At 72.8% G+C, this 57226-nt stretch carries 48 protein-coding genes and 1 riboswitch (1 of these 49 cut by a window edge); of the genes, 22 read left to right on the top strand and 26 right to left on the bottom strand.

The features are described 5' to 3' along the window. A protein-coding gene (locus D0D15_RS02885) for a class I SAM-dependent methyltransferase (protein WP_094006188.1) crosses the window boundary here: on the top strand, positions 1–683 show its 3' portion. 463 nt of this gene lie to the left of the window's left edge; the window shows 683 of its 1146 coding nt (coding positions 464–1146); the start codon falls outside the window, past its left edge; it ends in the stop codon at positions 681–683. Between the two features lie 50 nt (positions 684–733). Then, positions 734–1474 (top strand): HAD family acid phosphatase, encoded by a 741-nt coding sequence (locus tag D0D15_RS02880; protein ID WP_094006189.1) that lies wholly within the window; start codon positions 734–736, stop codon positions 1472–1474. Positions 1475–1520: 46 nt separating this feature from the next. Here the strand turns inward: D0D15_RS02880 and D0D15_RS02875 are convergent, their stop codons facing one another. Beyond that, positions 1521–2912, bottom strand: a complete 1392-nt coding sequence (locus tag D0D15_RS02875) for a serine/threonine-protein kinase (RefSeq protein ID WP_115944219.1) — start codon at positions 2910–2912, stop codon at positions 1521–1523. Between the two features lie 2032 nt (positions 2913–4944). Here D0D15_RS02875 and D0D15_RS02870 point away from each other — a divergent pair. Next, positions 4945–7329 (top strand): DivIVA domain-containing protein, encoded by a 2385-nt coding sequence (locus D0D15_RS02870; RefSeq protein WP_094006201.1) that lies wholly within the window; start codon positions 4945–4947, stop codon positions 7327–7329. Positions 7330–7618: 289 nt separating this feature from the next. On the opposite strand, the gene D0D15_RS02865 is transcribed toward D0D15_RS02870, so the two are convergent. Continuing rightward, positions 7619–8227: a hypothetical protein gene (locus D0D15_RS02865; protein WP_094006202.1), complete on the bottom strand. Its 609-nt coding sequence runs from the start codon at positions 8225–8227 to the stop codon at positions 7619–7621. A gap of 112 nt (positions 8228–8339) precedes the next feature. Between D0D15_RS02865 and D0D15_RS02860 the strand changes: the two genes are divergently transcribed. The 3 genes from D0D15_RS02860 (at position 8340) to D0D15_RS02850 (ending at position 11502) form a co-directional block, all read left to right on the top strand. Then, positions 8340–8777 carry an Hsp20/alpha crystallin family protein gene (locus D0D15_RS02860; RefSeq protein ID WP_094006203.1) on the top strand — a complete coding sequence of 146 codons (438 nt, stop codon included), beginning with the start codon at positions 8340–8342 and terminating at the stop codon, positions 8775–8777. 95 nt (positions 8778–8872) lie between these two features. Further along, positions 8873–10237 carry an FAD-binding oxidoreductase gene (locus D0D15_RS02855; protein ID WP_094006204.1) on the top strand — a complete coding sequence of 455 codons (1365 nt, stop codon included), beginning with the start codon at positions 8873–8875 and terminating at the stop codon, positions 10235–10237. Positions 10238–10242: 5 nt separating this feature from the next. Next, positions 10243–11502: an aminotransferase family protein gene (locus D0D15_RS02850; protein ID WP_115944218.1), complete on the top strand. Its 1260-nt coding sequence runs from the start codon at positions 10243–10245 to the stop codon at positions 11500–11502. Between the two features lie 540 nt (positions 11503–12042). Here D0D15_RS02850 and D0D15_RS02845 read toward each other — a convergent pair. Beyond that, positions 12043–12609, bottom strand: a complete 567-nt coding sequence (locus tag D0D15_RS02845; RefSeq protein WP_094006206.1) for an NADPH-dependent FMN reductase — start codon at positions 12607–12609, stop codon at positions 12043–12045. Positions 12610–13458: 849 nt separating this feature from the next. Continuing rightward, a complete protein-coding gene (locus D0D15_RS02840; protein ID WP_094006207.1) occupies positions 13459–14079 on the bottom strand; it encodes an NAD(P)-dependent oxidoreductase in 621 nt (206 codons plus the stop codon). 56 nt (positions 14080–14135) lie between these two features. On the opposite strand from D0D15_RS02840, the gene D0D15_RS02835 reads away from it, so the two are divergent. Further along, positions 14136–14507: a winged helix-turn-helix transcriptional regulator gene (locus D0D15_RS02835; protein WP_094006208.1), complete on the top strand. Its 372-nt coding sequence runs from the start codon at positions 14136–14138 to the stop codon at positions 14505–14507. 54 nt (positions 14508–14561) lie between these two features. Here the strand turns inward: D0D15_RS02835 and D0D15_RS36830 are convergent, their stop codons facing one another. Together D0D15_RS36830 and D0D15_RS36825 are read right to left on the bottom strand one after the other, a co-directional pair. Beyond that, positions 14562–15098, bottom strand: coding sequence for an NAD(P)-dependent oxidoreductase (locus D0D15_RS36830; protein ID WP_244214930.1), 537 nt, complete (start codon positions 15096–15098; stop codon positions 14562–14564). Then, a complete protein-coding gene (locus D0D15_RS36825) occupies positions 15077–15574 on the bottom strand; it encodes a Glu/Leu/Phe/Val dehydrogenase dimerization domain-containing protein (RefSeq protein WP_240325168.1) in 498 nt (165 codons plus the stop codon). Before D0D15_RS36825 ends, D0D15_RS36830 begins: the two co-directional genes overlap by 22 nt. 79 nt (positions 15575–15653) lie before the next feature. Here D0D15_RS36825 and D0D15_RS02825 point away from each other — a divergent pair, with 79 nt between their 5' ends. Further along, the gene (locus tag D0D15_RS02825) at positions 15654–16121 is read left to right on the top strand and encodes an Lrp/AsnC family transcriptional regulator (protein WP_094006209.1); all 468 of its coding nucleotides are present in this window, start codon (positions 15654–15656) and stop codon (positions 16119–16121) included. On the opposite strand, the gene D0D15_RS02820 is transcribed toward D0D15_RS02825, so the two are convergent. The 4 genes from D0D15_RS02820 to D0D15_RS02805 form a co-directional block, all read right to left on the bottom strand. Further along, positions 16115–16729 carry an SDR family oxidoreductase gene (locus D0D15_RS02820; RefSeq protein ID WP_094006210.1) on the bottom strand — a complete coding sequence of 205 codons (615 nt, stop codon included), beginning with the start codon at positions 16727–16729 and terminating at the stop codon, positions 16115–16117. The two genes, D0D15_RS02825 and D0D15_RS02820, sit on opposite strands and share 7 nt — an antisense overlap. Then, entirely contained in the window at positions 16726–19554 is a 2829-nt protein-coding gene (locus tag D0D15_RS02815) for an AfsR/SARP family transcriptional regulator (RefSeq protein WP_115944217.1), read from the bottom strand. The genes D0D15_RS02820 and D0D15_RS02815 overlap by 4 nt, the downstream gene beginning before the upstream one ends. A gap of 86 nt (positions 19555–19640) precedes the next feature. Next, positions 19641–20084 carry a DUF6401 family natural product biosynthesis protein gene (locus D0D15_RS02810; protein ID WP_094006212.1) on the bottom strand — a complete coding sequence of 148 codons (444 nt, stop codon included), beginning with the start codon at positions 20082–20084 and terminating at the stop codon, positions 19641–19643. Positions 20085–20112: 28 nt separating this feature from the next. After that, positions 20113–22464 (bottom strand): Tex family protein, encoded by a 2352-nt coding sequence (locus tag D0D15_RS02805; protein WP_094006213.1) that lies wholly within the window; start codon positions 22462–22464, stop codon positions 20113–20115. Positions 22465–22621: 157 nt separating this feature from the next. Between D0D15_RS02805 and D0D15_RS02800 the strand changes: the two genes are divergently transcribed. Both D0D15_RS02800 and D0D15_RS02795 read left to right on the top strand, forming a co-directional pair. Beyond that, positions 22622–22867: a hypothetical protein gene (locus D0D15_RS02800; protein ID WP_094006214.1), complete on the top strand. Its 246-nt coding sequence runs from the start codon at positions 22622–22624 to the stop codon at positions 22865–22867. A gap of 56 nt (positions 22868–22923) precedes the next feature. Then, positions 22924–23922, top strand: a complete 999-nt coding sequence (locus tag D0D15_RS02795) for a hypothetical protein (RefSeq protein WP_143266204.1) — start codon at positions 22924–22926, stop codon at positions 23920–23922. Here D0D15_RS02795 and D0D15_RS02790 read toward each other — a convergent pair. Next, positions 23900–24307 (bottom strand): NlpC/P60 family protein, encoded by a 408-nt coding sequence (locus tag D0D15_RS02790; protein ID WP_094006216.1) that lies wholly within the window; start codon positions 24305–24307, stop codon positions 23900–23902. The genes D0D15_RS02795 and D0D15_RS02790 overlap by 23 nt on opposite strands. 85 nt (positions 24308–24392) lie before the next feature. On the opposite strand from D0D15_RS02790, the gene D0D15_RS02785 reads away from it, so the two are divergent. Both D0D15_RS02785 and D0D15_RS02780 read left to right on the top strand, forming a co-directional pair. Then, on the top strand, positions 24393–25139 hold the full coding sequence (locus tag D0D15_RS02785) for an alpha/beta fold hydrolase (RefSeq protein WP_094006217.1): 747 nt from the start codon (positions 24393–24395) through the stop codon (positions 25137–25139). Next, positions 25139–26374, top strand: coding sequence for a cytochrome P450 (locus tag D0D15_RS02780; RefSeq protein ID WP_094006218.1), 1236 nt, complete (start codon positions 25139–25141; stop codon positions 26372–26374). The genes D0D15_RS02785 and D0D15_RS02780 overlap by 1 nt, the downstream gene beginning before the upstream one ends. Positions 26375–26550: 176 nt before the next feature. On the opposite strand, the gene D0D15_RS02775 is transcribed toward D0D15_RS02780, so the two are convergent. From D0D15_RS02775 to D0D15_RS02755, 5 genes are read right to left on the bottom strand one after another with little or no spacing between them, the layout of a single operon-like run. Next, positions 26551–27309, bottom strand: a complete 759-nt coding sequence (locus tag D0D15_RS02775; RefSeq protein WP_094006219.1) for a LamB/YcsF family protein — start codon at positions 27307–27309, stop codon at positions 26551–26553. Further along, a complete protein-coding gene (locus tag D0D15_RS02770; protein WP_115944215.1) occupies positions 27306–30887 on the bottom strand; it encodes a cobaltochelatase subunit CobN in 3582 nt (1193 codons plus the stop codon). The genes D0D15_RS02775 and D0D15_RS02770 overlap by 4 nt, the downstream gene beginning before the upstream one ends. A 51-nt stretch (positions 30888–30938) precedes the next feature. Then, the gene (locus D0D15_RS02765) at positions 30939–31172 is read right to left on the bottom strand and encodes a helix-turn-helix transcriptional regulator (RefSeq protein WP_094006221.1); all 234 of its coding nucleotides are present in this window, start codon (positions 31170–31172) and stop codon (positions 30939–30941) included. Next, positions 31169–32014: an ABC transporter permease gene (locus D0D15_RS02760; RefSeq protein ID WP_094006287.1), complete on the bottom strand. Its 846-nt coding sequence runs from the start codon at positions 32012–32014 to the stop codon at positions 31169–31171. The genes D0D15_RS02765 and D0D15_RS02760 overlap by 4 nt, the downstream gene beginning before the upstream one ends. A 5-nt stretch (positions 32015–32019) precedes the next feature. Continuing rightward, positions 32020–32925 carry an ABC transporter ATP-binding protein gene (locus tag D0D15_RS02755; RefSeq protein ID WP_094006222.1) on the bottom strand — a complete coding sequence of 302 codons (906 nt, stop codon included), beginning with the start codon at positions 32923–32925 and terminating at the stop codon, positions 32020–32022. Between the two features lie 112 nt (positions 32926–33037). Here D0D15_RS02755 and D0D15_RS02750 point away from each other — a divergent pair, with 112 nt between their 5' ends. The 3 genes from D0D15_RS02750 to D0D15_RS02740 are packed head-to-tail and all read left to right on the top strand — an operon-like array spanning position 33038 to position 36191. After that, positions 33038–34084: a nitrite/sulfite reductase gene (locus D0D15_RS02750; protein ID WP_094006223.1), complete on the top strand. Its 1047-nt coding sequence runs from the start codon at positions 33038–33040 to the stop codon at positions 34082–34084. Further along, positions 34081–34704 carry a precorrin-8X methylmutase gene (locus D0D15_RS02745; protein ID WP_094006224.1) on the top strand — a complete coding sequence of 208 codons (624 nt, stop codon included), beginning with the start codon at positions 34081–34083 and terminating at the stop codon, positions 34702–34704. Before D0D15_RS02750 ends, D0D15_RS02745 begins: the two co-directional genes overlap by 4 nt. Beyond that, positions 34701–36191 carry a precorrin-2 C(20)-methyltransferase gene (locus D0D15_RS02740; protein WP_094006225.1) on the top strand — a complete coding sequence of 497 codons (1491 nt, stop codon included), beginning with the start codon at positions 34701–34703 and terminating at the stop codon, positions 36189–36191. Before D0D15_RS02745 ends, D0D15_RS02740 begins: the two co-directional genes overlap by 4 nt. A 37-nt stretch (positions 36192–36228) precedes the next feature. Here the strand turns inward: D0D15_RS02740 and D0D15_RS02735 are convergent, their stop codons facing one another. Genes D0D15_RS02735 through D0D15_RS02725 form a run of 3 tightly spaced genes read right to left on the bottom strand, consistent with a single transcriptional unit; the run spans position 36229 to position 40863 of the window. Further along, on the bottom strand, positions 36229–39438 hold the full coding sequence (locus D0D15_RS02735) for an arabinosyltransferase domain-containing protein (protein WP_094006288.1): 3210 nt from the start codon (positions 39436–39438) through the stop codon (positions 36229–36231). A gap of 16 nt (positions 39439–39454) precedes the next feature. Further along, positions 39455–40117, bottom strand: a complete 663-nt coding sequence (gene bluB, locus D0D15_RS02730) for a 5,6-dimethylbenzimidazole synthase (protein ID WP_094006226.1) — start codon at positions 40115–40117, stop codon at positions 39455–39457. Beyond that, on the bottom strand, positions 40114–40863 hold the full coding sequence (locus D0D15_RS02725) for a cobalt-precorrin-6A reductase (RefSeq protein ID WP_233157323.1): 750 nt from the start codon (positions 40861–40863) through the stop codon (positions 40114–40116). The genes bluB and D0D15_RS02725 overlap by 4 nt, the downstream gene beginning before the upstream one ends. 11 nt (positions 40864–40874) lie before the next feature. On the opposite strand from D0D15_RS02725, the gene D0D15_RS02720 reads away from it, so the two are divergent. Further along, positions 40875–41942, top strand: coding sequence for a cobalt-precorrin-5B (C(1))-methyltransferase (locus D0D15_RS02720; RefSeq protein ID WP_094006228.1), 1068 nt, complete (start codon positions 40875–40877; stop codon positions 41940–41942). 195 nt (positions 41943–42137) lie between these two features. Here D0D15_RS02720 and cobM read toward each other — a convergent pair whose 3' ends face one another. Next, a complete protein-coding gene (cobM, locus tag D0D15_RS02715; RefSeq protein ID WP_094006229.1) occupies positions 42138–42917 on the bottom strand; it encodes a precorrin-4 C(11)-methyltransferase in 780 nt (259 codons plus the stop codon). Next, positions 42914–44074, bottom strand: coding sequence for a precorrin-6y C5,15-methyltransferase (decarboxylating) subunit CbiE (gene cbiE / locus D0D15_RS02710; RefSeq protein WP_115944214.1), 1161 nt, complete (start codon positions 44072–44074; stop codon positions 42914–42916). Before cbiE ends, cobM begins: the two co-directional genes overlap by 4 nt. A 57-nt stretch (positions 44075–44131) precedes the next feature. After that, positions 44132–44191: riboswitch (cobalamin riboswitch) on the top strand. An 81-nt stretch (positions 44192–44272) separates the two neighbouring features. Here cbiE and D0D15_RS02705 point away from each other — a divergent pair. Genes D0D15_RS02705 through cobC form a run of 4 tightly spaced genes read left to right on the top strand, consistent with a single transcriptional unit; the run spans position 44273 to position 49164 of the window. Further along, the gene (locus D0D15_RS02705) at positions 44273–46216 is read left to right on the top strand and encodes a putative cobaltochelatase (RefSeq protein ID WP_115944213.1); all 1944 of its coding nucleotides are present in this window, start codon (positions 44273–44275) and stop codon (positions 46214–46216) included. Continuing rightward, complete coding sequence (cobO, locus tag D0D15_RS02700; protein ID WP_094006232.1) at positions 46216–46830, top strand: cob(I)yrinic acid a,c-diamide adenosyltransferase; 615 nt, start codon at positions 46216–46218, stop codon at positions 46828–46830. Before D0D15_RS02705 ends, cobO begins: the two co-directional genes overlap by 1 nt. Beyond that, positions 46824–48158, top strand: a complete 1335-nt coding sequence (locus D0D15_RS02695) for a cobyrinic acid a,c-diamide synthase CobB (RefSeq protein WP_115944212.1) — start codon at positions 46824–46826, stop codon at positions 48156–48158. The genes cobO and D0D15_RS02695 overlap by 7 nt, the downstream gene beginning before the upstream one ends. Further along, the gene (gene cobC, locus D0D15_RS02690; RefSeq protein ID WP_094006234.1) at positions 48151–49164 is read left to right on the top strand and encodes an Rv2231c family histidinol phosphate aminotransferase CobC; all 1014 of its coding nucleotides are present in this window, start codon (positions 48151–48153) and stop codon (positions 49162–49164) included. Before D0D15_RS02695 ends, cobC begins: the two co-directional genes overlap by 8 nt. A 386-nt stretch (positions 49165–49550) precedes the next feature. Here the strand turns inward: cobC and D0D15_RS02680 are convergent, their stop codons facing one another. The 3 genes from D0D15_RS02680 to cobU are packed head-to-tail and all read right to left on the bottom strand — an operon-like array spanning position 49551 to position 51947. Further along, positions 49551–50282 carry an adenosylcobinamide-GDP ribazoletransferase gene (locus tag D0D15_RS02680; protein ID WP_115944211.1) on the bottom strand — a complete coding sequence of 244 codons (732 nt, stop codon included), beginning with the start codon at positions 50280–50282 and terminating at the stop codon, positions 49551–49553. A 22-nt stretch (positions 50283–50304) separates the two neighbouring features. Next, entirely contained in the window at positions 50305–51330 is a 1026-nt protein-coding gene (cobT, locus tag D0D15_RS02675; protein ID WP_115944210.1) for a nicotinate-nucleotide--dimethylbenzimidazole phosphoribosyltransferase, read from the bottom strand. Next, the gene (gene cobU, locus D0D15_RS02670; protein ID WP_094006237.1) at positions 51327–51947 is read right to left on the bottom strand and encodes a bifunctional adenosylcobinamide kinase/adenosylcobinamide-phosphate guanylyltransferase; all 621 of its coding nucleotides are present in this window, start codon (positions 51945–51947) and stop codon (positions 51327–51329) included. The genes cobT and cobU overlap by 4 nt, the downstream gene beginning before the upstream one ends. Before the next feature lie 36 nt (positions 51948–51983). On the opposite strand from cobU, the gene D0D15_RS02665 reads away from it, so the two are divergent. Next, positions 51984–52916 carry a cobalamin biosynthesis protein gene (locus D0D15_RS02665; protein ID WP_162830492.1) on the top strand — a complete coding sequence of 311 codons (933 nt, stop codon included), beginning with the start codon at positions 51984–51986 and terminating at the stop codon, positions 52914–52916. Beyond that, complete coding sequence (locus tag D0D15_RS02660; protein WP_094006239.1) at positions 52913–54388, top strand: cobyric acid synthase; 1476 nt, start codon at positions 52913–52915, stop codon at positions 54386–54388. Before D0D15_RS02665 ends, D0D15_RS02660 begins: the two co-directional genes overlap by 4 nt. A 188-nt stretch (positions 54389–54576) precedes the next feature. Here the strand turns inward: D0D15_RS02660 and D0D15_RS02655 are convergent, their stop codons facing one another. Next, positions 54577–55362, bottom strand: a complete 786-nt coding sequence (locus D0D15_RS02655) for a DeoR/GlpR family DNA-binding transcription regulator (protein WP_094006240.1) — start codon at positions 55360–55362, stop codon at positions 54577–54579. A gap of 93 nt (positions 55363–55455) precedes the next feature. After that, complete coding sequence (locus D0D15_RS02650) at positions 55456–56850, bottom strand: Dyp-type peroxidase (RefSeq protein WP_094006241.1); 1395 nt, start codon at positions 56848–56850, stop codon at positions 55456–55458. Positions 56851–57226: the final 376 nt, after the last annotated feature.

Raw genomic sequence — 57226 nt, 5'->3', positions numbered from 1 at the left:
CCGATCCGGCCCGCCGCGATTCGTCCGGGCGCCGGACCTGGCGGCCTGCCGACTTCGCGCCGCCGCTGGACGAGCTGGCGGCGGTCTACGCGGGCCGGGACCTGGCCGTGAAGTGCGCGCCCGGCCTGGATCCGGCGGCGGTGCCCTGGGCGGCGGAGATCGAGCTGGTGTCGCTCGACGGCCAGGTGCGGGAGGCGTGCGTGTGGAGCGCGGGCCTGGCCACCGCCTCGCGGCGAGCGACCGTGCTGCGCTCGGACGGTACACAATGGACGATCACCGACCGGGACCCGTCGGACGCCGGGGCCGCCGCGCCCGGCGAGTGGATCATCGACCCGGACGGCGCGGTCGTGCGGGCCGGGCTGGTGAAGCACTACGCGGCCCGGCACGGGTTGTGGCAGCTCGACGAGCGCATCGCTTACCTGACCGGCGACGTGCCGCCGCCGGGCGTGCGGGCGTTCCGCGTCCGCGAACACGGTCCCTACCAGGAGAAATCCCTGCGCACGCTGCTGCGTGCCCGCGCGGTCGGACGGTTGGAGATCCTGGTCCGCGGACTGGACGTCGACCCGGACGCGCTACGCAAGCGGCTCAAACTCGCGGGCGACCAGGAGGCCACGGTGGTGCTCACGCGCATCGGCCGCACCCCTCACTTCTTCCTCTGTCGCGCGGAGCGCATCCCCGGGTAGGTTCCCGTCTCGTGCAACGTTCACGAGGAGGATTCATGCTGCGTGAAAAAATGTCCGGTTTGGTCAAGTTGGCTGCCGCGGCCGCGATCGGCGCGACCGTCGCCGGGGGCACCACCGCGCTCGCGACCTCGGGTGGCAGCCAGGAACCGGACAACCTCGGCCAGGTCAAGCTGGACGTGCAGGAGTACTACGGCAACTGGGTCGACGCCGCCGGCAAGCACCACGAGTCCGGTGACAGCCGGTGGGCCGCCGACGTCCGCCGCCAGGTCGACCAGGCCCAGCGCTACCTCGCGATCCGCCTGCAGCAGGGCGTGCGCAACCCGGCGATCGTGCTCGACATCGACGACACCTCCGAGGTCACCTACGGCTGGGAGGCCGACAACGACATCGGCTTCGACCCGGTCGAGCAGGAGAAGGCGATCGACGACGGCGCGTTCGCGGCGATCCGGCCGACGCTGGAGCTGGCGAACTGGGCCGCGCAGCACGGCGTGCGGGTCTACTTCCTGACCGGGCGCAAGGAGCACCAGGGCCCGGCGTCGCTGAAGAACCTCGCCAACGAGGGCTACCCGGCCCCGGCTGCGGCGTTCTTCAAGCCGGAGACCAGCGCGCCGGACTACCTGCCGTGCGGGCTGACCTGCACCACCGTGCAGTACAAGTCCGGCACGCGGGCGCACATCGAGTCGACCGGGGCGACGATCGTGCTCAACCTCGGCGACCAGTACAGCGACCTCGACGGCGGCCACGCCGAGCGCGCGGTGAAGCTGCCGAACCCGATGTACTACCTGCCCTGAGGCGGGATCGCGACGCCCTCGCCCGGTTCGCGCACCGCGATGCGTCCTATCGGACGAGGGTGTCGGTGTTGATCAGCCAGGTGCCGTCGCGCTGGATCATGCCCAGGTGGTGCCGCTCGCGGGAGTGCGAGCCGCCCTTGACGAAGTCGACCGTGACCTCGACGGTGTCGGCGTCGACCTGGCGTGGTCCGCCGACGATGCTCACCGAGGTGATGGTGGACCAGAACCTGACGTAGCTCGCCTTGCCCTGGGCCTGCAGCGCGGGGCCCAGGCGGGTCCAGCCGGCGTCGGTGTTGCCCGGCATCATCGCGTAGTAGTCGCTGACCGCCTGCACCGGCGAGCCGGTGGCCGGGGCGGGGTTGCTGGTCGCCGTCTTGGTCACGGTGGTGACGCTGGTCGACGGCGGCGCCGCGCTGCTGGACTCGGGGGCGGGCGCGGCCGAGGACGTGTCGGCGGGCGCGGCGGTGTCCCCGGTCGAGGAGGGCAGCAGGACGACGAGCGCCACGACCACGGCGGCGACGACGGCCAGCGCGGCGCCGGCGTAGGCGAGTCTTCGCCGGGATGGCTGGGGCGGCGGCACCGGGTCGACCTTCGTGGTGGCCGTCATCATGGCGAGTTTGCCCAGTTCGGCGGCCAGTTCGGCCATCGTCGGGCGGGCCTTGGGGTCGACCTGGAGCATGCGGGTGAGCACGCCGGTGAGCGGCCCGGCCTGCTCCGGCGGGGCGATCCGGCCGGCGGCGGCCGCGTAGAGCAGCGCCATCTGGTTCTCGGTGTCGCCGTAGGGCATGCGGCCCTCGACCGCGGTGTAGAGCGTCGCGCCGAGGGAGTAGACGTCGGACTCCGGGCCGGGCTGCTCGCCGCGGGCGGCCTCGGGGGAGAGGAAGGCGGGTGTGCCGGCGAAGTGGCCGCTGCCGGTGAGGGTGCCGTCGTCGGCGGCCTTGGAGATGCCGAAATCGGTGATCTTCGCGGTGCCGTCCTCGCCGAGCAGGATGTTGCCCGGTTTGACGTCGCGGTGCACGATGCCGACGGCGTGGGCGGCGGCCAGCGCGGAGGCCGCGTGCGCGCCGATGCGGGCGACCTCGCCCGGCGGGAGGCTGCCCCGCTCGGCGAGGACCTCGGCCAGGCTGTGCGAGGGGAGGTATTCCATCACCAGGACGGGTTTGCCGTCGTCGTCGGCCACGTCGAACACGGTGATGGCGTGCGGGTGCTGCAGGCGGGCGGCCAGGCGGGCCTCGCGGAACGAGCGTTTGCGGGCCTGCTCGGCCTCTTCCGGGGTGAGCCGCGGCGGTAGCAGAAGTTGTTTCACCGCAACGGTTCGGTCGAGTAGTTGATCGGTCGCCTCCCAGACGACGCCCATCGCGCCCCCGCCGATGTGACGCTGCAGCCGGTAACGGCCGGCGATCGTGCGCGCGTTGTCCTGCCCCTCGGTCTCCGTCACCCGGCAAGGCTACGGTGTCGGCTCCTGGCGCCGCGCGGCAAACACCTCGAAACCGGCGCAGTCCGAAGTCGAGCCGGCCCTCGGCGTCCGGGCGGCCCGTGAACTTGCCCGAAAGAGTCAAGTGGGTGTTGAGGCATCCGGCGAGTGAAGCCCACCGCGGCTCGCGACCAGACACGACACGCAGTGACGGCATGACGCCGTGCAGGCCGCCATCGCGCGGCGGCGCCGGACCGGCCAGAGATGCCGCCGGCAGGCGCGCCACGGCAACGCGAGTAGACGCGTCACCCGGCGGCTGCCCGGGACGGCGCCGCCATGAGCGTGCCCCCGGCCACCAGCAGCCGCTCCTTGCCGCGAACGTGCCGGTGGCCGTGACACCGAGCCCGTCGCGTGGGCGAGGAACCGAGCCGCGCACCCGATCCCGAGCCCCCCGACTCCTCCGCGGCCCGAGATCGATACCCGCGGCGCCCGTGACCTGGGAAGAGTCGCCCGCACCTCGGGTTGCGTTCAGACAGCGCCCACGAAACCCCAGCTCGGCGCGCGCCACCCGCGCTGCCCCCTTCGCGGGACGCCGACTTCACGCAGTGCCCGTCCTCCCGCCCGGGGATGCCGCGCTGCACCCGCCAGGGTCTTTCGGACTGGCGGGGAGTGAACGCCTGCCCCCGCCTCGACTGCGGGCTCCGCAGCCGCACCCAACCTTGCCTCGATCGAAGTGAACCCCTTGCCCGCGTCCGCGAGCTCCGCGGCTGCGCGCGGTTTTCCGTCGCTCGGGGCGAGGGCCTGCCCCTCGATCTCGCCTGCGAGCTCCGAGGCCCTGCCCGATTTTGCCTCGATCGGAGCGAACGCCTGACCCGCAATCTCGCCCGCGGGTGTTCCGCGGTCGCGTCCGACTTTGCGTCGGTCGGGGTGGGCGCTTGACCTTCGGCTTTGGCTGCAGGGGCTTCGCGGCGCCGCCCGATGTTGCCTCAACCGGCGTGAGCCCCATCCTCGGCTGCGTGCTCCGTGGTCGTGCCCGGTTTTGCGCCGGTTGGGGTGGGTGCTGACCTTCGGCTTTGGCTGCGGACGCTCCGCTGCCGCGCCCGACCTTGCCTCGACCGGAGTGAGCCCCACCCCCGGCTGCGAGCTTCGTGGTCGTGCCGATTTTGCCTCGATCGGCGTGAGCGCCTGCCCCTCGATCCGGGCTGCGGGTGCTCCGCGGTTGAATCCGACTTTGCGTCGATCGGGATGAGCGCTTGACCTTCGGCTTTGGCTGCGGGGCTCCGCAGCCGCGCCCAACCCTTGCCTCGACCGGAGTGAGCCCACCCCCGGCTGCGTGCTCCGTGGTCGTGCCCGATTTTGCCTCGATCGGCGCGAGCGCCTGCCCCTCGATCTCACCTGCGGGTGCTCCGCGGTTGAATCCGACTTTGCGTCGATCGGGATGAGCGCTTGACCTTCGGCTTTGGCTGCGGGGCTCCGCAGCCGCGCCCAACCCTTGCCTCGACCGGAGTGAGCCCACCCCCGGCTGCGTGCTCCGTGGTCGTGCCCGATTTTGCCTCGATCGGCGCGAGCGCCTGCCCCTCGATCTCACCTGCGGGTGCTCCGCGGTTGCGTCCGACTCGGCGTCGGCCGGGATGAGCGCCTGCCCCTCGGCCTCGGTCGCGCGGGCTCCGCAGCCGCGCCAGACTTTGCCTCGACCGGGAGTTGAAGGTTCATCGCCGGCACCGCCGTTGCCGAGCTCCGCGGGATGGGCACCCGCGAACGCCCGGTTGCACAGGGTGATCACCGGCTCGAACGCGAGGCATCCGAACGTCGGCCTCGGCAATACGCGCAGGTGAACCGGAAACGGATGCTCGTTGCCGTGCATGAGTTCCGCCCACGGCGGGTGCCGCCATCCGGTTGGAACACCGGCTCCCGGGAAGCAATCCGGAGACGTCACAGGAGAAATTCGATTCGCCGGGCCCCGCGGGTGGACGGCGGGCGCGGATGAGAGGATGCTGGGCAGTGGCAGGCTTTCACCAGTTTTGTCCACTCAGGACAGTCTCTTCGGGAGGTGCGGATGACGGCCGTGGACGCTCGCGAGGATCTGGTGCCACTGCGGACGGATTTCGACCGCTCGTGGCGTGGTTACGATGCTCGCCAGGTGCAGGCGTACGTCCGCGCCGTCGAGGCTGACCTGCGGATGGTGATCGCCGATCGGGACGCGGCCGCGGCCGCTGTCGAGCGTCTCGCCGCGCAGATGGAGGAACTGCGCTCGGAGAACGACGCCCTGCGCGCGAAGATCGACCGGATCAGCCGGACGCCGATCGAGGCGGAGGGGCTGACCGAGCGGTTGCTGCGGATGGTGGAGCTGGCCGAGGACGAAGCCGCGGAGGTCACCGAACGGGCCCGGCTGGCGGCCGAGCGGAGCTGGGCCGCGGCCGAGCAGGCGGCCGGTCGCCTGCGGGAACGGCACGAGCGCCTGGTCACCGAGCTGGACGCCCGGCGTCGGCAGATGGCCGAGGAGCAGGCCGAACTGATGCGCCGCACCCAGGCCGAGGTGGACCTGATGACGCGTCAGGCCACGCAGAGCAGGCACAAGCTGGACGAGCAGGCCGCCCGCCGCCGCGCCGAGATCGAGAGGGACTTCGAAGAGGCGATGGCCGTCCGCCGCGCCACGTCGCTGCGGGTGATCGCCGAACGTGAAGCCGAGGCCCGCGCCAAAGCGGACGAACTGGTCTCAACCGCCCAGGCCAAGGCCAATGACCTGCTGAGTTCCGCCCGCAGCGAAGCGGAGGAGACGCTGACCTCGGCCCGCGCCGAGGCTGATCGCCTGCTGACCTCGGCCCGCGCTGAATCGGACGAAACGCTGACGTCAGCCCGCACCGAGGCGGAGGAGACGCTGTCCTCGGCCCGCGCGGAGGCTGATCGCTTGTTGTCGTCGGCCCGCGCTGAATCGGAAGAGACGCTGACGTCAGCGCGCGCCGAAGCGGACGAAACGCTGACATCGGCTCGTGCGGAGGCCGAGGAAACGTTGACCACCGCCCGCGCCCAGACCGAGGAGACGCTGTCCTCGGCCCGCGCGGAGGCCGATCGCCTGCTGACCTCTGCCCGCACTCGCGCCGACGACCTGCTGCGTTCTGCCCGAGCCGAAGCCGAGGCCGCCACGATTTCAGCTCGCACCCGCGCCGATGACCTGTTGACCTCCGCGCGCAGCGAGGCGGAGACCACGGTGACGTCGGCCCGCACGCGCGCGGACGACCTGCTGGCCTCCGCCCGCGCCGAGGCGGAGACCACGGTGGCCTCGGCCCGCACGCGCGCCGAGGAGCTGCTGGCCTCCGCCCGCGCCGAAGCCGAGGAGACGTCCACCTCGGCCCGAGCCGAGGCCGAACAGACGCTGTCCTCGGCTCGGGCGGAAGCCGAAGCCCTGCAGGCCAAGGCCGCCGAGCGGGAGGCCGACGCCCGCGCGAAGGCCGATGAGCTGGTCGCCCAGGCGGAGAAGCTCAGCGCCGACGCCCAGTCCCGGGCCGAGTCGCTGGTCGCCGAGGCCACCGCTCGAGCCGACGCGAAGCTCACCGACGCGACCACCCGCGCCGACTCCCTCCTGGCCGACGCAACGAGGCGCGCGGACACCATGGTCGCGGAGGCCACCGACCGGGCGAGCGCCCTGGTCGCAGCGGCGACCGCCCGCGCTGAGGACAAGGTCACCCGCGCCAGCGCCCAAGCCGAAAAACTGCTGGCCGAAGCAACCGCCGAAGCGCGCCGACGCACCGACGAGGCCACCGCGAAGGTCACCGAACTGAGCAAGATCCGGGAGGACACGGCCGAGCGCCTCCGCGCGGTCAACACCCTCCTGACCGAGGCAACCCCACTCCTGACCGAGACGAAACGCCCGGCAGAGACGACGCGCCTGGGCAAGGCAACCCCACACCTGCCGGACACAGCCCGACGCCCAGTGGAGGCGGCGCACGTGGGTGAGGCGGCTCCAGGCCTACCGGAGACAGCTCGTCGCCCGGTAGAGGCGGCGCACGCGGGCGAGGCGGCCCCACGGCTACCCGAAACAGCCCGTCGCCGTACGGAAGCGGCGCACGGGGACGGGGCAACCCCAGACCTGCCCGAGACAGCCCGTCGCCCGGCGGAGGCGGCGCGCGTGGGCGAGGCGGCCCCACGGCTGCCCGAGACAGCCCGACGCCCAGTGGAGGCCGCGCGCGTGGACGAGGCGACCCCCCACCTGCCGGAGACCTCACCCCTGAGCGAAACCGCCACAACAACGGCCCAGCCGCAAGCCTCGGCCGACCCGGCTCCCGCCTCAGCCAGCACGGCTCCCGCTACCGAGGGACATGCCGGCCAGCCCGAAGAGGCCGCCGCCTCGGCAGGCAAGGCTCCGTCGGTCCCGCGCGTCGAGATCGCGGTCCCGGAACAAGCCTCCGCCCCCGAGAAGTCCCCAGCGGAAGTCGTGCCCTGAGACGCCTTTGCTGAGGGCTGCTCTCTGACGTGGGGTTACGCGTACCCGTCAGACGTATAGCCTGCTGGTCCCGTGCGCCCCGAAATGGGTTGCAGACTGAGCCCTGGATGACGATTGGTGGAAGCCACGCCCGCTTCACCCAATGCGACACCTCGCTCCTGCTCGGGTCACGCAAGGTCAGCGGTGAAGCGCTCCGGCCCACCTCCCCGGCCAGCCAGGCTTCCCGGGTTCCACGGCCGACCCCACCTTGCCGAGCTGAGTCCGTTCTATCCCACTCCCTCGCCGTCGGTCAGGAACTGCTGCCCGCCCGGGACGATTGCCTCCTCTCCTGGGTCTCCCGACGAACCCGGTCCATGTGCTCCCTGACAGCCGAAATCTCGACCGCCAGTTGGGGGTATGCGTGGTCGAGGTACTGGCTCACCCCCGTCAGCGGCGTCAGCAGGGCCGCAGCGTCGTCCTCGGCCAGTGCCCGCCGGACCTTGCCGACTCCCGGCACTCCTTTCAGCGCGCTGATCTGCCCGGCCAGCCGGCGCAGCGATGCCGAGTTCTCGCGCGCCCACTGGGTGACCGCCTTCTCTTCCGCGCGGCGGTCCCGGGTCTCCTGTACCCGCTCGTCGGCCGTGTTGGCGCTGCCCGCGGCATCCCGGAGCCGCAGGTAGCGACGCTCGGCCGCCTGCCTGCTCGCCACACCGAGCGCCGGCGCCAGCTCCGCCCAGCTGGCCCCCGCCTCGCGTGCGGCCTCGATGAGCTGCGGTTCCCAGGCCGTCAGCTCGTCCCGCAGAGCTCGCAGCACCTCGAGTGCGGCGAGCACCTTCCTCGGGTCGTCCCCGGCGGTGGCTTCGCCGAGGACACCCTCCACCAGTTCCAGCGCGTGATGCATGTTCTCGTAGGGCGGCACAATGTCATCATGCCGATGACATTCGGACTTGTCAACGGATCGACGACGCGCTATAACTGTGGTGTGCGACGTCAACGTCCAAGGTGAACGAGACCAGAGGAGGTGTGGCCAGATGTTGATGCGCACCGATCCCTTCCGTGAACTGGACCGCCTGACCCAGCAGGTGTTCGGCCAGGGGCCCGGAACGTGGTCGCGCCCCGCGGTGATGCCGATGGACGCCTATCGCGCGGGTGACGAGTTCGTGGTCGTGTTCGACCTGCCCGGCGTGGACCCGGACGCGATCGAGCTGGACATCGAACGCAACGTACTGACCGTCAAGGCGGAGCGGCGCCCCTCCGCCACTGGTGACAACGTCGAGATGCAGGTGGCCGAGCGGCCGCTCGGGGTGTTCTCCCGGCAGCTCTTCCTGGGCGACACGCTCGACACCGACAACATCAAGGCGGGCTACGAGGCCGGGGTGCTGACGCTGAGGATCCCGGTCGCCGAGGCCGCCAAACCGCGCAAGATCGCTATCGAGAGTGGTGAGAACCGCAAGGAGATCACCGCCTGAGACCACTCCAGAGGGGGTGATGCCCGGATGCACGCGGGCGAGCGCCCGGGCATCACCCGGTTCTCTCGCCGACCTTCGCCCGATACGGTGAGTTCGTGGGACTCATCGCCGAGCTCGAGGCTGATTTCGTCACGACCGACCCGGACGTGCTGGCCGGTTACCGATTCGACCAAGCCGGTTTCGGCACCGCCGGCGTGCCGGTGGCGCTGGCACGGCCGACCGACACCGAAGAAGTAGCAAGAATTCTGCGTGTCGCTTCCCGGCACCGGATCCCTGTCGTCCCACAGGGTGCCCGGACGGGACTGTCAGGCGGAGCGAACGCGGTCGACGGGGCGATCCTGCTCTCGCTGGAGCGGATGACCCGCATCCTGGACATCGACGAGATCAACCACACGGCAACTGTGCAGCCGGGGGTCGTGAACGCGGTCCTGTCCCACGCGGTCGAGGACAAGGGCCTGTTCTACCCGCCCGACCCCGGCTCATGGGAGTCGTCGACGATCGGTGGCAACGTCGCCACCAACGCCGGTGGGCTGTGCTGCGTGAAGTACGGCGTCACCAGCGACTTCGTCCGTGAACTGGAAGTGGTGCTCGCCGACGGGCGAGTACTGCGGACGGGCCGCCGCACCGCCAAGGGTGTAGCCGGGTACGACCTGGTGCGGCTGTTCACCGGCTCGGAGGGCACGCTCGGGGTGATCACCGAGGTGACCGTGGCGCTGAGGCCGGTGGCGGAGGCGCCGTTGACGGCGGTCGCGTTCTTCGCGGCGCCGCCGGCGGCGTGCCGGGCGGTAACGGAATACCTGAGCAGCGGGCAGCGTCCGTCGGTGCTCGAGTTGATGGACAAGCCCACGATCGACGCGGTCGCGGCGTACCGCGACCTGGGGTTTCCGGACGATGTCGAGGCCGTGTTGATCGCCCAGTCCGATCGGGGCCCCGCGGCACCGCACGACCTCGAGGCGTTCGCGAAGGTCGCGCGGTCCTGCGGGGCGACCGAAGTGCTCGTGGCGAGCGACCGCACCGAGGCGGACCTGCTCATCGCGGCGCGACGGTTGGCTGGGGTCGCGATGGAACAGCTCGGTGACCGGCTCGTCGACGACGTGTGCGTGCCTCGTTCCCGGCTGGCGGAGTTCTTCGAAGGAGTCACCGCCATCTCCCGTGAGCACGACGTGCTGATCCCGACGTGCGGGCACGCGGGGGATGGCAACATGCACCCGAACGTGGTCTTCGACGCCGCGGACCCGGACTCGGTGCGACGTGGGCAGGCCGCGTTCGACGCGATCATGGCGCTCGGTCTCCGGCTGGGCGGCACGATCACGGGCGAGCACGGCGTGGGCATGCTGAAACGAGACTGGCTGGAAAGGGAGCTGGGCGAGGTGGGCGTGTCCGTTCACCAAGCGGTCAAGCAGGCGTTCGACCCGCTGGGAATTCTCAACCCCGGCAAGGTCGTCCGCCCGCTACCGTGAGGGGCATGGACACAGCACTGTGGCATCCGTTCTCGGACATGGCGGTCGTCCAGGACGACGAGTTCGTCCTCGAGCGCGGCGAGGACGTGTGGGTCTACGACACGACCGGCAACCGCTACCTGGATGCCACGGCGAGCCTCTGGTACGCCAACGTGGGGCACGGCCGGGCGGAGATCGCCGAGGCGGCCGCCGAGCAGATGCGCAAGCTCGCCGGCTACTCGATCTTCGGTGACTTCGCCAACGAACCGGCGCGCGCCCTCGCGGGGCGGCTGGCCGGGCGCGCGCCGATGCCGGACGCCAAGGTCTTCCTCACCACCGGCGGTGGCGAGGCGATCGACAGCGCCGTCAAGATCGCGCGCCGCTACCACGTGGTGCAGGGGCAGCCCGAGCGGGTGCACGTCATCAGCCGGACGAACTCCTACCACGGCACCAACGGCATCGGCACCGGTGTCGCCGGGATCGAAGCGAACCGAACCGGCTTCGGCGAAATCCTGCCGTCCTCGTCGCGCGTCGCTTACGACTCGGTGGACGCGTTGCGCGATGAGATCCGGCGAATCGGCCCGGAGCGGGTCGCGGCGTTCCTGTTCGAGCCCGTCATCGGCGCGGGTGGCGTCCTCGCGCCGCCGGAGGGCTACGTGCAGGGCGTGGTGGACGTGTGCCGGGAGTACGGGGTGCTGGTCATCGCGGACGCGGTGATCTGCGGGTTCGGCCGGCTCGGCACGTGGTTCGGGGTCGAACGGTGGGGTGTGGAGCCGGACCTGATCACCTTCGCCAAGGGGGTGACCAGCGGATATCTGCCGCTGGGCGGTGTCGTCGTGCATGGCCGGGTCGCCGAACCGTTCTGGGGCCGGTCCGGCACGACCTTGCGGCACGGTGCCACGTACTCCGGGCACCCGGCGTGCTGTGCCGCGGCGCTGGCGAACATCGACATCCTCGAGCGTGGCAACCTGGTCCAGCGCGGGCGGCTACTTGAGGGTGAACTGGCCGCCGCGCTGCAGCCGCTGGCCGCGCACCCTCTCGTCCGCGAGGTCAGGGCGGGTGTGGGGCTGCTTGCCGCCGTCGAGCTGCAGCCGGATCTGTTCGAGCGCTTGCCGTCAGCCGTGGCCGATCTCAGTCTGCTCATCCGCCAGCGCGGGGTGCTGACCCGGACCTTGGCCAAGGCCCTGGCCGTCTCGCCGCCGCTGACCATCCAGCGCCCGGAGATCGACGAGATCGCCGGGGCGTTCGCCGCCGGACTCGATGAGCTGGCGCTGAAGGCCGGGTGATCCGGGTCGGGGCCGATGCCGGGGACGCGGCTGGCGCTGACAGCGGGAGCATGGCCCCGGCTGGGCTGTGGCGGGTTGATCGGTGGGGGCGCCGGTACCGGGCTGGTGATCGCGAGTGCGCTGGTGGGGATGGCCCGGATTGGGCTGAGGCGGGTTGATCGGTGTTGGCGTCGGGCTGGTGGTCCTGGGTGTGGCCGGGGGGCATGGCCGGGATTGGGCTGAGGCGGGGTGATCGGTGTTGGCGTCGGGCTGGTGGTCCTGGGTGTGGCCGGGGGCATGGCCGGGACTGGGCTGAGGCGGGTTGATCCGAGTGGGCGCTGGTGTCGGGCTCGTGGTGATGGCGCCTGGGTGATTCGGGCTGGCGTTGATCGTGGGTGGTTCCGGCTGGGCTGACGGTGGGCCGATCTGGGGCGGTGCTTGAACCGAACCCTTCAGGTGGGTGTGTGAAACCGGGGCGTGGCGGCGGTCCACTTGCGACGGTTCGCGCGAGCGTCGACGGGGACGACCCCCAGTCGTCCCCGTCGACGGCTTCGCTGGGGCTCAGCTCGCGTAGGGGCGTGTGCGTCGGGCGTCTCGGAGAGTGTGGGACCACCATGCCAGCTGGTCGAGCAGCGCCTTGGCCGCTGCCGTCGGGCCTTCGGGGTTCACCAGCTCACCCCGGTCGTCGAACTGGCTCCAGGCGCCGTGGAAGCTCACGGTCTCCCGGATGGTCACCGCGTGCAGTTCGGCGAAGACCGGGCGCAGGTGCTCCACCGCGCGCAAGCCGCCGGACAACCCGCCGTACGACACGAACGCCACCGGCTTCGCCTGCCACTGCGTGCCGTGCCAATCCAGCATCGTCTTCAACGATGCCGGGTAGCTGTGGTTGTACTCCGGAGTCACCACGACGAACGCATCCGCCTTCTCCAGGCGCTCGCTCACCGCCGCCACCTCGGGGGTCGGCCGGCCGGACAGAGCGGCCGGGAGGTTGGCGTCGGCCAGGTCGATCACGTCGACCCGGAACTCGCCATGGGCGGCCGCCTGCTCGGCGAACCACTTCGCCACCACCGGGCCGAACCGGCCGTCCCGGGTGCTTCCGATGATCACCGCAACATCAAGAGGTTCCATGCGCCCTAGGATGAAACCTCTACATTACTTGAGGTCAAGAGGCGATGAGCAGCAAACACATCGATCGGTAGATGTGCCGTGGTCTGGGCGATCAAGCGCGGCTGACCGGCAGATGTCTCCGTTGGTGCCGCGCGGGGAGGTGTCGGCGGCCGGGAGATGCTGGCCGGCGGGTGGTGCCGCGCGGGGTTTCGCTGGGACGAGTTGTGGAGGGCCGCGAGGGTGGCGCCGCGCGGGGTTTCGCTGGGACGAGTTGTGGAGGGCCGCGAGGGTGGTGCCGGGCGGGGTATCGCTGGCGGTGGGTGCTGCCGGTTTGGCGCGCCGGTCGAGTGGGGGTGACGGGGCGGGTGTCGTGGGCGAGTAACCCAGTCGATCCGGTGGTGCTGGCCGCAGGTCGCGTGGGTGGGGATCTCGTCGATCTGGTGGTGGCCGGGCCGGTGGTGGAGGTGACTTCGCCCTCCGGTGGTGCTGGCCGGTGGTGGGAGTGACTTCGCCCTCCGGTGGTGCTGGCCGGTGGTGGGAGTGACTTCGCCCTCCGGTGGTGCTGGCCGGTGGTGGGAGTGACTTCGCCCTCCGGTGGTGCTGGCCGGTGGTGGGAGTGACTTCGCCCTCCGGTGGTGCTGGCCGGTGGTGGGAGTGAGAACGTCGATCCGGTGGTGCTGGCCGGACGCGGCGTGGGCGGGAGTGACCTCGCCGTCGGCCGGTGGTGGTGCGGGTGACCTCGCCCTCGGGTGGTCGTGGCCCGGCCGATGGCCGGAGAGAGACCGCGCCGCCGGGTGTGCCTGGCCCGGTGATCCGGTCAGGGACACCCGACGACGATCCGGGTCAGCGCCACCCGGCGGACGGGTTCGGTCAGCTGGTGGTCACCAGCAGGTGTTGCCGTCGGTGCGCCGGCTTCGTTGCCTCGTCGGTCAGGGCTATGGCGAAGTCCGCATACGAGACACGGTCGGCGAGGTCGGCGGCCGCTGCCACCCGGTAGCCGCCCGTGCGGGGGCCCTCGTGATCGAAATCGCCCGCCGGGCTCACGTACAGCCAGTCCACGGGGCTTTCGCGCAGTACCTCCAGCCCCGCCGCGTGTGCTTCGCAGAACGGGCGGAACTCGGGTGGGGAACCGGGGGCGTCCACCGGCCGCTGGCCCGTCGCATCGGGCGCCAGGACGGACAGGCCGACGACGATCAGGCGCGCCGGCCCCGACTCGACCAGCGCGCGGGCCGAGGACGTGAAGAAACCGTGCGGATCGGTGCCCTCCCCGTACACCGCGGCCGTCGAGATCACCGCGTCCTGGTCCTTCACCAGCGCCGCCACCGAGGACACATCGGTCACGTCACCAGCCACCAGGTCGACTCCCTCCGGCGCCTGGTGCTTCCCGGGGTCACGGACCACCGCCGTCACCTCGTGACCGCGCCGCGCGGCCTCCGCGACCACCTGCCGTCCCGCGCGCCCGCCGGCGCCGAAAACCACGATTCTGCTCATACCGCGACCGTAGCCAGCACCCCGGTTTCCACCCGGATACCGGCTACCGTGGCAGCATGCGCGAACCCCTGCCGCCGGACATGTTCGACGAACTCTGCCCCTCGGACCTGGCGCCGATCCGCTTCGGCGACAAGTGGGTGCCACTGGTGATCGCCTGCCTCGAGGACGGCCCCCGGCGCTTCTCGGAACTCCGCGTGCCGCTGCGCCGCGTCACGCCCAAGGCCCTCACCAAGTCGCTGCGCGGGCTCGAACGCCACGGCCTCGTCCGCCGCACCAGCCAGCCCGGCACGCCACCCCGCGTCGAGTACGAGCTCACGCCACTGGGGCGCAGCATGCTGGAACCGATGAAGGTGGTGTGTGCCTGGGCGGGTGAGCACTGGGAGGAAATGCTGGACGCCCGTGAGGCTTACGACCAGAAGTTGCGCTGACCGTTGAAGGTGACGTTGGGCGGGTGGGCACTGGGAAGCTGCGCCAGCCACCCCTCATCGCCCCGTCAACCGGGTCTCGACCCGTTGGCGGGCTTCCCGCAATGGTGTCGTTCTCTTGTCCCGCGCGGTGTCCAGCACCGCGGACACCGTCGCGCCGATCGACTCCACTCGGGCGTTCGCCGCCGCCTCGTCCAGTCCTTCCACCTCGCGCAGCAGCGTGTAGACCGCGCCGCCCGCGCTGGCGATGAAGTCCGGCACCCACACGATCCCCCGCGCGGCCAGCTCGTCCGCCACCGGATCCGCCGTGAGCTGGTTGTTCGCCGGCCCGACGATCAGCGGCGCCGCCAGCTCGGGCACCAGCTCCGGCGACAGCACACCACCCACCGCGGCCGGCACCAGGATGTCCGCCGGCGTCCGCAGCGCCTTCTCCGGATCCACCCACTCGTACGCCGAATCGCGCTTCGCGGGGTCCACATCGGACACCACCACGCGCGCCCCCGCCGCTGCCACGTGCCGCGCCACCAGCTCCCCCACCGAGCCCAGCCCGCTGATCACCACCGTGCGACCGCTCAGCTCCGGACTCCCGAACACGTGCCGCGCCCCCGCCCGCACCGCGGCGAACACCCCCAGCGCCGTCGGGATGCTCGACGAGCCGTCCCACCGTGCTCCACGGGCAGGCAGAACACCCGCGACGTCGAGCGCCGCACCACCACCATGTCGTCCGGCCCCGTCCCGACGTCCGGACCACCGAAGTACGTTCCCCCGAACGACTCGATCAGCTCGCCCACGTCGAGCAGCGCCGCCTCCCGCAGCGACGGCGTCAGCTCCACACCGGGCCCCAGCGTGATCACGCTCTTCCCACCGCCGAAGTCCAGCCCGGCGGCCGCGTTCTTGGCGGTCATCGCCTCGGACAGGCGCAGCGCGTCGGCCAGGCCGTCCCGCCAGTCCGGGTAGCGGCGCAGCCGGATGCCGCCGGCCGCGGGGCCGAGGGCGCGGGAGTGGATCGCGACGACGATCGGCAGCCGCGAGCGGGGACCGCGGCGGACCTTCACCTCTTCATGCTCCATGCCGGGAAAGCTAGGCTGATGCACAACGACGAAGCGTCGCCGCCGAACGATATTCGGCACGAACATCGGAGCTGCGAACATGGACGAACTTGATTCGGCGATCGTGCGGCTTCTGCAGGAGGATGCGCGGCAGTCGAACCGGGACATCGCCCGCAAGGTCGGCATCGCACCGTCGACCTGCCTGGAACGGATCCGCCTGCTGCGCAAGCGCGGCGTGATCCGCGGCTACCACGCCGACATCGACTACAACGCCCTCAACCGCGGCGTGCAGGCGATCGTCGCGGCGCAGATCCGGCCGCTGACGCGTGACGTGGTGGACGCGTTCGAACGCTCGCTGGCGCAGCTGCCCGAGGTCATCTCGGTCTTCACGATCGCGGGCAGCGACGACTTCCTCGTGCACGTCACCGCGCAGGACATCGACCACCTGCACGCGTTCCTGCTCGAACGGTTCACCAGCCGCCGGGAGATGGTCACCTTCCGGACGTCGATCATCTACCAGCACCACAGCAAGCAGGTGCTGGACCCGCTACCGGAGGCGCGTCACTGATCGGGGTGCAGCGCGGCGAACACCGACGGCCAGTCCGGACGGGGCGAGTCCTCGTCGTCGTGCAGCTCGAACGTCTTGCCCGACGCCGCCGGGTCGAACAGCGCCGCGACCACGGCGTCGGCCACCGCCTCCCGGCTGACCCGGCCCTCGCCGGTGTCGCCCTGCTCGATGCGCACCCCGCCGGCCGGCAGGTCGTGCAGCCAGCTCGGCCGGATGATCGTGTACTGCGCGCCGCTCTCGCGCAGCGCCTGCTCGCCCCGCGCGCGGGCTTCGATGCGGGCGCTCATCTCCGGGTGCTCGGCCGGCCGCGTGAGGTAGATCTGGGACACCAGCACCACCGGGATGTCCTCGCGCGCCGCGATCTCCGCGATCGCCGCGACACCCCCGTGCATCGCCGCCTCCGCCGCGTCCGGCTCCTTCGGCGGTTCCGCCACGATGACGACCCCCTCGGAGCCGGCGAAGATCGCCGGATCGGGTTTCGTCGTCAGGTCCAGCGGCGGCTCCGAACTCCGGCTCGCCACCACCACCCGGTGACCGCCACCGGCGAGCCGTTCCCCGACCCGGCGTCCGGTCCGTCCGTTGCCGCCGACCACGACGAAGGTGCTCATGGCTCCCTCCCGGCTCTCTCGGAGGGCACCAGGATGGACCCGACGGCGATCATGGTCAATGGGTGGTGACTCAACCGTTCCCGCAGCGCGGCCGCCGCTTCTTCGGCGCCCAGCTCCGACCAGATCTCCAGTGATCGCCGGAACAGGCCGCGGGCCTCGCGGACCTGCCCGAGCCGTTCGTGCACCTCGCCCAGCAGCTGCCCGGCTTCGGCCTCCGACCGCCGGTCGCCGTCGCGCCGGTGCACCGACAGCGAGTTCACCAGCAGGAGCTTCGCGTGCGCGAGGTCGCCGCTGCGCAGGCACAGCTCGCCGAGGCTCTGGTGCGCGTAGCCGACGCAGTGGTCGTCGCCCAGCTCGCCGAAGATCGCGATGGCCCGGTCCAGTTCCTCGCGGGCCCGCCCGAGGTTGCCGCGCTGCTGGTGCAGCAACGCCATCCGGTGCCGCGCGTGCGCCTCGCGGTGCCGGTCGCCGATCTCGACGCACGCCTCACGCGCGTCGGTGAACCAGCGCTCGGCGGTCGCGTGACAGCCGCGCGCCAGCCACACGGACCCGATCGCGATCCGCACCACGGCCTCGCCGTGCCGGTCGCCGCTGCGGGTGAACAACTCCAGCGCGTCGTGGCAGTGCCGCAGCGCCATCTCGTGCTTGCCCGAGACGCGCCGGATCGTGCTCAGCCCGGCCAGCGCGACCGCCGCGCCCTGGTCGTCGCCGATGCCCCGGAACAACGCCAGCGACCGCTCGAACGCCGCACGCGCGGCGGTGTAGTCGTCCTGGTAGACCTCCAGCTGCCCGAGGTTGCGCAGCACCACCGCCCGCCCACGTGGATCGCCCGCGCGCTCGGCCGCGCCCAGCGCCAGCTCGTGCGTGCGGCGCCAGTCCTCGTGGTGCCCGCGCAGGTCGAAGTACGGGGTGAACGCCGTGGCCAGCCGCCACGCCAGCGCGTCGAAGCCGTGGTCCACCGCCAGCTCGACGAGGGGGACCGGTCGCTCGCCCGCGAACCACGCCACCGGATCCTCGACCCGGCCCGGACACCACAGGTCCGCCGGCCTCGGCTCCGGTGCGGCGCCGAAGAAGCGCACCGGCATCCGTTCCGCCGCCTCGGTGGCGAGCGAGAGGTACCCCTCGACGACGCGGCGGACGGCATCGGAGTCCGGCTCACCGAGTTCCCGCGCGTAGCAGCGCACCAGGTCGTGCAGCCGGTACCGGGGCGGCTCGCCCACCAGGTCCACCAGGTGCGCGTCGACCAACACCTCCAGCACGTCGTCCGCGTGCTCCCGGCCGAGCAGCGCCCCGACCACCCAGCCGGGGAACGGCCCGAACGCGCCGAGCGCCCGGAACGCCCGCGCGCAGCTGCCCGGCAGCTGGTCGTAGCTCAACGCGAGGCTCGCCCGCACCGCGAGATCGCCGACGCGCAGCTCGTCCAGGCGCCGCCGCTCGTCGGCCAACCGGACGGCGAGCGTGCGAAGTGTCCACTCGCGCCGGTGCGAAAGCCGTGCCCCGGCAATGCGAATCGCCAGCGGCAGCCGTCCGCACGCCTCGACGATCGCGGCCGCCGCCTCGGGTTCGGCCGCCACCCGGCCGGCCCCGGCGATCCGGGCCAGCAGCTCCGTGGCCTCCGCGCCGGTCAGCACCCCGACGTCGACGTGCCGCGCGACGGTCAGATCGGGCAGCCGCCCCCGGCTGGTCACCAGCACCGCGCACGCACCCGCGCCGGGCAGCAGCGGCCGCACCTGCCCGGCGCTGCCCGCGTCGTCGAGCACCACGCACACCCGACGCCCGGCCAGCCGCGACCGCAGCAGCGCCGACCGTTCGCCGAGCCCGCGCGGAATTCCGGTGTCGGGCACGCCGAGCGCGTGCAGCAGCTCGGCCAGCACGTCCAGCGGCCGCCGCGGCGACTCGGACGTGCCACGCAGGTCCACGTACAGCTGGCCGTCCGGGTAACGGCCGCGCGCGGCGTGGGCGGCGTGCACGGCCAGCGCCGACTTCCCCGCGCCGGGCGGGCCGGACAACACCACGACCGCCGGACGCTCGCCGTCGAGCAGGCCGGTCAGTTCCGCGAGCCGGCTCTCCCGGCCGGTGAAGTCGGGCAGGTCCAGCGGCAGCTGGCACACCGGCACCGGAGCGTCCAAGCCGGCCACCGCCTGCCGCAACCCCAGACCCGGCTCGGTGGCCAGCACCGCCCGCAGCACGCGCTCGGCCTCGGCGTAGGCGGCCAGCGCCTCGCCCTGCCGCCCGCTCGCACCGAGCGCGACGACGAGCAGCCGCCACAGCTCCTCGCGCAGCGGCTGCTCGGCCAGCAGGCCACGCAGCTCGACGATGGCGTCCGCGTGCCGCCCGGCCGCCACGTGGAACCGCAGACGTTCCTCCTGCACCGACAACCGCAGCTCGCTCAGCCGCGCGACGGCCGACGACCACGTGTGGTGGTGCGGCAGGTCCTCCAGCACCGCACCGCGCCACAGCGCCGCGGCCCGGTCGAGCAGCGCGGGCGCCCGCTCGGCGTGCGCCCGCGCCACGAGCCGCTCGGCCACCGTCGCGTCCAGCTCGTCCGGCCCGGCGTGCAGCAGGTAACCGCCCGCGCGGCCCTCGATCCGGTCGCCCAGCACCCGCCGCAGGCCGTGCACGTAGGTGCGCAGGTTCGCGGCCGCCGACCGCGGCGCGCGCCCCGGCCACAGCACGTCGGTCAGCGCGTCGGCGGACACCACGACGCCGGGCTGGAGCAGGAGCGCGGCCAGCAGCAGGCGCGGTTTCGGACCGCCGAGCGGCGCGGGACGAGCCCCCACCGCCACTTCGAGCGGCCCCAGGATGCGGAAGAACACCAACGGCATCGCCCCCGACCGGAAAAAAGGAAATCCGATCGTAGGCAAACCCGTCAACGATTCACCAGTACCGTTCGGCGGCTTTCGCCCGAAATTCAGCGAAAGTATTCGCGCCGATTGTTCACTTGTTCACCGGTTTCGACCGGCCGGGTGCGGGCGAACTCCGCGTCGGCGGGCAGCTTCGGGCCGCGTGGCTCGTCGGCCGCCAGGCGGAGACAGGCGAGCAGGCGCAACCCCGTCCACTCCCGCTCGGTCCAGCCGCCGGGGGCCGCCGGTGGGCGCCAGTCCAGCTCCTCGGCCTCGGTCCACACGTCGTGGGCGTGACCGGCCAGCAGGACGAGCCGCGACACCGGCTCCTGGCGGGAGACCATGTCCGCCTCGCAGCGCACCGCGTCGTCGACCGCGGCCAGGTGGCGGTCGAACGTCCGCCACAACGAAGGGTCTCCGGCCAGCGCCCGCCAGCCGGAGTCGAGCCGCCCGGCGATTCCGCGCAGCCACCGCCGCGCGGATCGATCTGCCAGGGAATCGGCCCACCGCACCCTTCGATGATGGACCCCGAACGGCGGTTTAGCGACCGTAGCCAGCCTTTCGGAGGGCATCGGCCAGCGCGCCACCACCGCCGGACGGCTCGCGGCGCTTGGGCTGACCGCCCTTGCGCGGCTGCCCGCCGCGGCGCTCGCCACCGCCGCCACCAGCGGGTTTGGCGCGGCCGCCGCCGACCTCGTCGTCCAGGCGCAGGGTCAGCGAAATCCGCTTGCGGGCGATGTCCACCTCAAGCACCTTCACCTTGACGATGTCGCCCGGCTTGACCACCTCACGCGGGTCCTTGACGAAGTTCTTCGACATCGCCGACACGTGGACCAGGCCGTCCTGGTGCACGCCGATGTCGACGAACGCGCCGAACGCGGCCACGTTGGTGACCACGCCCTCCAGCCGCATGCCCGGCTTGAGGTCACCGATCTTCTCCACGCCCTCGGCGAAGGTCGCGGTCTTGAACGCCGGGCGCGGGTCGCGGCCGGGTTTCTCCAGCTCGGCGAGGATGTCGGTGACCGTCGGCAGGCCGAAGGTCTCGTCGACGAAGTCCTCCGGGCGCAGCTTGCGCAGCACCCGCTCGTTGCCGATCAGCTCCCGCAGCTCGGTGCCGGTCTTGGACAGGATCCGCCGCACCACCGGGTAGGCCTCGGGGTGCACGCTGGAGGAGTCCAGCGGGTCGTCGCCGCCGCGGATCCGCAGGAAGCCGGCGCACTGCTCGAACGCCTTCGGGCCCAGCCGCGGGACCTCCTTCAGCGCCGAGCGCGACCGGAACGGGCCGTGCGTGTCGCGGTGGTTGACGATGTTCTCGGCCAGGCCGGCGGTGATGCCGGAGACCCTGGTCAGCAGCGGGGTGGAGGCGGTGTTGACGTCCACGCCGACCGCGTTCACGCAGTCCTCGACCACCGCGTCCAGCGACCGGGACAGCGCCACCTCGGACACGTCGTGCTGGTACTGCCCGACCCCGATGGACTTGGGGTCGATCTTCACCAGCTCGGCCAGCGGGTCCTGCAGGCGCCGCGCGATCGACACCGCGCCACGCAGCGAGACGTCCAGGTCCGGCAGCTCCTGCGAGGCGAACGCCGACGCCGAGTACACCGACGCGCCCGCCTCGGACACGACGGCCTTGGTCAGCTTCAGCTCGGGGTGCCGCTTGATCAGCTCGATCGCCAGCCGGTCGGTCTCCCGGGACGCGGTGCCGTTGCCGATCGCGATCAGGTCCACCGAGTGGGCGGCGCACAGCTTCGCCAGCTCGTCGATGGAGGAGTCCCAGCGGTTCTGCGGCTGGTGCGGGTAGATCGTGTGGGTGTTGACGACCTTGCCGGTGGCGTCCACGACGGCGACCTTCACCCCGGTGCGGAAGCCCGGGTCCAGTCCCATCGTGGCGCGGGTGCCGGCGGGCGCGGCCAGCAGCAGGTCACGCAGGTTCGCGGCGAACACGTTCACCGCGTCCTCCTCGGCCTTCTGCCGCAACCGCATCCGCAGGTCGATGCCCAGGTGCAGGAGGATCTTCGTGCGCCAGGCCCAGCGCACCGTGTCCTGCAGCCACTTGTCGGCCGGGCGGCCCTCGTTCGTGATGCCGAACCGCTGCGCGATGCGGCGCTCGTAGTCCGAGGGACCGACCTTCGGCTCATCGGAAGGCTCTTCGGGCTCGACGGTGAGGTCGAGGACGTCTTCCTTCTCGCCGCGCAGCATCGCCAGCACGCGGTGCGAGGGCATCTTGGTGAACGGCTCGGCGAAGTCGAAGTAGTCGGCGAACTTCGCGCCCTCGGTTTCCTTGCCCTGGCGGACCTTCGAGGAGAAGTAGCCTTGCGTCCACATCTTCTCCCGCAGCTCGCCGATCAGGTCGGCGTCCTCACCGAAGCGCTCGACCAGGATCGCGCGGGCACCGTCGAGGGCGGCCTGGGCGTCCGCCACGCCCTTCTCGGGATCGACGAACACGGCCGCGGCGGCTTGCGGGTCGGTGTTCGGGTCGTTCAGCAGGCCGTCGGCCAGCGGTTCCAGGCCGGCCTCGCGGGCGATCTGGGCCTTGGTGCGGCGCTTGGGCTTGTAGGGGAGGTAGATGTCCTCCAGCCGGGCCTTGGTGTCCGCGGCGCGGATCGCCTCGGCCAGCTCCTCGGTGAGCTTGCCCTGGCTGCCGATCGATTCGAGGATCGCGGTCCGGCGCTCGTCGAGCTCCCGCAGGTAACGCAGCCGGTCTTCGAGCGTGCGCAGCTGGGCGTCGTCGAGGGCGCCGGTCACCTCCTTGCGGTACCGCGCGATGAACGGCACGGTCGCCCCGCCGTCGAGCAGGTCCACGGCGGCCTTGACCTGCCCTTCGCGGACGCCGAGCTCCTCGGCGATCTTCTGCTCGATCGACTGCACGGCCACTGTCACGATGCTGATCACTCCCTGCTCGCGGTTGCGGGGGCCAATTCTGCCTGCGCCGTCCCCGGCGGGACACGCAAGGGGGGCCCGCCGTTGCCGAATCGGGAGGATCGGCGCGGTAACCAACGCGAGCCCGGCCGCGACCTCGGGGTACCGGGGTCGAGTCGGGCAGGTGCGGATGGGCGGGAAGCGGCAGGTGCGGGTGGCGATGCACCTCCGGCGGGTCGACGTGGACGGGCCGGACGGCGAGCCGGTGACGTTGTCGTACCCGGGGATGCTGCTGACCGGGTACGAGGACGATCGCAAGGTGTGCGAGCGCTGGATCCCGCTGGGCGGCGAGCCGAGCGTGCCCGACGACGAGCGGCTGATCGAGGCCCTGCACGCGGCGATGCGGTGGCAGAACCACGCGGAAGAGTGCTCCTGAGCGCGTTCCGGGCCCGGCTCAGCGCGATCTCAGGTTCGCCCGGTTACGTTCCGGTCATGGTATCGATGGGAGCCGCCGATGTGCGGCGGAGCGGGCCGGGACCGGTCCGGCTGGGGATCTGCTACGCGACGATCGCGGCCTGCGTGCCGTACCTCGCGCTGAAGGTGATGTGGCTGTCCGGGAGCAGCGCCGGTGCCGCCACCGCCGCCGGCGCCGCGGAACTGCTGGACACGCGGCACCTGGTGGGTGACGTGATCACCGGGCTCATGGAGCTGGCGGCCATCGCGCTCGTGCTCGCGCTGACCTACCGGTGGGGGCGCGGGTTGCCGCGGGTGGTGGTGCTGGGGCCGATCTGGGCGGCGACGGGGCTGCTGGCGCCGATCGCGCTCGGCCTTCCGGTCGGGCTGGTGGTGCAGGCGGTCCTGGGCGGTTCCCCGTCGCCGGCGGACAACGGTCTGCAGGGCTGGGTGTACGCCGTGGTGTACGGCGGGTTCGTCGCGCAGGCCGCCGGGCTGCTGGCCGCCTTCGCCGGCTACGCGCGGGACCGGTGGCCGGCGGTGTTCCGGGCCCGGGCGGTGCGGTTGCGGGATGTCGCCGGCCGGGCCGGTGCGCTGGCGACGCCGGCCGCGGTGGTCGTCCTCGGGTACGCGGTGATGCTGATCGTGTGGTCGGTGTCCGGGGGGCGCTGGGGCGGGCCGGCCGGTTTCGACACCGCGGGGCAGCGGTCCTTCCTGTTCGCGGAAGGGCTGCTGGTCGCCGCGGGCGCCGTCGCGGTGCTGAGCCTGGTGCGGCGCTGGGGCGCGGGACGCGTGCTGCCGCGGGCCGCGGTGGCCTGGGCCGGCACCGGCGTCGTGGTCACCTCCGGGCCCACGCACATCGCGCTCAGCAACAACGCTGAGGTGAGCGCGCTGTTCGCTTCGGTGTCACTGGCCGGTGCCCTGTGCGGCGTGGTCCTCGTCGTGGCGGGTGCCTCGGCGCTGCCCGCGGCCGGCCAATCGCGTACTGCGGCTTCGCCGGCGACGGAAACCAAGGTCACGCTCGGTGGCAGCGTTTGAAGCCGATCAGCGTGCGGTAGTGCTCGCGTGTCGCGAACTGTGCCGGCGTCCACACCGCGGGGCTGCCGATCTCCGCGCACAGGTGCAGCACCCGGTCGTCGTCCGTCCAGATGCCCACGTGCGCGCCGAACGGGTCGGCGGTGCGGTTGAACAACGCCAGGTCCAGCGGCTCCGGCTCGCTCACCCGTGACGTCCAGGCCGTGTCGTGCCACAGCTCGCGGGAGCGCAGGTCCGGCGCCGCCCGGCCGAAGTGCCGGAGCACTGCGTAGGCGTAGACCTGGCAGTTCGCGCCCGAGGCCGGGTCACCGGCGGAACCGGGGATGCGGGAGCCGTCGTAGGGCACCGTCGTCAGCCACGCGGGCAGCCGGGTGAGCAGGGAGTCCACAAGATCATTCTGCGCGTCGTGCCAACGCGCCGCGAGTGTGCCAAGCTCGCCACTGCAACGGGTCAGCGAGGACTGGGAGGCGCACATGGAGCGGGTCGGCACCGGTGAGCACGTCGTGTTCGTGCTGCACGGCTGGTTCGGGTCGTCGAAGGCGTGGCAGGAACTCACCCCGCACCTCGACGCCGAGCGGTTCACCTACCTCTTCCCCGACTACCGCGGCTACGGCACGCGCAAGGACGAGGCGGGCGCGCACACCGTCGCCGAGGCGGCCGGTGACGTGCTGCTGCTCGCCGACGAACTCGGCCACGACCGGTTCTCCCTCGTCGGCCACTCGATGGGCGGCAGCGTCATGCAGTACGTCCTCGCCGAGGCACCCGGCCGCGTCCGGTCGCTGTTCGGGATCTCCCCGGTCCCGGCCAGCGGCGTGCCGATGGACGAGGACACCTGGCGCCTGTTCAGCAGCGCCGCCGACGATCCGGCCAGCCGCCGCGCGATCATCGACTTCACCACCGGCGGCCGCCATCCCGGCTCGTGGCTCGACGGCATGGTCCGGCATTCGCTGGAGAACTCCGACCGGACCGCGTTCGCCGAGTACCTGGAGGCGTGGGCGAAGACCGATTTCTCGGACCGGATCGCGGGCAACGAGGTGCCGATCAAGGTCGTCGTCGGCGAGCACGATCCCGCGCTCAGCGAGGACGTCATGCTCGCGACCTTCGGGCAGTGGTACCCGAAGCTCGAGCTGGAGGTCCTGCCGGACGCCGGGCACTACGCGGCCGACGAGGTGCCGGTGACCGTGGCCAACATGATCGAAGTGTTCCTGGACGAGCACTGATGTCCGATGTGGACGTCTTCGACCCGAGGGTGTTCGCCCGCGGCGTGCCGCACGACGACCTGCGCCGCCTGCGCGACACCGAACCGGTCGCGTGGCAGGACGAACACGAGGTGCTCGGCTGGCCGTCCGGACCCGGCTACTGGGCGGTGACCCGGTACGCCGACGTGAAGCACGTGCTGCGCACGCCGGAGGTGTTCTCGTCGTGGCTCGGCGCGACGCAGATCCGCGACCCCGAGCCCGACGACCTCACCTTCATCCGGCGCATGATCCTGAACATGGACCCGCCGGAGCACAACCGGTTGCGCCGCATCGTGTCCGCGGTGTTCACCCGGCGGCGGCTGGAACGCTCGGCCGACCAGATCGCCGAGCGGGCGCGGGCGCTGATCGGGGCGGTGGTGCCGCGCGGCCGGTGCGATCTGCCGGTCGAGGTCACCGACGATTTCCCGCTGCTCAACCTCGCCGATCTGATCGGGGTGCCACCGCAGGACCGCGGCCTGCTGCTGAAGTGGACCAACCGCGTCATCGGCTACCAGGACCCGGAGCACGCCGAGATCGTGCGGGGCCCCGACGGGAAACCGATCAATCCGCGGTCACCGGCGATGCTCGCCGACATGTTCGGCTACGCGCAGGAGCTGGCGGAGGCCAAGCGGCGCGACCCGGCCGACGACCTGATGACCGCGCTCGTCCAGGCCACTGTGGACGGACGCTCGCTGGACGACGCCGAGCTGCGGATGTTCTTCTTCCTCATGGTGATCGCCGGGAACGACACCGTGCGCAGCGCGTTGCCGGGCGGGGTGCTGGCGTTGGTGCAGCACCCGGGCGAGTACCGGCGGCTGCGGGCGGATCCGTCGCTGGTGCCCTCAGCGGTGGAGGAGATGCTGCGGTGGCACCCGCCGGTGCTGACCTTCCGCCGGACGGCTGCGGTGGATACCGAGCTGGGTGGGCAGCGGATCGCTGCGGGGGACAAGGTTGTGGTGTACTTCGCTTCGGCCCATTTCGACGAGCGGCAGTTTCCGGATCCGTATCGGTTCGATGTCGCGCGGACGCCCAATGATCATCTGGCGTTCGGGCAGGGGCCGCATTTGTGCCTGGGGGCGCATTTCGGGCGGTTGCAGATGCGGGTGTTCTTCCGGGAGTTCGTGAGGATGCTGCCCGAGGTGCGAGTGGAGGGTGAGGTGCGGCGGTTGACGTCGAACTTCATCAACGGGGTGACGCACTTGCCTTTGGCTTGGTGAAGTGGGGTTTCCGTAGCCGCTACGCGGGTATCCACTGCGCCGGCTTCGCTTCGCTACGCCCGGATCTGCCCCTCCCGGACCCGATCTTTCATTGATTTGGGCTGGGGATCGGGTGCGGGAGGGGAGTGGTTCGGGGGTTGTTGCTTTGCGTTACCGGGTGGCGGTGTGTGGTCGTGTTATGCGAACGGCCGAACTTCGGCGCCGCTCTCCACCAGTGCTGCTCGTACCTGGCGGCCGATCTCCACGGCGCCTGGGGTGTCTCCGTGCAGGCAGATCGACTCTGGCTGCACCTTCACCTCGCTGCCGTCCACCGCGATGATCACGCCCTCCGTTGCCATGCGGACGCATCGCCGGACCACCTCGTCGGGGTCGTGGATCACCGCGCCCGGCTCTCGCCGCGAGACCAGCGTTCCGGCCGGCGTGTAGGCCCGGTCGGCGAACGCCTCACGCACCGGGCGCAACCCGGCCGCCTCCGCCTGGCGCAGGAACTCCGAACCCGGCAACCCCAGCACCGGCAACGACGGGTCGAACAACCGCACCGCCTCCACCACCGCCGCGGCCTGCTCCGCGTGGTGCACGATCGCGTTGTACAGCGCGCCGTGCGGCTTCACGTACGCCACCCGCGTCCCCGCCACCCGGGCGAACGCGTCCAGCGCGCCGATCTGGTACAGCACGTCGTCGGTCAGCTCGGCCGGCGTCACGTCCAGGAACCGCCGCCCGAAGCCGGCCAGGTCCCGGTACGCCACCTGCGCACCGACCGCGACACCCCGCTCCGCGGCCGCCGCCGTCACGCGCCGCAGCACGCTCGGGTCACCCGCGTGGAAACCGCACGCCACGTTGGCGCTGGAGACGATCTCCAGCAGCGCGTCGTCCTCCGTGAGGCGCCAGACCCCGAATCCCTCGCCGAGATCCGCGTTCAGGTCCACCCCGGTCACTCGTCCTCCAGCTCACCCTCGGTCCGCAGGTACACCTCGCGCAACTGCCCCAGCAGCTCCGGATCCGGCTCCGCCCACAGGCCGCGGTCGGCGGCCTCGGTCAGCCGCTCGATGATGCCGCGCAACGCCCACGGGTTGGCCTTCGCGAGGAACTCCTGGTTCTGCCGGTCGAGGACGTACGACTGGGACAGCTTCTCGTACATCCAGTCCTGCACGACCCCGGCGGTGGCGTCGAAGCCGAACAGGTAGTCCACAGTGGCCGCCAGCTCGAAGGCGCCCTTGTAGCCGTGCTTGCGCATCGCCGCGATCCAGCGCGGGTTGACCACCCTGGCGCGGAACACGCGGGCCGTCTCCTCCGACAGCGACCGCGTCCGCACCGCGTCCGGGCTCGTCGAATCGCCCACGTAGGACGCCGGCGCCTGGCCGGTCAACGCCCGGGTGAACGCGATCATCCCGCCGTGGTACTGGAAGTAGTCGTCCGAGTCGGCGATGTCGTGCTCACGCGTGTCGGTGTTCTTCGCCGCGACCTCGATGCGCCGGTACGCGCTCTCCATCGCCGGCCGGGCCTCGACGCCGTCCAGGTCCCGCCCGTAGGCGTACCCGCCCCACGTCGCGTAGACCTCGGCCAGGTCGGCGTCGTCGCGCCAGTTGCCCGAATCGAGCAGCGGCAGGATCCCCGCCCCGTACGCGCCGGGCTTCGAGCCGAAGATCCGCGTCGTCGCCCGCCGCTCGTCGCCGTGCGCCTCCAGATCGGCCTGCACGTGCGCGCGCACGAAGTTGTCCGACGCGGGCTCGTCCAGCGACGCCGCCAGCCGCACCGCGTCGTCGAGCAAGTCCACCACGTGCGGGAACGCGTCCCGGAAGAACCCGCTGATCCGCACGGTCACGTCGATGCGCGGACGGCCCAGCTCGGCGAGCGGGATCGGCTCCAGCCCGGTCACCCGGCGCGACGCGTCGTCCCACACCGGCTGCACACCCAGCAGCGCCAGCACCTCCGCCGCGTCGTCACCGGAGGTCCGCATCGCGGAGGTGCCCCACACCGACAGGCCGACCGACTTCGGCCACTCACCGGTGTCCTCGCGGTACCGCCGCAGCAGCGACTCCGCCAGCGCCTGCCCGGTCTCCCACGCCAGCCGGCTCGGGATCGCCTTCGGGTCCACGGTGTAGAAGTTGCGGCCGGTCGGCAGCACGTTGACCAGCCCGCGCAGCGGCGACCCGCTCGGTCCGGCCGCGATGTACCCGCCGTCCAGCGCGTGCAGCACCGCGTCGATCTCGCCGGACGTGCCGGCCAGCCGGGGCACGATCTCGGTGGCCGCGAACGTCAGCACCCGCGCGACCTCCGGATCGGAAGCCACCTCCGCGACCGCGTCCGGCGACCAGTCCCGCTTCTCCATCGCCTCGACCAGGGCCCGGGCCGACGCCTCGATGGCGTCCACTTCGGACGTCGGCGCGCCTTCCCGCAGACCGAGCACCGACCGCAGGCCCGGCACCGCACCGGCCTTGCCGCCCCACATCTGCTGCGCCCGCAGCATCGCCAGCACCAGGTTGACCCGTGCCTCACCGGCCGGCGCGGCGCCGAGGACGTGCAGGCCGTCGCGGATCTGCGCGTCCTTCACCTCGCACAGCCAGCCGTCGATGTGCAGCAGGAAGTCGTCGAACTCGGCGTCGTGCGGGCGCTCCGAAATGCCCAGGTCGTGGTCGAGCTTGGCGGCCTGGATCAGCGTCCAGATCTGCTGCCGGATCGCGGGCAGCTTCGCCGGGTCCATCGCCGCGATGTTCGCGTGCTCGTCGAGCAGCTGCTCCAGCCGGGCCAGGTCGCCGTAGCTCTCCGCGCGCGCCATCGGCGGGATCAGGTGGTCCACGATCGTCGCGTGCGCGCGCCGCTTCGCCTGCGCGCCCTCGCCCGGGTCGTTGATCAGGAACGGGTAGATCAGCGGCAGGTTGCCCAGCACCGCGTCCGGGCCGCAGGACGGCGACAGCCCGGCGTTCTTGCCCGGCAGCCACTCCAGCGACCCGTGCTTGCCCAGGTGGACCACCGCGTGCGCGCCGAACTCCTCCTCGATCCAGCGGTAGCAGGCGAGGTAGTGGTGGCTCGGCGGCAGGTCCGGGTTGTGGTAGATTGCCACCGGGTTCTCGCCGAACCCGCGCGGCGGCTGGATCATCAGCACCACGTTGCCTGCCCGCAGCGAGGCCAGCACGATGTCACCGTCCGGATTGGACGACCGGTCGACGTAGAGGTCGCCCGGCGGCGGGCCCCAGTGCTCCTCGATGTCCGCACGCAGGTCCGAGGGCAGCGCGGCGAACCACTCGCGGTAGCGCGCGGCGGGGACGCGGATCGGGTTGCCGGACAGCTGCTCCTCGGTCAGCCACTCCGGGTCCTGGCCGCCCGCGGCGATCAGCGCGTGGATGAGCGCGTCGCCGTCCGGCTGGTCGGTGCCGGTCGGCTCCACACCGGGGAACGGCTCGTCGCCCAGGTCGTAGCCCTGCGCGCGCATGCGGCGCAGCAGCTCGATCGCCGAGGCGGGGGTGTCCAGGCCGACCGCGTTGCCGACGCGGGAGTGCTTCGTCGGGTACGCCGACAGCATCAGCACGATCTTGCGCTGCTCCGGCGGGGTGTGCCGCAGGCGGGCGTGCGCGAGCGCGATGCCCGCGACCCGCGCGGCGCGCTCCGGGTCCGGCACGTAGTGCGGCAGGCCGTCGTCGTCGATCTCCTTGAACGAGAACGGCACGGTGATCAGGCGGCCGTCGAACTCCGGCACCGCCATCTGGTTGCCGGCGTCCAGCGGGGACAGGCCGTCGTCGTTGTCCGCCCAGGTCGCGCGGTCGCTGGTCAGGCACAGGGCCTGCAACGTCGGCACGTCCAGCGCGGCCAGGTCGGCGACGTCCCACGCCTCGTCGTCACCCCCGGCGCCGGCCTCCGAGGGCCGCGTGCCGCCCGCGGCGAGCACGGTGACCAGCAGCGCGTCGGCCTTGCGCAGCTCGGCCATCATCTCCGGCTCGCGCGAGCGCAGCGACGCGCAGTAGATCGGCAGCGCCTGCCCGCCCGCGTCCTCGACCGCCTCGGCCAGCGCCTCGACGAACCGGGTGTTCCCGGACAGGTGGTGCGCGCGGTAGTAGAGGATCGCCACCACCGGACCGTCGGTGCGGCGCGGTGTGCGCTGGAGCACACCCCACGCGGGCTGCTCGGCGGGCGGCTCGAAACCGTCGCCGGTGAGCAGCAGCGTGTCGGACAGGAACCGGTGCAGCTGGGTGAGGTTGGCCGGGCCGCCCTGCGCGAGGTAGGCGTGCGCCTCGGTGGCGATGCCGGCCGGCACGGTGGACAACGCCATCAGCTCCGCGTCCGGCGTCTGCTCACCGCCGAGCACGACCACGTGCTTGCCGCTGGCCCGGACCGCGTCCAGGCCCTCCTGCCAGGTCCGCGCCGATCCCAGGATGCGGACCACGACGACGTCGGCGCCCTCCAGCAAGCCGGGCAGCTCGGCGAGGTCGAGCCGGGCCGGGTTCGCCAGCCGGTACCCGGCCTCGCTGGTGCGGGCGCTGAGCAGATCGGTGTCCGAAGTGGACAGCAGCAGGATCACGCGGGTTCCCTCCTAGGTCCCCCCAACACTGTCCGTTGAGCGGGCCCGCAGTCAAGCAGTCCGTTCGCCGAGACGGGGGAAGGGCCGCGTGGAGAAAATCACCTCCACGGGCACCTCGAAGTACTCCGCGATGCGCAGCGCGAGGTACAGGCTCGGGCTGTACTCGCCGCGCTCGAGGTAGCCGATCGTCTGGTAGTGCACCCCGACCGCCTCGGCCAGCTGCCGCCGCGAGATGCCGCGTTCGGCGCGCAGCATCGCGATGCGGTTGTAGATCGACTCACTCATCCCGGCATCCGCTGTAGTGCCTTCTCCCGCCGTGCGGCCACGGTCGACCCGGACTCGCGCCGCGCCATCCTACGCAGCACGATCGGCGCCAGGACCAGGCCCGCGACCGCCCACGCGCCGAGCACGCCCAGCGTCTCCCAGGTCCGCCACGACTGCCCGATCTCCACCAGCACCATGGTGTCCGGCAGGAACGCCGACCGCATGCCCAGCCCCAGCCAGTACAGCGGGAACACCTGCGCGATGCCCTGCACCCAGGTGGGCAGCTCGCCGATCGGGTAGAAGATGCCCGACGTGCCGACCAGCGCCATCACCGGCAGCATCACCACGCCCATCGTCCGCGGGTTCTCGAACAGCGAACCGAACACCGCCCCGATCGGCAGCGTCGCGACCAGGCCGAGCACCAGCACCCAGGCCAGGGTCACCCAGGTCATGGCGTCGATCTCCAGGCCGTCGAACATGATCAGGCCGGGCACGATGAGCAGCGCGATGCCGGTCAGCGTCATCCCCGAGACCATCACGATCTTGCCGACCAGATACCCGGTCATGCCGTGCGGCAGGGCCTTGGCGCGCAGCAGGGTGCCGTCCTCGCGCTCGACGGTGAGCAGCTGCATCGTGTTGATCAGCCCGCTGAACCCGACGCTCGCGCCGATCAGGCTGGGCAGCGTCATCGAGCCGCGGGAGAACGTGGTGCCGGGGATGACCGAGCCCTTCATCAGGGTCATCACCACCAGGAACACCACCGTCGGGAAGAAGTACCCCCACAGGTCCTGGACGGTCGTGAAGCTCTGCCGCAGCTCGATCAGGCCGCGCCGGAACCCGACCCGCAGTGCGGTGCCGTTCAGTGCCGTCACCGGGCGCCTCCTTCGAACTTGCGCAGCAGCGCCATGTAGGTGTCCTCCAGGCTCGCCCGGCGCACCTCCAGGTCCTCGATCTCCTCGGCGTACTGGGCGAACAGCTCGCGCACGTACTTCGTCGCGTCGGTGGTCGAGTGCACGTACCGCTGGCCGTCGCGGGTCCAGCGGACCTCGGCGTCGGTGGACATCTCGCGGCTGAGCTGCTCGGCCGAGCCGTTCGCGATGATCGTGCCGCCGGCCAGGATGAGGATCCGGTCGGCGAGCTTCTCGGCCTCGTCCAGGTCGTGGGTGGTGAGCAGGATCGTGGTGTCCGACTCGTCGGCCAGCCGGTGGACCAGGTCGTGGAACTCGCGGCGGGCCTCCGGGTCGAACCCGGCGGTCGGCTCGTCCAGGAACAGCAGGTCGGGGCGGCCCACGATGCCGATCGCGACGTCCAGCCGCCGCCGCTGCCCGCCGGAGAGCCGGCTGACCCGCTTGTGCGCGTGCGGGGTGAGGCCGACGGTTTCGACCAGCTCGTCGACGTCCCACGGCCGCCGGTGGTCGACGTAGTACGAGCCGAGGTGGGCCAGCAGCTCCCGTACGCGCCACTTGCCGTGGTCCCGCCAGGACTGCAGCACGATGCCCAGCCGCGCGCGCCAGGCCTCGGTGCCCCGGGCCGGGTCGACGCCGAGCACCCGCACCTCGCCGGCCGACCGCATCCGGAAGCCTTCCAGGATTTCGATGGTGGTCGTCTTGCCCGCGCCGTTCGGGCCGAGCAGCGCCAGCACCTCGCCCTGGGCGGCCTGGAAGGTCACGCCCTTGAGCACGTCGTTGGCGCCGTACCGCATGCGGAGGTCGCGGACGTCGAGCGCGGGCTCGTCGCCCGGCGGCTCCGGTGGTCGCGTCGCGACCTGGCTCATCGCTGTCATAGGTGTTCTCCCCAGTGCTACGCCTGTGCGATGGAATGTAGCAGACCTACTACATATGATCCAGGTAATACTTAGCGCTCCTGGCGCCGTTTACAGTGAGCGCATGGCCCCTCCCGCACGTGTCCGCCCCGACGCGTGCCCGGGTGTGTTCGCCACGCACGAGGCCGCCGACGGCGCCCTCGCCCGGATCCGGTTGCCGGGCGGGCGGGTGAGCGCGGAGCAGGCGCGGGTGCTGGCCTCCTGCGCCGAGGACCTCGGTGACGGGTCGGTGCACCTGACCTCGCGCGGCAACATCCAGCTGCGGGGCCTGTCGCGGGACACCGGTGAGCTGGTAGCGCGGTTGTCGGCCGCCGGGCTGCTGCCCGCGCCCGCGCACGAGCGGGTGCGCAACTACCTGGCCTCGCCGCTGAGCGGGCTCACCGGCGGGCTGGTCGACGTCCGGGAAGTGGTGGCCGAGCTGGACCGGGCGGTGTGCGCGCGGCCCGAGCTGACCGCCCTGCCGGGCCGGTTCCTGTTCGCCCTCGACGACGGCCGCGGCGACGTGTCCGGCGAGGACGCGGACGTGTGCTGGCGGGCGCTGGACTCCTCGACCGGCGCGGTGTTGCTCGCCGGGCGGGACACCGGCGAGCGGGTGCCGTTCGCCGGGGCGGTCGACGCGCTCGTGCGGAAGGCGTTGTGGTTCCTGGAAGTCCGGGGCAGCGCGTGGCGGGTGCGGGAGCTGGACCTGCCGTCCGGCGAGCGTCTGCCCACGTCACCGGGTGTGCCGATCGGGCCGTTCACCCGCGGCGACGGGCTCGCCGGGGTGGTGGGCGCGCCGGTGCTGGGGCAGCTCGCGGCCGCGGACCTGCGGGCGCTGGGGGAGATCGTGGTGACGCCGTGGCGGTCGGTCGTGGTGCCCCGCGGCCTGGACGCGCCGGGCCTGGTGACCGATCCGGCCGCGCCGGGACTGGGGATCAGCGCGTGCATCGGGCGGCCGGGCTGCGCGAAGTCGCGGGCCGACGTGCGGGCCGACGCGCGGGCGATGATGCCCCGCGTTCCCGCCGGGGTGCGGATGCACTTCTCCGGATGCGAACGGCGGTGCGGGCGACCGCACGAGCCGCACGTCGACGTGCTCGCGGGCAGCGAGGGATACCAGAAGGGAACAGCGTGATCGACTACATCCGCGACGGGGCGGAGATCTACCGCCACTCGTTCGCCACGATCCGCGAGGAGGCCGACCTCGCGATCCTGCCGGAGGACCTGGAGCCGGTCGCGGTCCGCATGATCCACTCGTGCGGCATGGTCGACCTGGTCGACGACCTCGCCTACTCGCTGGACCTGGTCGAATCGGCCCGGGCCGCGTTGCGCGGCGGCGCACCGGTGCTGTGCGACGCGCAGATGATCGCCAGCGGCGTGACCCGCAAGCGCTTGCCCGCGTCCAACGAGATCCTGTGCACGCTGTCCGACGAGCGGGTGCCCGCGCTGGCCGAGCGGATGGGCACGACCCGGTCCGCGGCCGCGCTGGAGCTCTGGCGGGACAAGCTGGCCGGTTCGGTGGTGGCGATCGGCAACGCGCCGACCGCGTTGTTCCGGCTGCTGGAGATGATCGACGAGGGCGCCGGGGTGCCTGCCGCGATCATCGGCGTGCCGGTCGGGTTCGTTGGCGCCGCGGAGTCCAAAGAGGAGCTGGTCAAGCGCGCGCCCGCGCCCTACCTGGTGGTGCACGGGCGGCGGGGCGGCAGCGCCATGGCCGTGTCCGCGATCAACGCGCTCGCGAGCGAGGTCGAATGAAGACGGGCAAGCTGTGGGGCGTCGGGCTCGGCCCGGGCGACCCGGAGCTGATGACGGTCAAGGCGGCGCGGCTGATCGGCGAGGCCGACGTGATCGCCTACCACTGCGCGCGGCACGGGCGCAGCATCGCGCGGTCGGTCGCCGAGCCGTACCTGCGCGAGGGGCAGATCGAGGAACGGCTGATGTACCCGGTGACCACCGAGGGCACCGACCACCCGGGCGGGTACGAGGGCGCGATCGCCGAGTTCTACGAGCTGAGCGCGAAACGGCTCGCCGAGCACCTGGACGCCGGGCGGGACGTGGTGGTGCTGTGCGAGGGCGACCCGTTCTTCTTCGGCTCGTACATGTACATGCACGAGCGGCTGTGCGACCGGTACGAGGCCGAGGCGGTGCCCGGCGTGACGTCGGTGTCGGCGGCCTCGGCGGTGCTGGGCAAGCCGCTGGTGCAGCGCGACGAGGTGCTGACGGTGCTGCCCGGGACGCTGCCCGCGCCGGAGCTGGCGCGGCGGCTGGCGGACACGCAGGCCGCGGCGGTGATGAAGCTGGGCCGCACGTTCTCGTCGGTGCGCGAGGCGCTGGCCGAGTCGGGGCGGCTGGACGAGGCGTACTACGTCGAGCGGGCGACGTGGGACAACCAGCGGGTCGAGCCGTTCGCCGACGTCGATCCGTCGACGGTGCCGTACTTCTCGCTGGCGCTGGTGCCGAGCCCGGCTTACGCGTCGCGGAAGGAGCCGGCCGCCGCTCCGGCGGCGGCTCGGGTGGACGGTGGCGAGGTCGTGGTGGTCGGGCTGGGGCCGGCCGGGCCGGAGTGGCTGACGCCGGAAGCGTCCGCGGCACTGGCCGAGGCGGAGCACATCGTCGGGTACGGGCCGTACGTGGCGAAGGTGCCGCAGCGGGCCGGGCAGGTGCGGCACGCGTCGGGCAACCGGGTCGAGGCGGATCGGGCCCGGCATGCGCTTTCGCTGGCCGCCGCTGGGGCGCGGGTGGCTGTGGTGTCCTCGGGTGACCCCGGGGTGTTCGCGATGGCTTCCGCGGTGCTGGAGCAGGCGGCCGAGCTGGAAGAGCCGGTGCCGGTGCGGGTGATCCCCGGGGTGACGGCGGCTTCCGCGGCGGCGGCGCGGGCCGGGGCACCGCTGGGGCACGACTACTGCGTGCTGTCGCTGTCGGATCGGCTGAAGCCGTGGGAGGTCATCGAGCGGCGGCTGGAGGCTGCGGGGGCGGCCGATCTCGTGGTGGCGATGTACAACCCGGCTTCGCGGACGCGGACCGAGCAGTTGGTGCGGGCCCGGGAGGTGCTGCTGCGGCATCGGGCCGCCGAGACGCCGGTGGTGGTGGCGCGGGACGTCGGCGGGGCCGAGGAATCGGTGCTCGTGACCACGCTGGGGGAGTTCGATCCTGCCGCGGTGGACATGCGGTGCCTGGTGATCATCGGGTCGTCCCGGACCCGCGTGACGCACGGGCAGGTGTGGACGCCCCGGTCCTACTGATGGAAGAAGGCCCCTCCGGCTGGAGGGGCCTTCTTCGTCACCGCGTCGGGGTCGAGCCGTTGGGTTGCTGTGGGCCGGGGCCGGGGCTCTGCCAGCCCCACATCGTCTCCGTGCCGTGTTCCACCTGCGGTGCCACGCCGTCGGTGAACGGCTCGATCTGCAGCAGGCGTCCCCACGACCGGCCGGACCGGTCGCCCTCCAGGAAGCTCGGCACCTCGGGCTGGTCGGCCAGCTCCTCGATCCACCCGTTCGGCCCGCCGCCGATGTTGTCCGCGACCCCGGCCTCCGCGGCCAGATCGCCTGCGGTGATGCGGTACGCCGGGATCTGCGAGATGCCGTCGTGCGAGGCGACCGGGTTCATGCACGGGTACACGAACGCCGCGGGCCAGTCCATGTAGACCGGGGCGCTGCCGACCCGCTGCGTCAGCGTGGTGAACGTCGGCACGCGCGGGGCGCTCACCGCGACCCAGCCGTCACCGGTGATGTCGTCGTCCTTGGCCACCACGCGCACCCGGTTGACGTCCGCGGGCAGGTCGCCGATGTCCAGCCGCTCGTCGGCCCACTTCGTCTCGTCCGTCGTCGCTCCGGTGCCGACGTTCGGCGCCAGCACGGTGGTCGACCGGACCACCTCGACACCGGCCGGGGTGTCCTTGCCGAACTCCAGCGCCACGCTCGTCGCCTTGCCCGGGGGCGCCGCGGCGGCGATCGTCACCTGCGCACCGGCGTGCTGGTCCGGCAGCGCGTACCAGTCGGTGCGCAGCCGGCCGGTCGCCGAGCCCTCGTGGTAGCTGCTCCACATCGGCACGGTCGCCGTGGTGAAGCCGTGCGGCGGTGCGTTCAGCGGGTCGTCGTCCCCGTTGCCGTCGGTGTGGAAGCCCGCCGAGGTCTTCTCGTTGCCCTCGTCCTCGGGCCGCGGCAGCGTCGAGTTCTCCTGCGCCGGCGTCCGGGCCGGCACGGTCACCGCGGACACCGGCTTCAGCATGCTCGACACCGGGTCCTGCTCGACCATCACGCGATCGGACAGGTTGCAGCTCTTGCCGAACAGGTGGTCCACGTTCGCCGCGGCGAGGCTGTAGCTGCCGGTCGACATCTGCTTCTGGATCGACTTCGCCATGCTGGCGACCTCGAACACCACGACCGCGCCGCACACCACGACCAGCGACGTCGCGCCCAGCCGCAGCGCACGCCCGCGCCGCTCCTGCACCGGCGGCGGCGCACCCGGCCGCTGCATGCGCACGTTCTCCACGAACGCGAACACCGCCGCCACCGCCGCGGCCGCCAGCAGCGCGGTGGACAGGTGCCAGCCCTTGATCGACGGCGCCTTGTCCCACCACGGCACCCCGAGGCTGGACACGAACCAGTACGCGTTCGGGCCGGTCGCCGCCAGCGCGGCCACCACCAGCAGCCCGGCGGTGAACGCCGCGCGGTTGCGCCGCGACCGCAGCACCGTCGAACTCGTCGCCAGCGCGGTCAGCGCCGCCATCGCCGCCCCGACACCGGCGAACGCGCCGAAGTGGTGCGTCCACTTGGTCGGGGTCAGGGCCAGCAGCAGGAAGAACAGCGCCACGGTGCCGATCAGCCGCCGGGCCGGGCCCAGGGCCGCGCCCTGGATGCGGCCGCGCCGCAGCAGCACCACCAGGCAGGTGCCGGTGCACAGGATCAGCAGCAGCACCGGGAACCGGCGGGTCAGCGCGCCGTCCGCGCTGCTTTCGAACAGCAGCTCGTAGCGCGACAGCTCCTCGTACCAGGACTTGTTGGGGCCGACCGAGCCGCGCAGGCGGGTCGCCTCCATCACCGTGGAGAACGTCTGGTCGGCGAACACCACGATCAGCACGATGAACCCGGCCGCCGCGATCGGCGCCAGCACCGCGAGCCAGCCGGAGTCGCGGGCGCGGCTGCGCAGCAGGTGGAACAGCGGCTTCGCGGCGACCAGGAACGGCGCCACCGCGATCAGCGCGGTCGGCGTCGCCGCCAGCGCGAACGCGGCCCCGATCAGGCCCAGGCACAGCGGCAGCAGGCGCCGCGTGACCAGCGCGCGCTCCACGGCGCACAGCGCGATCAGCGAGCCCAGCGCGGCCCACGGCTCGGGGCGGACACCGTTGTTGAACGGCAGCCACCACACCAGGAACACCACGGCCGCGGCCCAGCCCGCCGCCGGGCTGATCCGGACCTCCTTGCCCAGCCGCGGCAGCACCTCACGCGAGATCAGCAGCCAGCTCAGGACGCCGAGCAGGAACGACGGCAGCCGGATCCACGGTGGCACCGTGGACAGCGTCGCCATCAGCTCGTAGATGTGGTCGTTCCACCCGAACGGCGCCTCCGCGACGCCGAACCAGCGGTGGTAGTTGGTCAGGTAGCCGACCTGGTCGGCGACCCGGGCCATGGTCAGGATGTAGCCGTCGTCGGAGGTGACCGGCCCGATGAACACCCACGCGCCGAGCACACCGAAGACGGTGACGTCCCGTTTGGTGAGTTTCCACCAGCCGATCGGGGCCCACCGCGGCGCGCGGCGCGCGGTGCCCGAGTCCAGCCGGTTGACCGCGATGAGGCAGCCGATCAGCGACAGCAGGGCGAACACGCCGACGCCGACCTTCAGCCCGGTGGGGGAGGACTGGTAGCGGGTGTCCGGGGTGATGCCGACCGACAGGCCCGCGATCGGGTCCCGGGCCGACGAGATGTCCGTGTAGATGCCCAGCACGCGCGGCCGGGCGTCGCCGCTGGAGTCGTAGACCGGGGTGCCGGCCACCGACAGGGTGGTGTGCGTGGCGGTCGAACTCACCCGCACGTCGCACCCGGTGGCGGGCAGCGGCTGGCGCGCGACCTGCTGGCCGCGGCTGGTGGCGGTGAGCAGGCCGTCTTGGACGTTGAGCTGCATCCCGGCGCCGTTGCCCGCGCGGGCCGGCGGCACGGTGGAGAACAGCAGCCCCGCGCCCGCGGTGCGGCCGTCCAGGGACTGGATCGTCGCGCACGGCAGGGCCACCTGCAGGTCCTGCGCCCAGTAGCCGACGAGCGGGGCGTTCACCGGGCGGGTGTCGCTGCCCGCCGGCCACACGATCTTCGCCGTGTCCTGGACGACCGGCATCAACGGGTAGGCGACCGCGCAGCCCGCGGCGAACAGACCCAGTACGACGGCGAGCAGCCGCCACAAGAACGTGCGAGGTCGCTCCGGTGAGGTGCTCTCCGACGCGCCCCGCTGGTCCGGGTCGGCCGCCTCATCCGGTGCGACAGTAGGTGTCCTGCTGGCCATCCACATTGGGAGAACGCTATCGCGATGCTTCCTCGCGCTCGCTTCGGGATGGGGGTGTGCCGAACCGCTCACGGTGCGTCGCCGCCGCCAGCGGCCGCCGCCTCCGCCAGCCGTGCCGCTCCAGGTCCGGAATCTCCTGGAGTTCGCTCACCGGGCCGAGACAGAGCCAGGCGACCGGCCGCACTCCGGCCGGGATGCCGAGCAGGTCACGCAGGAAATCCTCGCGGTAGAAGCTGACCCAGCCCACGCCGAGGCCCTCCGCGGTGGCGGCGAGCCAGAGGTTCTGGATCGCCAGGCACACCGAGTACAGGCCGGCGTCGGCGATCGCGTGACGGCCGAGCACGTCCGGCGCGCCGCGGCTTTCGTCGTAGGTCACCACCACGCCGAGCGTCGCGGAGAGGATGCCCTCGATCTTGATCGGGGCGAACGTCTCGCGGCGCTGCGCGGGCAGCGACGCGGCGAACACCTCTCGCTCGGCGAGGACGTGATCGCGGAACGCGGTGCGGGTCCGGGTGCTTTCGACGAGCACGAAATCCCACGGCTGGGTGAGGCCGACGCTGGGCGCGGAGTGCGCGGCCTCCAGGATGCGGGCCAGCACGTCGTCGTCGATGGGCTCGCCGGTGAACTCCGCCCGCACGTCCCGCCGTCGCCGCAGGACCTCGTAGAACTCCTCGATCATGCGTCCAGGATCGCCGACACCCAGCGCAGCGCGGCATCCACGTCCGCGACGGTGTGCGCCGGCGGCCGCGGTGGGCGCCGCACGACGACCACCGGCACACCCTCCTGACGGGCCGCGACGAGCTTCGCGGTGGTCATGTCGCCGCCGCTGTCCTTGGTGACCAGCACGTCGATGCGGTGCTCGCGCAGCAGCGCGGTCTCGCCCTCGACGGTGTAGGGGCCGCGGTCGAGCAGGACGTCCAGGCGCGGCGGCAGCGGCGGTTCCGGCGGGTCGACGCAGCGGGCCAGGAAGTACGGCCGCGTGCAGCGCGCGAAGGCGGACAGGCCCTGGCGGCCGCTGGTGAGGAAGATCCGGTCGCCCAGCCGTTCGGCCACCGTCGCGGCCTCGTCGAGGGTGTCCACCCAGTGCCAGTCGTCGCCCGGGCCTTGCTGCCAGCCGGGGCGCTGCAGGCGCAGCAGCGGGACGCCCGCCTGGCTCGTGGCCGTTGCCGCGGACGCGCCGATGCGTTCGGCGAACGGGTGTGTGGCGTCCACCACGGCGGCGGTGCCGTGCTCGGTCAGCCACCGCGCGAGGCCGTCCGGTCCGCCGAAGCCGCCGACGCGCACTTCGCCGGCCGGCAGGCGCGGGTTGGCGACGCGTCCGGCCAGCGACGACGTGACCGCGACGCCGCGGTGGACGAGCCCGGCGGCCAGCGCGCGGGCCTCACCGGTGCCTCCGAGCACGAGTACTTGCGTCACGCCAGCCATACTGCCTGGTGATGAGGTACGGGTGGACCACCGGAGCGTGTGCGACCGCGGCCACCACGGCCGCGTACACCGCGCTGCTCACCGGCGAGTTCCCGGACCCGGTGGAGGTGGAGCTGCCGCAGGGCCGGCGCCCGGCGTTCGCGCTGGCCACCGAGCGCCTGGACGCGGATTCGGCGACGGCCGGGGTGATCAAGGACGCGGGCGACGACCCGGACGTGACGCACGGCGCGCTGATCCTGTCCACGGTGCGTCGTGGCGAGCAGGGCAGCGGGGTGACGTTCCGCGCCGGGGTCGGCGTGGGCACGGTGACGTTGCCGGGGCTGCCGCTGCCGGTGGGCGAGCCGGCGATCAACCCGGTGCCGCGGCGGCTGATGACCGAGGCGGTGCGGCGGGTGGCGGCCGCGTCCGGCGATTCCGGGGACGTCGTGGTGGAGATCTCCGTGCCCGAGGGGGAGGAGCTGGCGCGGCAGACGTGGAACCCGCGGCTGGGGATCATCGGTGGCTTGTCGATCCTCGGCACGACCGGGGTGGTGGTGCCGTACTCGTGCTCGGCGTGGATCGACAGCATCCGGCGCGGGGTCGATGTGGCGCGGGCGCTGGGGCATTCGCACGTGGCCGGTGCGACGGGCAGCACGTCGGAGCGGGTGGTCGCGCAGCGGTACGGGTTGCCGGAGACGGCGCTGCTGGACATGGGCGACTTCGCGGGCGCGGTGCTCAAGTACGTGAAGCGCCATCCCGTGCCGCGCCTGACGATCGCGGGCGGGTTCGCGAAGATGTCGAAGCTCGCGGCCGGGCACCTGGACCTGCACTCGAAGCGGTCGCAGGTGGACCTGGCGCTGCTGGCCTCGTTCGCGCCCGAGGGGCTCGCCGACCGGATCCTGGAGGCGAACACGGCGCTGCACGCGCTGCAGTTGTCGCAGGAGGCGGGCTTCCCGATCGGCGACGTGGTGGCCGACCGGGCACGCGCGTTCGCGGCATCGGTGCTGGACCCGGCGCCGGTCGCGGTGGACGTGCTGGTGATCGACCGCGCCGGGACCGTGGTGGGGGTCAGCGAACCGCCGAGGGGTGCGGGTAGCTGACGCCGGTCGCCAGCCCAGCGGAACTCCCCCGTCGGCGATGAGTTGGCGCAGGTCTTTCGCTGGTTCTCCGGATCGGCGAGGAGCGCGTGGAACCCCGCCGACCGGCTGTCCGCGGCCAGCTCCTGCCGCCGCCCGGAACGGGGCGGGAGAAGCACGTCGTGGCCAGCGGTGAATCGTGGCGGCAACCGCCTTTTTCTAATCGATACCCGGATTCGGGACGATCCGGATCTTCTCCGACCGGTCCCGCGCCGCCGAGTACAGGTAGCTGTCCGGGAACTTCTCCGCCGCCAGCACGCGGCCCACGAAGATCACCGCCGCGCGGTCGATTCCCGCGGCGCGCACCTCCGGCGCGATGCCGGACAGCGTGCCGCGCAGGATGCGTTGCCCCGGCTGGCTCGCGCAGTGCACCACGGCCACCGGGCAGTCGGCGCCGTAGTGCGGGAGCAGTTCCGCCACCACCTGCTCGATCCGGTTGATCGCCAGGTGCACGGCCAGCGTCGTGCCGGTGGCGGCGAAGTTCGCCAGCGTCTCGCCCGCCGGCATGGCCGTCGAGCGGGCCTGGACTCGCGTGATGACCAGGCTCTGCCCGATCGTCGGCACCGTCAGTTCGCGGCCCAGCTCCGCGGCCGCGGCGGCGAACGCCGGCACCCCGGGCACCACCTGGTACGGCACACCGGCCGCGTCGAGGCGGCGCATCTGCTCGGCCACCGCGCTGTAGATCGACGGGTCGCCCGAGCACAGCCGCGCCACGTCGTGGCCCGCGCGGTCCGCCGCGACCAGCTCGCCGACGATCTGGTCCAGCGACAGGTCCGCCGTGTCGATCCGCCGCGCGTCCGCGGGGCAGTGGGCGAGCAGGTCCGGCGGGGTGAGGCTGCCGGGGTACAGGCACACGCCGCAGCGCGCCAGGAGGTCGCGCCCGCGCACGGTGATCAGGTCCGCCGCGCCGGGCCCGGCGCCGATGAAGAACACGGTCATTTCACGAAACTCCATTGCGTCACGGTCCGGGCGGGGGTCCAGCCGGTGAACCCGCCGAGCGGGGCGGCGTGTTCGACGGCGATCCGGATCAGCTCGCCGTCGTGCCGCCGGTACGCGCTCGCCAGGACCTGCTCCGACTCCAGCGTCACCGCGTGCGCGACCAGCCGCCCGCCGGGCCGCAGCGCCGCCAGGCAGGCGTCCAGCGACGCCAGCCCGCCGCCGACGAACACCGCGTCGGGCGTGGGCAGGTCCGCCAGCGCCTCCGGCGCGGTGCCCGTCACCACCCGCAGTTCGGGCACCCCCAGCCGGTCCGCGTTGCGCTGGATGCGTGCGGCCCGTCCGGCACTGCGCTCGACGGCGATCGCGCGGTTCGCCGGATGCGCGCGCGACCACTCGATCCCGACGCTCCCCGCGCCCGCGCCCACGTCCCACAGCAGCTCACCGGCCACCGGCGCCAGCCCGGCCAGCGCGCACGCCCGCAGGTCGCGCTTGGTGATCTGCCCGTCGTGTTCGAACGCGTCGTCGGGCAGCCCGGGCAGCGTCGGCAACGCCGGGCCCGCGCACTCGACCGCCACGACGTTCAACGGATCCCCAGCCGGGTGTGACCAGTCTCGCGCGAAGCCTTCGGCGCGGCGTTCGGCCGGACCGCCGAGCTGCTCCAGCACCGTGAGCTTGCTCTCGCCGAAACCCCTTGCCACCAACACCTGCGCCAGTTGCGCGGGCGTGTCCGCGTCGGAGCTGAGCACCACCAGCCGCGCCTTCGGCGCGAGCGCCCGGCTCACCCGGTGCACGCTGCGCCCGACGACGCTGACCACCTCGGTCTCCTCCGCCGACCAGCCCATCCGCGCCCGCGCCAGCGCCACCGACGACACCGCGGGCACGATCCGCACGGAGTCCGCGCCGAACCGCCTGACCAGCGTCGTCCCGATGCCCGACAGCAGCGGATCGCCGCTGGCCAGCACGCCGATCCGGCGCCCGGCGTGCTCGGCGAACAGGCCGTCCAGCGCGGGCAGCAGCGGGCTCGGCCACGGCACCTTGTCCACGTCGAGCGGCACCAGGTCCAGCTGCCGGCGGCCGCCGAACAGCACCTCGGCCGCCGCGATCTCGGCCCGTGCGGGCTCGGTCAGCCCGGCCCACCCGTCGGCCGGGACACCCACAACGACGATCCTCACGGGGGGAGACCGTATGCGATGATCCTGGCGACGGTCGCCGCAGGAACCCGGTGCGACTCCGGGGCGGTCCCGCCACTGTGACCGGCCAGAAGGCCGGGAGCCAGAGCTTCGGCGGCCGTTACGTGCCCGGCACGTGCCCTGTTCAGGCGGGCGAGGACACCCGCGCGTGGCGAAGGAGTTCGCTTGAGGCCGTATCCGTTCACCGCCGTCGTCGGGATGCCGGACCTCCGGCTCGGACTGGTGCTCTCGGCGATCTCCCCGGCCATCGGCGGCGTGCTGGTGCGCGGCGAAAAGGGCACTGCGAAGTCGACGATGGTGCGCGCGCTGGCCGGTCTGCTGCCCGAGGTCGACGTCGTCGAGGGGTGCCGCTTCTCGTGCGACCCCGCCGCGCCCGACCCGGACTGCCCGGACGCCCCGCACGACACCCGCGCCGCGCGGCGTCCCGCCCGGCTGGTCGAGCTGCCGGTGGGGGCGGCCGAGGACCGCGTGATCGGCTCGCTGAACCTGGAACGCGCGCTGACCGAGGGCGTCACCGACTTCCAGCCCGGCCTGCTCGCCGCCGCGCACCGCGGCCTGCTCTACGTCGACGAGGTCAACCTGCTGCACGACCACCTGGTCGACACGCTGCTCGACGCGGCGGCGATGGGCCGCGCGACGGTCGAGCGCGAGGGCGTGTCGGTGTCGCACGCGGCGCGGTTCGTGCTGATCGGCACCATGAACCCGGAGGAGGGCGAGCTGCGGCCGCAGCTGCTCGACCGGTTCGGCCTCACCGTCGAGGTGGCCGCGAGCCGCGATCCGGAGCAGCGCGCCGAGGTGATCCGCCGTCGGCTTGCCTACGAGGCCGATCCGGACTCCTTCGCCGCCCGCTACGCCGACGACGACGCCCAGCTCGCGGCCGAGATCGCGGCGGCGCAGAAGCTCCTGCCGTCGGTCGAGCTGACCGACGAAGCGCTGCGGCAGATCGCCGAGGTGTGCGCGGCCTTCGAGGTGGACGGGATGCGCGCGGACATCGTCACCGCCCGCACCGCGGTCGCCCACGCGGCGTGGAGCGGGCGCACCGAGGTGTCCACAGAGGACATCCGCGTGGCGGCGCGGCTCGCGTTGCCGCACCGGCGCCGCCGCAACCCGTTCGACGCGCCGGGCATCGACGAGGAACAGCTGGAGCAGGCGTTGCGCGACGCCGAGCCGCCCGAGGACCCGGGCCCGCCGGACGACGACGGTCCCGGCTCTGGTTCCGAGGCGCCGGCCGAAACCCAACAGGGGCACCAGAACGACAGCGGTGGCGAACCGGGCGGCGGCGGGAGCGAGCAGCAGTCCGTCGGCGCGGGAAAGCCCTATCGCGCCAGGATGTTCAGCGTCGCCGGTCTCGGCGAAGGGGCGCACGGCAAGCGATCCCGCGCGGTGACCGACGCCGGACGGACCATCGGCGTCCGGCCGCCCGGCACGCGCGCGGGGCGGCCGCACCTGGTCGCGACCGTGCGGGCCGCCGCGCCGCACCAGAAAACCCGCGGGCGCGACGGCGCGGGCCTGGTGCTGCGCCCCGGCGACCTGCGGTTCGCGCTGCGCGAGGGCCGCGAGGGCAACCTCGTGTTGTTCTGCGTCGACGCGTCCGGCTCGATGGGCGCGAAGTCGCGGATGCGCGAGGTGAAGGCCGCGGTCCTGTCCCTGCTGCTGGACGCCTACCAGCGGCGGGACAAGGTCGGGCTGGTCACCTTCCGCGCCGGTGCCGCGGAGCTGGCGCTGCCGCCGACCGTCAGCGTCGAGGCCGCCGCCGCGCGGCTGGAGGCGCTGCCGACCGGTGGGCGGACGCCGCTGGCGGAAGGACTGCTGGAGGCCGCGCGGGTGCTGCGGGTCGAGGCGGTGCGCGACCCGCGTCGCCGTCCGCTGCTCGTGGTGGTCACCGACGGCCGGGCCACCAGCGGCGCGGACGCGGTCGCGCGCTCGCAGCGGGCCGCCGAGATGCTGGCCGGCGCGGGAATCGCGTCCGTGGTGATGGACTGCGAGGCCGGGCGGATGCGCCTGGGTCTCGCGGCGGAACTGGCCGCGCGGCTGGGCGGCGAGCACGTGCCGCTGGGCGAGGTCGCCGCGGCGGCGCTGGCCACCGAGGTGCGCAGGAGGGCTGCCTGATGCCGCAGGGGAAACCGCTGGTCGTGCCCGACGACGGGCTCACCACCCGCCAGCGCCGCAACCGGCCGTTGCTGGCCGTGCACACCGGCGAGATGAAGGGCAAGTCGACCGCCGCGTTCGGGATGGCGCTGCGGGCGTGGAACCAGGGCTGGTCGATCGGCGTGTTCCAGTTCGTCAAGTCGGCGAAGTGGAAGGTGGGCGAGGAGAACGCGTTCCGCGCGCTGGGTGCCCTGCACGAGAGCAGCGGCCAGGGCGGGCCCGTCGAGTGGCACAAGATGGGCGAGGGCTGGAGCTGGTCGCGCAAGCCCGGGTCCGACGAGGACCACGCCGCCAACGCGCGCGAGGGCTGGGCGGAGATCAAGCGCCGCCTCGCCGAGGAGCGCCACGACTTCTACGTGCTGGACGAGTTCACCTACCCGCTGCACTGGGGCTGGATCGACACCGCCGAGGTGGTCGCCGCGCTGCGCGACCGGCCGGGCCGTCAGCACGTCGTGATCACCGGCCGGAACGCGCCGGAGGAGCTGATCGAGGCCGCGGACCTGGTCACCCGCATGACGAAGGTCAAGCACCCGATGGACACCGGGCAAAAGGGCCAGCGGGGCATCGAATGGTGAACCGCGTCGTCATCGCCGCGCCCGCGTCCGGGCACGGCAAGACGACGATCGCCACCGGGCTCATGGCCGCGCTGCGGGCGCGTGGGCTGACGGTCTCCGGGCACAAGGTCGGGCCGGATTTCATCGATCCGGGCTACCACTCGCTCGCCACCGGCCGGCCGCCGCGGAATCTCGATCCGTTCCTGCAGGGCGAGGACCTGCTGGCGCCGTTGCTGCGGCACGGTTCCGCGGGCGCGGACATCGCGGTGATCGAAGGCGTGATGGGGCTGTTCGACGGGCAGCTCGGCACCGAGGGCTACGCGTCGACGGCGCACGTCGCGCGGCCGCTGGGCGCGCCGGTGGTGCTCGTGGTGGACGCGTCCGCGGCGAGCCGCAGCGTCGCGGCGATGGTGCTCGGGTTCGCGCACTTCGAGCCGGGCGTGCAGATCGCCGGGGTGATCCTCAACAAGCTGGGGTCGCCGCGGCACGAGGAGGAGATCCGCGCGGCCCTGGTGCGCACCGGGATTCCGGTGCTGGGCGCGTTGCGGCGCAGCGACGACATCCACGCGCCGAGCCGTCACCTCGGGCTGGTGCCGGCGGCCGAGCGGGACGCCGAGTCGCGGGAGCTGCTGCCGCAGCTGGCCGCGTGGGTGTCCGACGGGGTGGACCTGGAGGCGATCGTGCGGGTGGCGCGGTCGGCTCCGGCTCTGACTGCGCCGGCGTGGGAGCCGACGGGGTCGTACTCGGGGCCGCGGCGGGTGGTGGCGGCGGCCGCGGGGCCGGCGTTCACGTTCCGGTACACCGAGACGGTGGAGTTGCTGGCGGCGTCCGGTGTGGACGTCGTGGATCTGGATCCGTTGCACGACAAGGCGTTGCCCGAGGGGTGCGCCGGGCTGTACTTCGGGGGCGGGTTCCCCGAGGTGCACGTCGAGGACCTGTCGGCGAACGCGCCGCTGCGCGAGGAGCTGGCCGCGGCGATCCGGCGCGGGATGCCGGTGGTGGCCGAGTGCGCCGGGTTGCTGTACCTGTGCCGGGAGCTGGACGGGCTGCCGATGGTCGGGGCGCTGGACGCCTCGGCGGTGATGACCCGGCGGGGCGCGCTGGGGTACCGCACGGCTTCCGCCGTGCAGGACCACCTGCTGGCCCGGGCCGGGGAGCGGGTGACCGGGCACGAGTTCCACCGGACCGTGGTGACGCCCCGCGCGGGCGCGGTGGCGGCGTGGGAGTGGGACGGCGCCGCGGAGGGGTTCGCCTCGCCCACGCTGCACGCGTCCTACCTGCACGTCCACTGGGCCGGGCATCCCGCGCTGGCGCGGCGGTTCGCGGCGGCGGTGCACGCGCATGGCTGACTACGACCTGCACCACCACGGGGATCGCGAGGTCGGGGACGGCCTGGTGGACCTGGCGGTGAACGTGCGGCTGCCGGCACCACCGGCGTGGCTGCGCGCCGAACTGGCCGCGGCGCTGGACGACCTGGCCGCGTATCCCTCGGTTGACGCGGCTGCCCAGGCGGTGGCCGCGCGGCACGGCCGGGACGTACTGGACGTGCTGGTGACGGCCGGCGCGGCGGAGGCGTTCACGTTGCTGGCCAACGCGATGCGGGCGCGGCACGCGGTGGTCGTGCACCCGCAGTTCACCGAGCCGGAGGCGGCGTTGCGCGCGGCGGGGCACGCGGTGGACCGGGTCGTACTGTCCGCTTCGGACGGTTTCGCGCTCGGACCGGTGCCCGCGGACGCGGATCTGGTGTTCGTCGGCAACCCCACCAATCCGACGTCGGTGCTGCATCCGGCGGCGGCGTTGCGCGCGCTGGTGCGGCCGGGCCGGATTCTGGTGGTGGACGAGGCGTTCCTGGACGCGGTGCCGGGTGAGCCGGAAAGCCTGGCGGGGGAACGGCTTCCGGGCGTGGTGGTGATCCGCAGCCTGACGAAGACGTGGGGGATCGCGGGCCTGCGCGCCGGGTACGTGCTGGCCGAACCGTCCGTTGTGGAGGCGCTGCGGGCCGTGCAGCCCCCGTGGTCGGTGTCGACGCTCGCCGCGCGGGCGGTGGTCGCCTGCAGCCGCCCATCCGCTCTGGACGAGGCGGACAAGCTGGCGGTGCGGGCGGAGCAGGACCGGGAGTACCTGGTCAGCGGGCTGCGCTCGCTGGGCGTCGAGGTGGCCGGCACGCCGCGGGGCCCGTTCGTGCTGGTGCGGATCCCCGGCGCGGCCGAGCTACGCCTGCGCCTGCGGGAAGCCGGCTACGCCCTCCGCCGGGGCGACACGTTCCCCGGCCTGGACGGGGACTGGCTCCGAATCGCCGTGCGGGACCCGGCGGTGACCGACGGCTTCCTGGACGCGCTACGGCGTCTGCGCTGAGGGATCACTCGCGCTGAGTCATCATGGGATGACGAACATGTGTTGGACTCATTGATCGCGGTCAAGCAGGCTTCCAGGCGTGGTCACCCAGGAAGTCCGCCCGGTCTCGGTGTCACCGTGGGCGTCGCCGGGCTGATGGTCACCCTGCAGGGCGTGCCGGCCGGGCTGGGCGTGCCGTTCCTCGTCTGGGCCGGGCTGAGCGCAGGTCAACCTGACGCTCGCGGCCGGGCCGGAGACGTTCGAGGCCGCGATGCCGCTCAACACCATGGCCTACAACACGTCCATCGCGCTGGGGGCGCTGTTCGGCGGGCTGTTCGCCGGCCACCTGGGGCACCAGCGTCGTCTGGTTCGGGGCGGTGCTGACGGCGGCCGCGCTGCTCCTCGCGTTACGGCGCCAGTGCTAGCCAGCTCGCGGCGGCGGCGAACTCCACGCAGGCACCGAGCACGTCCCCGGTGATGCCGCCCAGCCGGGTGGTGCAGCGCCACAACACGAGGCCCGCCGCGAGGACGGCCGCCGCCACCGCGAGTGGGCCCCGCCACCACTCCAGGCCGGGGGCGAGCGTGGCCAGCCCGGCGGCGGCGCAGAGTGTCGCGGCCGTCCACAGCGGACGGATGCTCCCGGCAACCGTGGCGCCCAGGCCCTCGGGGCGCGCGGAGGGCACCCCGCGCGTGCAGCACAGCGCCAGCACCCAGCGGCTCGCGAGCGTGCCGGCCACCGCCGCCGTCACCCCGTGCCCCGCGGAGATCGCGCCGCCGAGTGCTCCACATTGGATGATCAGGACGAGGACCAGCGTGGCGACGCCGGTGGGCCCGGAATCGCCGCGGCGCATGATCTCCAGCGCGCGGGTGCGGTCGAAGGACGCGCCGAGACCGTCGGCGGTGTCGGCCAGGCCGTCCAGGTGCAGCCCCCGGCTGGCCAGACCCACCGCGCCGACCACCACGCCGACCCCGGCCAGCACGGGCAGCCCGAGTGCGTCGCCGGCCAGGACGACCAGCCCGGCCAGGACCGCGAGCGGCACGGCGGCCAGGGGCGCCAGCAGCATCGCCCCGGCCGCCACCCGCCGGTCGATGACGCGCGGCGCGGGCACCGGGAGCGCGGTCAGGGTGCCCAGCGCCATCCGCAGCGCGTCGGAAACCCGCTCAGGCAAGGTCGGCCAGCAGACCCATGTCCGCGATGATCGCCCGCGCCGCGCGCAGCGTCGGGATCGCCTGGACCGCCCCGCTGCCCTCGCCGAGACGCAGGCCCAGGTCCAGGATCGGGGTCAGCCCGAGCGCCTTCAGCGCGAACGCCTGCGACGGCTCGGTCGACCGGTGCCCGGCCAGCCACCACCGCGCGGCCTCCGGCGCGATCTCCGCCGCCACCACCGCGGCCGCGCCGGAGAACACGCCGTCCAGCAACACCGGCACCCCGCGCACGGCGCCCTGCACCAGGAACCCGGCAGTCGCGGCGGCGCAGGCGCTGCCCAGCGCCGTCAGCAGCTCGAACGGGTCCGCCACCCGCGCGCCCGCCCGCTCGACCGCGGCCCGCACCACGGCGACCTTCCGCGCCCGCCCGGCCTCGTCCACGCCCGTCCCGGTGCCGACGACCTCCTCGGCCGGCACCCCGAGCGCCGCGGCGACCAGGTCCGCCGCCACCGTCGTGTTGCCGATGCCCATGTCACCCGGGATGAGCAGGTCCGCCCCGTCGTCCACCTCGGCATCGGCGACCCGGCGGCCCACCTCGAAAGCCCGGCGAGCCTCACCCGGCGCCAGCGCGTCCTCGACCTCGATCGACCCCGAGCCGCGCCGGACCTTCCACGCGCGCACCTCCGCGGGCACGTCCGACAGGTCGTCGTCCACCGCGATGTCCAGCACCCGGACCCCCGCGCCGGCCTCGCGGGCCAGCACGTTCACCCCGCTCTTGCCGGCCAGGAACACCCGCACCATCGCCGCGGTCACCTCGCGCGGGTACGCCGACAGCCGGCTCACCCCGTGGTCCCCGGCGAACACGACCACCCGCGGCCGCTCGATCGGCGGCGGCGGGACCTGCCCGGACGCGGCGCACAGCCACGCGGCCAGCTCCTCCAGCCGCCCCAGCGCGCCGACCGGCTTGACCAGCGCGTCCAGCCGCTCCAGCGCGGTGGCGTGCGCGGCCGCGTCGGGCGCCGGGATGTCGAATCCGGTCACAGCAGAGCCCTTTCGCCGAGGTGCAGGACGCGCCCCGCGACCACCAGCTGGACGCTGTCCGCCTGGGCCGCGACGCGGTCGTTGAGCGCCCCCAGCACATCACGGAACAACCGCCCGGAGGCTGTCGCGGGCACCACACCCATGCCGACCTCGTTCGTCACCGCCACGATCGGCACGTGCGCGTCCCGCCACGCGTCGAGGAACTCCTCCATGCGCTCGTCCAGCCGCAGCTCCCAGCCCTGCTTGGCCTCCCACGCGCCGACGTCGCCGAGCACGCGCGTGACCCAGGTGCCCAGGCAGTCGATCAGCAGCGGCCGCGACGCCTTCCGGACCGTCGTGGCGAGGTCACCGGTCTCCACCGTGCGCCAGTTCGCCGGTCTGCGGGCCTGGTGCAGCGCGATCCGCGCCGCCCATTCGGGATCGTCGCCGCTGGGCACCGGGCCCGGCGCGACGTAGACGACTTCGGGATGGCGGGCCATCAGACGCTCGGCGTGGCGCGACTTGCCCGAGCGAACCCCGCCCAGGACCAGCACCTTCACCTCGTCGTCCCCGTACCGGCGGAGCAGCCGGGCGGCGGCCTCCAGTGAGGCGGCCAGCCGCTGGGTCAGCTTGGTCATACCCGGCATTCTCGTGCACGAGCTACCGTCCCGGGTGTGGTGTATGCAAGATCGTTGACCGCGCTCGGTCTCGTGGCCGGTTACGCGCTGGACGCGGCCCTCGGTGATCCGCGGCGCGGCCATCCGGTCGCGTTGTTCGGGCGCGCCGCGAAAGCCCTGGAGCAGCGGGTCTGGGCCGATTCGCGGGCGCGCGGCGCCCCGTACGCCGCGACCTGCGTCGGCGCCGCCGCCGGGCTGGGGGCGCTCGCCCAGGCCGCGACGCGCCGGCGCCCGGCCGCGCGTGTCGCGGTGACCGCGCTGGCGACCTGGACCGTCCTCGGCGGCCGCGGCCTGGCGAACGAGGGCGAGGCGATGGCGGTGCGGCTGGAGTCCGGTGACGTGCCCGCCGCGCGGCAGCGGCTGGGCCACCTGTGCGGGCGCGACGCCTCCGTCCTGGACGACAAGGGCCTGGCCAGGGCCGCCACCGAGTCGATCGCCGAGAACACCAGCGACGCGGTCGTCGCGCCTCTGCTATGGGGCGCGGTGGCCGGGGTGCCGGGGCTGCTCGGGTACCGGGCGCTCAACACGCTCGACGCGATGGTCGGGCACCGGACCCCGCGCTTCGAGCGGTTCGGCTGGGCCGCCGCCCGCGGGGACGACCTCGCCAACCTGGTACCCGCCCGCGCCGGGGCGCTGATCACGGCACTCTGCGCGCGTGTGGTGGGTGGCCGCCCGGGGTGGTCGCTGCGCGTGTGGCGGCGGGACGCCGGACAGCACCCGAGCCCCAACGCCGGGCAGATCGAGGCCGCCTTCGCGGGCGCGCTCGACGTGCGGCTGGGCGGGGTGAACAGCTACGGCGGCCGGACCGAGGACCGCGGCACGCTCGGTGACGGCCCCGCGCCCGGCGTGGCCGACCGGCGCCGGGCGGTGCGGTTGTCGCGCGCGGCCGGGCTGGCCGCGCTCGCCCTGGCCGCGGTGGTGGCGCGATGAGGGGCCTGCTGGTCGCCGGGACCACGTCGGACGCCGGGAAGAGCCTGGTCACCGCCGGCATCTGCCGCTGGCTGGCGCGCCGTGGGCTGCGGGTGGCGCCGTTCAAGGCGCAGAACATGTCGAACAACTCGATGGTCTGCGCGGACGGCGCGGAGATCGGCCGCGCGCAGTGGCTGCAGGCGGTCGCCGCCGGGGTCGAGCCGGAGGCCGCGATGAACCCGGTGCTGCTCAAACCGGGCAGCGATCGGCGCAGCCACGTCATCGCGCTCGGCAAGCCGTTCGGGACGCTGGAGGCCGGCGAGTTCGCCACCGGCCGCCGCGAGCTGGCGCGCCTCGCCTTCGAGGCGTTCGACGAGCTGCGCACGCGGTTCGACGTCGTGGTGTGCGAGGGCGCGGGCAGCCCGGCCGAGATCAACCTGCGCCAGGGCGACTACGTGAACCTGGGGCTGGCCCGGCGGTTCGGGCTGCCGGTGGTGGTCGTCGGCGACATCGACCGCGGTGGCATGCTGGCCGCGATGTACGGGACGGTCGCGCTGCTGGAACCCGAGGACCAGGCGCTGCTCGCGGGCTGGGTGGTGAACAAGTTCCGCGGCGACGAGACGCTGCTGCGGCCGGGTCTGGACCGCATCGCGGAGCTGACGCACCGGCCGGTGCTGGGGGTGCTGCCGTGGCTGGACGGGGTGTGGATCGATTCCGAGGACGCGCTCGCCGTCGCGGGCTGGCGGCACGAACAGCAGGCCACGGGCGGGCTGCGGGTCGCGGTCGTGCGGTTCCCGCGCGCCTCGAACGCGACCGATGTGGACGCCCTCGCCGCCGAACCGGGCGTGACGGTCACGCTGACCGCGGACCCCGACACGGTGCGCGCCGCGGACCTGGTCGTGCTGCCCGGCACCCGCGCCACGGTGAGTGATCTGCGGTGGCTGCGGGAGCGCGGCCTGGAGCCCGCGCTCGCCGCGCGTGCCGCCGCCGGGCAGCCGGTGCTGGGGATCTGCGGCGGCTACCAGATGCTCGCGGAAACCATTGTGGACGACGTCGAGTCCGGCGCCGGGACCGTGCCCGGGCTCGGTCTGCTGCCGACGCGGGTGTCGTTCAGCGCGGAGAAGGTGCTCGGGCGGCCGGTCGCGCGGTGGCGCGGGCACGAGGTGGCGGCCTACGAGATCCACCACGGCAGCGCGACGGCGACCGGGGACGGCGCCGAGCCGTTCCTGGACGGCTGGCGGCGCGGGTCGGTGTGGGGCACGACCTGGCACGGCACCCTGGACAACGACGGGTTCCGCCGGGCGTGGCTGGTGGAGGCGGCGGCGCAGGCCGGGGTGTCCTGGTCACCGGCGGCGGGGGCGCCCGGGTTCGCGGCCCTGCGCGAGTCGATGCTGGACCGGCTCGCCGACGCGGTCGAGCAGTGCCTGGACACCGGCGCCCTGCTGCGGTTGATCGAGCGGGGCGCGCCGGAGGGCCTGCCCCGCGTGGGCTGACCGTCCGCGAGTCCCACGTTCCCGTCCGCGAGTCCCACGTTCCCGCTCGCGAGTTCTGCATTCCTGCTCGCGAGTTCTGCATTCCTGCTGGGGAGTTCCCCACAGCCCCGCGCCCCGCACCGCCGCTGAACGTGGGACTCGCGGGCCTGAGTGTGGGACTCGCGGGCCTGGGTGTGGGACTCGCGCCCTCAGACGAGCGTGACCCGCACGCCCTCCAGTTCGAAGGCCGACACCAGGTCCGGCTCCGCCGCCGAATCGGTGATCAGCAGGTCGATGTCGAGCGTCGGGCAGATGCGGGCGAACGCGTAGCCGCCGAGCTTCGAGCTGTCGGTGACCACCACGACCTTCTTGGCGCGGTGCGCGAGCAGCTTGACGATCGCCGCCTCGGCCTCGTGGTGGGCGTACGCGCCCCGTAGCGGATCGACCGCGTCCACCCCGAGGAACGCCAGGTCGAGGCTGACCTCCTCCAGCACCATCCCGGCCAGGTGCCCGGTCAGCTCGAACGACTGCGGCCGCGCCACCCCGCCCGTGCTGACCAGCCGGATGCTCTGCCGCACGGTCAGCTCGTACGCGATGTTCACCGCGTTGGTGACCACGGTGAGCGCCGGGGAACTGCCGCGGTCGTTGAATTCCGGCCGGGTCGCGATCGCGCGGCTCACCTCGGTCGTGGTGGTGCCGCCGTTGAACCCGATCACCATTCCGCGATCCACCAGACGGGCCGCGGCCTCGGCGATGCGGCGCTTTTCCACGGTGTGCTGGGCGGCGCGGTGCCTGCCGGGGAGGTCGTAGGCGACATTACCGGCGAGGGCGCCACCGCGCGTTCTCGTGAGCAATTGGCGTCCTGCCAAATGATCGAGATCGCGGCGGACCGTCGCGGGGGAGACGCTCAGCTTCTCCGCCGCCTGATCCACCTCGACCCGGCCCTGCTGGCCGATCATTTCGAGCAGCGTGTTCAACCGCTCATGCCTGTCCACGCATCAGTCATACCCGCTCGCGCGCGCATTGTGAACACTGATCATGAGACCGGCCCGCCGGGCGGCGCACCCGGCGGGCTGTCGGAATTTTCCTCACAGGCTCCGCAGGAACGCCAGCGACGGCATGAAGAAGTATTCGCCGCCCTTCATGGTGACCGCCTGCGGAATGGGATCGGCGGCCTCGGCCACGTTGTTGTGGCCCCATTCCGGCGGGTATTTCTGCGGTTCCCGGGTGCCCTGCCCGATGACCGGATCCAGGCCCGGCTGGGAACCGTCCGGCGGGAACGGGAAGGCGGGGTTGTTCGCCCAGATCTGCTGCGTGAACTCGAACTGGTTGCCCAGGCTCGAGTTGAAGGCCATGAACAGCAGGCCGACGTCCTTGGCCGGGCGCAGCCGCGGCGGCAGGTCGGCGTTCGGGTCGTCGTGGCGGCGGCCGTAGGTCTGGCCGCGGCGGGCCATCAGGTGCTTGCGCTCCTCCTCCGGTGCCTCCGCCCCGCCGGACCCGCGCGGGTTGGTCTTGCGGATGTGCGCGTGGAACGGGCACTTCTGGCCCAGCTTGTCGCTGTCGTAGCTGAAGTCGTTGCCCACCGGGTGGTGTGAGCCGGGCGCGCTCTGCACGGTCAGCGGGGTGCCGTCCTCGAACCGGCCGACCAGCATCGCGCCGGCCCGCTCCCGGTCCTCGCCACGCAGCCCGAGGTCGTGCGCCAGGTCGCGCTCGGCCTCCTTGAACAGCCGGACGTTCTGCTCCAGCTTGCGGAACACGAAGTAGCTTCCGAAGTGGACGGTGGGGTCCGGCGCGGCCGGGTCGGGCACGAGGATCTGCTCCAGCGGCGCCGACGGGTCCCACTCGCTGACGCCGTCGGTGGTGTCCCGCTCGGCGTCGACGTCCTCGGTGAGGAACAGCGGCTGGCTGCGCCCGTCGACGTAGCCGAAGTGCTCGATGCCGTCGCCGTTGGCGTTGGCCATCCCGTGGCCGGACTCCTCGCCGAGGATCGTGACCGACGCCGGGCGCAGCGCCTCGACCTGACGGCGCAGGGTGCGGACCGGTCCGGCGGTGGCGTCGCCGATGAGGACCACGGCGTCGATCGTCTGCTGGTAGTGGCCTTCCCACTCGGTGACGGCCGGGTCGGCGAGCTTCTCGACGGCGGCCTTCGCGCCCGCGGTGAACGACGGATCGGCCGGCGCGGTGACGCCGAGCGTGGCGTAGCCGTGCGCGGACAGGCCGACGCCCAGATAAGGCGTGCCGGCGGTCTTGGTGCGCTTGTGCGCCTCGACTTCCTCCAGGTGCGCCTTGGCGGACTTCATCAGCCCGCTCAGGCCCCGCAGGAAGGTACGTGCTTCGGCGGCGTCGCCGAAGCCGAGGAACAGCACGGTGAGGCGGTCCCGGACGTGCGCCTTCAGGATGTTCGGCTGCAGCTCGGCCAGCATGGCGGCCGCTTCGCCGTCGGCGGACTTCCAGGACAGCGTGGTGGACAGGTCGACAGGCATGAACGCCCCCTCGTGGATTGACCCCAGTCACGGTGGCGGCGCCGCGAGGCCCCTGTCGTGTGCGGCGCCGTCACCTGCTCCTAAGTCGCCGCGGAGGGCGGTCAAGTACGAAATGGGCGTGTTTTCACTCGATCGGATTAGCGGGGGGCCGCTACGCGGGTGTCTACTGCACCGGCTTCGCTTCGCAACGCCCGGATTGGTAGCCCTCCCGAACCCGATCTTTCAGTGTTTGGTTGCCGAGAAGTCGCGTCAAGGCGGGAAAGCGTGCCTTGACCCCGCTGCTCGGCAACCGATTTGGGCTGGGGATCGGGTGCGGGAGGGGCAGTGGTTTGGGGGGTTGTTGCTGTGCGCTGCCGGGTGGCGGTTGGTGTTGTGT

Origin of the sequence: Amycolatopsis thermalba (assembly GCF_003385215.1) — a bacterium.
Classification (GTDB): domain Bacteria; phylum Actinomycetota; class Actinomycetes; order Mycobacteriales; family Pseudonocardiaceae; genus Amycolatopsis_E; species Amycolatopsis_E thermalba.
This window is presented reverse-complemented; position numbering and strand designations above follow the sequence as displayed.

Excerpts from the sequence above, each read along its gene's own strand:
- D0D15_RS02720 (WP_094006228.1), top strand. The coding sequence starts at position 40,875 with ATGAGGTACGGGTGGACCACCGGAGCGTGTGCGACCGCGGCCACCACG.
- cobC (WP_094006234.1), top strand. The coding sequence starts at position 48,151 with ATGGCTGACTACGACCTGCACCACCACGGGGATCGCGAGGTCGGGGAC.
- D0D15_RS02800 (WP_094006214.1), top strand. The coding sequence starts at position 22,622 with ATGGGCGGGAAGCGGCAGGTGCGGGTGGCGATGCACCTCCGGCGGGTC.
- D0D15_RS02755 (WP_094006222.1), bottom strand. The coding sequence starts at position 32,925 with ATGAGCCAGGTCGCGACGCGACCACCGGAGCCGCCGGGCGACGAGCCC.
- D0D15_RS02880 (WP_094006189.1), top strand. The coding sequence starts at position 734 with ATGTCCGGTTTGGTCAAGTTGGCTGCCGCGGCCGCGATCGGCGCGACC.
- D0D15_RS02835 (WP_094006208.1), top strand. The coding sequence starts at position 14,136 with ATGCGCGAACCCCTGCCGCCGGACATGTTCGACGAACTCTGCCCCTCG.
- D0D15_RS02850 (WP_115944218.1), top strand. The coding sequence starts at position 10,243 with ATGGACACAGCACTGTGGCATCCGTTCTCGGACATGGCGGTCGTCCAG.
- D0D15_RS02765 (WP_094006221.1), bottom strand. The coding sequence starts at position 31,172 with ATGAGTGAGTCGATCTACAACCGCATCGCGATGCTGCGCGCCGAACGC.
- D0D15_RS02735 (WP_094006288.1), bottom strand. The coding sequence starts at position 39,438 with ATGGCCAGCAGGACACCTACTGTCGCACCGGATGAGGCGGCCGACCCG.
- D0D15_RS02840 (WP_094006207.1), bottom strand. The coding sequence starts at position 14,079 with ATGAGCAGAATCGTGGTTTTCGGCGCCGGCGGGCGCGCGGGACGGCAG.
- D0D15_RS02870 (WP_094006201.1), top strand. The coding sequence starts at position 4,945 with ATGACGGCCGTGGACGCTCGCGAGGATCTGGTGCCACTGCGGACGGAT.
- D0D15_RS02680 (WP_115944211.1), bottom strand. The coding sequence starts at position 50,282 with ATGGCGCTGGGCACCCTGACCGCGCTCCCGGTGCCCGCGCCGCGCGTC.
- D0D15_RS02780 (WP_094006218.1), top strand. The coding sequence starts at position 25,139 with ATGTCCGATGTGGACGTCTTCGACCCGAGGGTGTTCGCCCGCGGCGTG.
- cobM (WP_094006229.1), bottom strand. The coding sequence starts at position 42,917 with ATGACCGTGTTCTTCATCGGCGCCGGGCCCGGCGCGGCGGACCTGATC.
- D0D15_RS02860 (WP_094006203.1), top strand. The coding sequence starts at position 8,340 with ATGTTGATGCGCACCGATCCCTTCCGTGAACTGGACCGCCTGACCCAG.
- D0D15_RS02740 (WP_094006225.1), top strand. The coding sequence starts at position 34,701 with ATGAAGACGGGCAAGCTGTGGGGCGTCGGGCTCGGCCCGGGCGACCCG.
- D0D15_RS02660 (WP_094006239.1), top strand. The coding sequence starts at position 52,913 with ATGAGGGGCCTGCTGGTCGCCGGGACCACGTCGGACGCCGGGAAGAGC.
- D0D15_RS02845 (WP_094006206.1), bottom strand. The coding sequence starts at position 12,609 with ATGGAACCTCTTGATGTTGCGGTGATCATCGGAAGCACCCGGGACGGC.
- D0D15_RS36825 (WP_240325168.1), bottom strand. The coding sequence starts at position 15,574 with ATGGAGCATGAAGAGGTGAAGGTCCGCCGCGGTCCCCGCTCGCGGCTG.
- D0D15_RS02750 (WP_094006223.1), top strand. The coding sequence starts at position 33,038 with ATGGCCCCTCCCGCACGTGTCCGCCCCGACGCGTGCCCGGGTGTGTTC.
- D0D15_RS02795 (WP_143266204.1), top strand. The coding sequence starts at position 22,924 with ATGGTATCGATGGGAGCCGCCGATGTGCGGCGGAGCGGGCCGGGACCG.
- D0D15_RS02695 (WP_115944212.1), top strand. The coding sequence starts at position 46,824 with ATGGTGAACCGCGTCGTCATCGCCGCGCCCGCGTCCGGGCACGGCAAG.
- bluB (WP_094006226.1), bottom strand. The coding sequence starts at position 40,117 with ATGATCGAGGAGTTCTACGAGGTCCTGCGGCGACGGCGGGACGTGCGG.
- D0D15_RS02785 (WP_094006217.1), top strand. The coding sequence starts at position 24,393 with ATGGAGCGGGTCGGCACCGGTGAGCACGTCGTGTTCGTGCTGCACGGC.
- cobU (WP_094006237.1), bottom strand. The coding sequence starts at position 51,947 with ATGACCAAGCTGACCCAGCGGCTGGCCGCCTCACTGGAGGCCGCCGCC.
- cobO (WP_094006232.1), top strand. The coding sequence starts at position 46,216 with ATGCCGCAGGGGAAACCGCTGGTCGTGCCCGACGACGGGCTCACCACC.
- D0D15_RS02815 (WP_115944217.1), bottom strand. The coding sequence starts at position 19,554 with ATGCCGTTGGTGTTCTTCCGCATCCTGGGGCCGCTCGAAGTGGCGGTG.
- D0D15_RS02650 (WP_094006241.1), bottom strand. The coding sequence starts at position 56,850 with ATGCCTGTCGACCTGTCCACCACGCTGTCCTGGAAGTCCGCCGACGGC.
- D0D15_RS02820 (WP_094006210.1), bottom strand. The coding sequence starts at position 16,729 with ATGAGCACCTTCGTCGTGGTCGGCGGCAACGGACGGACCGGACGCCGG.
- D0D15_RS02825 (WP_094006209.1), top strand. The coding sequence starts at position 15,654 with ATGGACGAACTTGATTCGGCGATCGTGCGGCTTCTGCAGGAGGATGCG.
- D0D15_RS02725 (WP_233157323.1), bottom strand. The coding sequence starts at position 40,863 with ATGGCTGGCGTGACGCAAGTACTCGTGCTCGGAGGCACCGGTGAGGCC.